The organism is Rhizobium sp. 1399 (assembly GCF_031455475.1).
GTDB lineage: Bacteria > Pseudomonadota > Alphaproteobacteria > Rhizobiales > Rhizobiaceae > Rhizobium.
Genome location: NZ_JAVDSU010000006.1, coordinates 283,222 through 339,224, shown reverse-complemented (window position 1 = coordinate 339,224; position 56,003 = coordinate 283,222). Strand labels below are relative to the sequence as shown.

At 56.9% G+C, this 56,003-nt stretch carries 54 protein-coding genes and 8 pseudogenes (1 of these 62 running past the window's edge); 30 read left to right on the top strand and 32 right to left on the bottom strand.

The genetic code is table 11. From position 1 onward, the window contains the following. Window positions 1-240: 240 nt before the first annotated feature. The 3 genes from J2X71_RS21135 to J2X71_RS21125 all read right to left on the bottom strand — a co-directional run bounded on the left by J2X71_RS21135 (window position 241) and on the right by J2X71_RS21125 (window position 1,892). The gene (locus J2X71_RS21135; protein WP_310384605.1) at window positions 241-468 is read right to left on the bottom strand and encodes a hypothetical protein; all 228 of its coding nucleotides are present in this window, start codon (window positions 466-468) and stop codon (window positions 241-243) included. A gap of 232 nt (window positions 469-700) precedes the next feature. Further along, on the bottom strand, window positions 701-1,279 hold the full coding sequence (locus J2X71_RS21130) for a CHAD domain-containing protein (protein WP_310384602.1): 579 nt from the start codon (window positions 1,277-1,279) through the stop codon (window positions 701-703). A gap of 19 nt (window positions 1,280-1,298) precedes the next feature. Continuing rightward, window positions 1,299-1,892, bottom strand: coding sequence for a CYTH domain-containing protein (locus J2X71_RS21125; protein ID WP_310384601.1), 594 nt, complete (start codon window positions 1,890-1,892; stop codon window positions 1,299-1,301). Window positions 1,893-1,963: 71 nt separating this feature from the next. Here J2X71_RS21125 and J2X71_RS21120 point away from each other — a divergent pair, with 71 nt between their 5' ends. The 5 genes and pseudogenes from J2X71_RS21120 (at window position 1,964) to J2X71_RS21100 (ending at window position 4,861) form a co-directional block, all read left to right on the top strand. Beyond that, window positions 1,964-2,434: an NUDIX hydrolase gene (locus tag J2X71_RS21120; protein WP_310384599.1), complete on the top strand. Its 471-nt coding sequence runs from the start codon at window positions 1,964-1,966 to the stop codon at window positions 2,432-2,434. Between the two features lie 31 nt (window positions 2,435-2,465). Continuing rightward, complete coding sequence (locus J2X71_RS21115) at window positions 2,466-3,350, top strand: hypothetical protein (RefSeq protein ID WP_310384597.1); 885 nt, start codon at window positions 2,466-2,468, stop codon at window positions 3,348-3,350. A 140-nt stretch (window positions 3,351-3,490) separates the two neighbouring features. Beyond that, entirely contained in the window at window positions 3,491-3,658 is a 168-nt protein-coding gene (locus tag J2X71_RS21110) for a hypothetical protein (RefSeq protein ID WP_310384596.1), read from the top strand. 73 nt (window positions 3,659-3,731) lie between these two features. Then, window positions 3,732-4,094: pseudogene (locus tag J2X71_RS21105) on the top strand (ProQ/FINO family protein); the annotation flags it as partial. Window positions 4,095-4,543: 449 nt separating this feature from the next. Further along, window positions 4,544-4,861 carry a DUF982 domain-containing protein gene (locus J2X71_RS21100; protein WP_310384592.1) on the top strand — a complete coding sequence of 106 codons (318 nt, stop codon included), beginning with the start codon at window positions 4,544-4,546 and terminating at the stop codon, window positions 4,859-4,861. 18 nt (window positions 4,862-4,879) lie between these two features. On the opposite strand, the pseudogene J2X71_RS21095 reads toward J2X71_RS21100, so the two are convergent. After that, window positions 4,880-5,068 (bottom strand): annotated as a pseudogene (locus J2X71_RS21095) (GH32 C-terminal domain-containing protein); the annotation flags it as partial. A gap of 327 nt (window positions 5,069-5,395) precedes the next feature. Between J2X71_RS21095 and J2X71_RS21090 the strand changes: the two are divergent. The 5 genes from J2X71_RS21090 to J2X71_RS21070 all read left to right on the top strand — a co-directional run bounded on the left by J2X71_RS21090 (window position 5,396) and on the right by J2X71_RS21070 (window position 7,513). Continuing rightward, window positions 5,396-5,641 (top strand): type II toxin-antitoxin system prevent-host-death family antitoxin, encoded by a 246-nt coding sequence (locus J2X71_RS21090; protein WP_310384590.1) that lies wholly within the window; start codon window positions 5,396-5,398, stop codon window positions 5,639-5,641. A gap of 53 nt (window positions 5,642-5,694) precedes the next feature. After that, on the top strand, window positions 5,695-6,030 hold the full coding sequence (locus J2X71_RS21085; RefSeq protein WP_310384588.1) for a hypothetical protein: 336 nt from the start codon (window positions 5,695-5,697) through the stop codon (window positions 6,028-6,030). Between the two features lie 53 nt (window positions 6,031-6,083). Then, entirely contained in the window at window positions 6,084-6,389 is a 306-nt protein-coding gene (locus J2X71_RS21080) for a hypothetical protein (RefSeq protein ID WP_310384586.1), read from the top strand. Window positions 6,390-6,636: 247 nt separating this feature from the next. Then, a complete protein-coding gene (locus J2X71_RS21075; protein WP_310384584.1) occupies window positions 6,637-6,933 on the top strand; it encodes a hypothetical protein in 297 nt (98 codons plus the stop codon). Beyond that, window positions 6,923-7,513, top strand: a complete 591-nt coding sequence (locus tag J2X71_RS21070) for a hypothetical protein (RefSeq protein ID WP_310384582.1) — start codon at window positions 6,923-6,925, stop codon at window positions 7,511-7,513. Before J2X71_RS21075 ends, J2X71_RS21070 begins: the two co-directional genes overlap by 11 nt. A 62-nt stretch (window positions 7,514-7,575) precedes the next feature. Here the strand turns inward: J2X71_RS21070 and J2X71_RS21065 are convergent. From J2X71_RS21065 to J2X71_RS21035, 8 genes and pseudogenes are all read right to left on the bottom strand, one after another. Then, a pseudogene (locus J2X71_RS21065) lies at window positions 7,576-7,880 on the bottom strand (L,D-transpeptidase); the annotation flags it as partial. A gap of 590 nt (window positions 7,881-8,470) precedes the next feature. After that, window positions 8,471-9,217 (bottom strand): hypothetical protein, encoded by a 747-nt coding sequence (locus J2X71_RS21060; protein WP_310384581.1) that lies wholly within the window; start codon window positions 9,215-9,217, stop codon window positions 8,471-8,473. 42 nt (window positions 9,218-9,259) lie between these two features. Then, window positions 9,260-9,667: pseudogene (locus J2X71_RS38145) on the bottom strand (TniQ family protein); the annotation flags it as partial. After that, complete coding sequence (locus tag J2X71_RS21055) at window positions 9,664-10,728, bottom strand: ATP-binding protein (RefSeq protein ID WP_310384579.1); 1,065 nt, start codon at window positions 10,726-10,728, stop codon at window positions 9,664-9,666. The gene J2X71_RS21055 and the pseudogene J2X71_RS38145, both read right to left, overlap by 4 nt. A 78-nt stretch (window positions 10,729-10,806) precedes the next feature. After that, on the bottom strand, window positions 10,807-12,834 hold the full coding sequence (locus tag J2X71_RS21050) for a hypothetical protein (protein WP_310384577.1): 2,028 nt from the start codon (window positions 12,832-12,834) through the stop codon (window positions 10,807-10,809). A 347-nt stretch (window positions 12,835-13,181) separates the two neighbouring features. Continuing rightward, on the bottom strand, window positions 13,182-14,162 hold the full coding sequence (locus J2X71_RS21045; RefSeq protein WP_310384575.1) for a hypothetical protein: 981 nt from the start codon (window positions 14,160-14,162) through the stop codon (window positions 13,182-13,184). A 94-nt stretch (window positions 14,163-14,256) separates the two neighbouring features. Further along, the gene (locus J2X71_RS21040; RefSeq protein ID WP_310384572.1) at window positions 14,257-14,538 is read right to left on the bottom strand and encodes a hypothetical protein; all 282 of its coding nucleotides are present in this window, start codon (window positions 14,536-14,538) and stop codon (window positions 14,257-14,259) included. A 771-nt stretch (window positions 14,539-15,309) separates the two neighbouring features. Beyond that, window positions 15,310-15,747 (bottom strand): hypothetical protein, encoded by a 438-nt coding sequence (locus tag J2X71_RS21035; RefSeq protein WP_310384570.1) that lies wholly within the window; start codon window positions 15,745-15,747, stop codon window positions 15,310-15,312. A 1,741-nt stretch (window positions 15,748-17,488) separates the two neighbouring features. Here J2X71_RS21035 and J2X71_RS21030 point away from each other — a divergent pair. From J2X71_RS21030 to J2X71_RS21020, 3 genes are all read left to right on the top strand, one after another. Continuing rightward, window positions 17,489-17,860 carry a hypothetical protein gene (locus tag J2X71_RS21030; RefSeq protein WP_310384568.1) on the top strand — a complete coding sequence of 124 codons (372 nt, stop codon included), beginning with the start codon at window positions 17,489-17,491 and terminating at the stop codon, window positions 17,858-17,860. 39 nt (window positions 17,861-17,899) lie between these two features. Further along, a complete protein-coding gene (locus J2X71_RS21025; RefSeq protein ID WP_310384566.1) occupies window positions 17,900-18,712 on the top strand; it encodes an autoinducer binding domain-containing protein in 813 nt (270 codons plus the stop codon). A gap of 320 nt (window positions 18,713-19,032) precedes the next feature. Then, window positions 19,033-19,746, top strand: a complete 714-nt coding sequence (locus J2X71_RS21020; protein ID WP_310384564.1) for a hypothetical protein — start codon at window positions 19,033-19,035, stop codon at window positions 19,744-19,746. Between the two features lie 75 nt (window positions 19,747-19,821). Here J2X71_RS21020 and J2X71_RS21015 read toward each other — a convergent pair whose 3' ends face one another. The 5 genes from J2X71_RS21015 to J2X71_RS20995 all read right to left on the bottom strand — a co-directional run bounded on the left by J2X71_RS21015 (window position 19,822) and on the right by J2X71_RS20995 (window position 26,810). Continuing rightward, window positions 19,822-20,784: a calcium-binding protein gene (locus J2X71_RS21015; RefSeq protein WP_310384562.1), complete on the bottom strand. Its 963-nt coding sequence runs from the start codon at window positions 20,782-20,784 to the stop codon at window positions 19,822-19,824. A 137-nt stretch (window positions 20,785-20,921) separates the two neighbouring features. Continuing rightward, a complete protein-coding gene (locus J2X71_RS21010; protein WP_310384560.1) occupies window positions 20,922-22,232 on the bottom strand; it encodes an HlyD family type I secretion periplasmic adaptor subunit in 1,311 nt (436 codons plus the stop codon). 11 nt (window positions 22,233-22,243) lie between these two features. Further along, window positions 22,244-23,971: a type I secretion system permease/ATPase gene (locus J2X71_RS21005; protein ID WP_310384558.1), complete on the bottom strand. Its 1,728-nt coding sequence runs from the start codon at window positions 23,969-23,971 to the stop codon at window positions 22,244-22,246. A gap of 699 nt (window positions 23,972-24,670) precedes the next feature. Continuing rightward, the gene (locus J2X71_RS21000) at window positions 24,671-25,912 is read right to left on the bottom strand and encodes an MFS transporter (RefSeq protein WP_310384557.1); all 1,242 of its coding nucleotides are present in this window, start codon (window positions 25,910-25,912) and stop codon (window positions 24,671-24,673) included. A gap of 538 nt (window positions 25,913-26,450) precedes the next feature. After that, window positions 26,451-26,810: a DUF982 domain-containing protein gene (locus tag J2X71_RS20995; RefSeq protein ID WP_310384553.1), complete on the bottom strand. Its 360-nt coding sequence runs from the start codon at window positions 26,808-26,810 to the stop codon at window positions 26,451-26,453. Between the two features lie 690 nt (window positions 26,811-27,500). Here J2X71_RS20995 and J2X71_RS20990 point away from each other — a divergent pair. The 3 genes from J2X71_RS20990 to J2X71_RS20980 are packed head-to-tail and all read left to right on the top strand — an operon-like array spanning window position 27,501 to window position 32,945. Next, the gene (locus J2X71_RS20990) at window positions 27,501-28,256 is read left to right on the top strand and encodes an ImuA family protein (protein ID WP_310384551.1); all 756 of its coding nucleotides are present in this window, start codon (window positions 27,501-27,503) and stop codon (window positions 28,254-28,256) included. Then, a complete protein-coding gene (locus tag J2X71_RS20985; protein ID WP_310384549.1) occupies window positions 28,174-29,688 on the top strand; it encodes a DNA polymerase Y family protein in 1,515 nt (504 codons plus the stop codon). The genes J2X71_RS20990 and J2X71_RS20985 overlap by 83 nt, the downstream gene beginning before the upstream one ends. Then, complete coding sequence (locus tag J2X71_RS20980) at window positions 29,688-32,945, top strand: error-prone DNA polymerase (protein ID WP_310384739.1); 3,258 nt, start codon at window positions 29,688-29,690, stop codon at window positions 32,943-32,945. Before J2X71_RS20985 ends, J2X71_RS20980 begins: the two co-directional genes overlap by 1 nt. A gap of 24 nt (window positions 32,946-32,969) precedes the next feature. Here the strand turns inward: J2X71_RS20980 and J2X71_RS20975 are convergent, their stop codons facing one another. Further along, window positions 32,970-33,632, bottom strand: coding sequence for a hypothetical protein (locus J2X71_RS20975; RefSeq protein WP_310384547.1), 663 nt, complete (start codon window positions 33,630-33,632; stop codon window positions 32,970-32,972). 258 nt (window positions 33,633-33,890) lie between these two features. Between J2X71_RS20975 and J2X71_RS20970 the strand changes: the two genes are divergently transcribed. Further along, window positions 33,891-34,355: a hypothetical protein gene (locus J2X71_RS20970; RefSeq protein ID WP_310384544.1), complete on the top strand. Its 465-nt coding sequence runs from the start codon at window positions 33,891-33,893 to the stop codon at window positions 34,353-34,355. Between the two features lie 6 nt (window positions 34,356-34,361). Here the strand turns inward: J2X71_RS20970 and J2X71_RS20965 are convergent, their stop codons facing one another. Beyond that, window positions 34,362-34,937 (bottom strand): hypothetical protein, encoded by a 576-nt coding sequence (locus tag J2X71_RS20965; RefSeq protein WP_310384542.1) that lies wholly within the window; start codon window positions 34,935-34,937, stop codon window positions 34,362-34,364. Between the two features lie 253 nt (window positions 34,938-35,190). On the opposite strand from J2X71_RS20965, the gene J2X71_RS20960 reads away from it, so the two are divergent. Together J2X71_RS20960 and J2X71_RS20955 are read left to right on the top strand one after the other, a co-directional pair. Continuing rightward, complete coding sequence (locus tag J2X71_RS20960) at window positions 35,191-36,057, top strand: methyltransferase domain-containing protein (RefSeq protein WP_310384541.1); 867 nt, start codon at window positions 35,191-35,193, stop codon at window positions 36,055-36,057. Window positions 36,058-36,318: 261 nt separating this feature from the next. Beyond that, a complete protein-coding gene (locus J2X71_RS20955) occupies window positions 36,319-36,687 on the top strand; it encodes a hypothetical protein (protein WP_310384539.1) in 369 nt (122 codons plus the stop codon). Between the two features lie 139 nt (window positions 36,688-36,826). Here the strand turns inward: J2X71_RS20955 and J2X71_RS20950 are convergent, their stop codons facing one another. Beyond that, window positions 36,827-38,764, bottom strand: coding sequence for a TetM/TetW/TetO/TetS family tetracycline resistance ribosomal protection protein (locus J2X71_RS20950; RefSeq protein WP_310384535.1), 1,938 nt, complete (start codon window positions 38,762-38,764; stop codon window positions 36,827-36,829). Between the two features lie 620 nt (window positions 38,765-39,384). Here J2X71_RS20950 and J2X71_RS20945 point away from each other — a divergent pair. The 4 genes and pseudogenes from J2X71_RS20945 to tnpC all read left to right on the top strand — a co-directional run. Then, window positions 39,385-40,050, top strand: coding sequence for an SOS response-associated peptidase family protein (locus J2X71_RS20945; RefSeq protein WP_310384534.1), 666 nt, complete (start codon window positions 39,385-39,387; stop codon window positions 40,048-40,050). A 35-nt stretch (window positions 40,051-40,085) separates the two neighbouring features. Further along, window positions 40,086-40,733 (top strand): SOS response-associated peptidase family protein, encoded by a 648-nt coding sequence (locus J2X71_RS20940; RefSeq protein WP_310384532.1) that lies wholly within the window; start codon window positions 40,086-40,088, stop codon window positions 40,731-40,733. Between the two features lie 407 nt (window positions 40,734-41,140). Further along, window positions 41,141-41,383 (top strand): hypothetical protein, encoded by a 243-nt coding sequence (locus tag J2X71_RS20935; protein WP_310384530.1) that lies wholly within the window; start codon window positions 41,141-41,143, stop codon window positions 41,381-41,383. A 113-nt stretch (window positions 41,384-41,496) separates the two neighbouring features. Then, window positions 41,497-42,333: pseudogene (gene tnpC, locus J2X71_RS20930) on the top strand (IS66 family transposase); the annotation flags it as partial. 84 nt (window positions 42,334-42,417) lie between these two features. On the opposite strand, the gene J2X71_RS20925 reads toward tnpC, so the two are convergent. Together J2X71_RS20925 and J2X71_RS20920 are read right to left on the bottom strand one after the other, a co-directional pair. Further along, window positions 42,418-42,834, bottom strand: a complete 417-nt coding sequence (locus J2X71_RS20925) for a DUF6984 family protein (RefSeq protein WP_310384528.1) — start codon at window positions 42,832-42,834, stop codon at window positions 42,418-42,420. Window positions 42,835-42,889: 55 nt separating this feature from the next. After that, the gene (locus J2X71_RS20920) at window positions 42,890-43,837 is read right to left on the bottom strand and encodes a membrane dipeptidase (RefSeq protein ID WP_310384526.1); all 948 of its coding nucleotides are present in this window, start codon (window positions 43,835-43,837) and stop codon (window positions 42,890-42,892) included. A 167-nt stretch (window positions 43,838-44,004) separates the two neighbouring features. Between J2X71_RS20920 and J2X71_RS20915 the strand changes: the two are divergent. The 3 genes and pseudogenes from J2X71_RS20915 to J2X71_RS20905 all read left to right on the top strand — a co-directional run. After that, window positions 44,005-44,231, top strand: a pseudogene (locus J2X71_RS20915) (transposase domain-containing protein); the annotation flags it as partial. Window positions 44,232-44,267: 36 nt separating this feature from the next. After that, window positions 44,268-44,696: a hypothetical protein gene (locus tag J2X71_RS20910; protein WP_310384524.1), complete on the top strand. Its 429-nt coding sequence runs from the start codon at window positions 44,268-44,270 to the stop codon at window positions 44,694-44,696. Window positions 44,697-44,727: 31 nt separating this feature from the next. After that, window positions 44,728-45,078, top strand: a complete 351-nt coding sequence (locus J2X71_RS20905) for a formyltransferase family protein (RefSeq protein ID WP_310384737.1) — start codon at window positions 44,728-44,730, stop codon at window positions 45,076-45,078. Here the strand turns inward: J2X71_RS20905 and J2X71_RS20900 are convergent. From J2X71_RS20900 to J2X71_RS20890, 3 genes and pseudogenes are all read right to left on the bottom strand, one after another. Continuing rightward, window positions 45,073-45,585, bottom strand: coding sequence for an IMP cyclohydrolase (locus J2X71_RS20900; RefSeq protein ID WP_310384735.1), 513 nt, complete (start codon window positions 45,583-45,585; stop codon window positions 45,073-45,075). The genes J2X71_RS20905 and J2X71_RS20900 overlap by 6 nt on opposite strands. 77 nt (window positions 45,586-45,662) lie before the next feature. Beyond that, window positions 45,663-45,707: pseudogene (locus J2X71_RS20895) on the bottom strand (hypothetical protein); the annotation flags it as partial. A gap of 218 nt (window positions 45,708-45,925) precedes the next feature. Beyond that, window positions 45,926-46,234, bottom strand: a complete 309-nt coding sequence (locus J2X71_RS20890) for a hypothetical protein (RefSeq protein ID WP_310384522.1) — start codon at window positions 46,232-46,234, stop codon at window positions 45,926-45,928. 156 nt (window positions 46,235-46,390) lie between these two features. Between J2X71_RS20890 and J2X71_RS20885 the strand changes: the two genes are divergently transcribed. Continuing rightward, window positions 46,391-47,434: a hypothetical protein gene (locus tag J2X71_RS20885; RefSeq protein WP_310384520.1), complete on the top strand. Its 1,044-nt coding sequence runs from the start codon at window positions 46,391-46,393 to the stop codon at window positions 47,432-47,434. Window positions 47,435-47,446: 12 nt separating this feature from the next. Continuing rightward, entirely contained in the window at window positions 47,447-48,229 is a 783-nt protein-coding gene (locus J2X71_RS20880) for a thermonuclease family protein (RefSeq protein ID WP_310384518.1), read from the top strand. Window positions 48,230-48,572: 343 nt separating this feature from the next. On the opposite strand, the gene J2X71_RS20875 is transcribed toward J2X71_RS20880, so the two are convergent. Genes J2X71_RS20875 through J2X71_RS20855 form a run of 5 tightly spaced genes read right to left on the bottom strand, consistent with a single transcriptional unit; the run spans window position 48,573 to window position 53,744 of the window. Beyond that, window positions 48,573-49,733: a response regulator gene (locus J2X71_RS20875; RefSeq protein WP_310384517.1), complete on the bottom strand. Its 1,161-nt coding sequence runs from the start codon at window positions 49,731-49,733 to the stop codon at window positions 48,573-48,575. Further along, entirely contained in the window at window positions 49,726-50,091 is a 366-nt protein-coding gene (locus J2X71_RS20870) for a response regulator (RefSeq protein ID WP_310384514.1), read from the bottom strand. The genes J2X71_RS20875 and J2X71_RS20870 overlap by 8 nt, the downstream gene beginning before the upstream one ends. Further along, entirely contained in the window at window positions 50,088-52,193 is a 2,106-nt protein-coding gene (locus tag J2X71_RS20865) for an ATP-binding protein (RefSeq protein WP_310384512.1), read from the bottom strand. The genes J2X71_RS20870 and J2X71_RS20865 overlap by 4 nt, the downstream gene beginning before the upstream one ends. After that, a complete protein-coding gene (locus J2X71_RS20860; protein WP_310384510.1) occupies window positions 52,159-52,740 on the bottom strand; it encodes an SCO family protein in 582 nt (193 codons plus the stop codon). The genes J2X71_RS20865 and J2X71_RS20860 overlap by 35 nt, the downstream gene beginning before the upstream one ends. Beyond that, entirely contained in the window at window positions 52,737-53,744 is a 1,008-nt protein-coding gene (locus J2X71_RS20855; RefSeq protein WP_310384508.1) for an ABC transporter substrate-binding protein, read from the bottom strand. Before J2X71_RS20855 ends, J2X71_RS20860 begins: the two co-directional genes overlap by 4 nt. 376 nt (window positions 53,745-54,120) lie before the next feature. Between J2X71_RS20855 and J2X71_RS20850 the strand changes: the two genes are divergently transcribed. Together J2X71_RS20850 and J2X71_RS20845 are read left to right on the top strand one after the other, a co-directional pair. Continuing rightward, window positions 54,121-54,606, top strand: a complete 486-nt coding sequence (locus tag J2X71_RS20850; protein WP_310384506.1) for a hypothetical protein — start codon at window positions 54,121-54,123, stop codon at window positions 54,604-54,606. 143 nt (window positions 54,607-54,749) lie between these two features. Next, a pseudogene (locus J2X71_RS20845) lies at window positions 54,750-54,905 on the top strand (SOS response-associated peptidase); the annotation flags it as partial. A 41-nt stretch (window positions 54,906-54,946) separates the two neighbouring features. Here J2X71_RS20845 and J2X71_RS20840 read toward each other — a convergent pair. Both J2X71_RS20840 and aspS read right to left on the bottom strand, forming a co-directional pair. Beyond that, window positions 54,947-55,357, bottom strand: a complete 411-nt coding sequence (locus J2X71_RS20840) for a GNAT family N-acetyltransferase (RefSeq protein WP_310384504.1) — start codon at window positions 55,355-55,357, stop codon at window positions 54,947-54,949. A 246-nt stretch (window positions 55,358-55,603) separates the two neighbouring features. Continuing rightward, window positions 55,604-56,003: the end of an aspartate--tRNA(Asn) ligase gene (gene aspS, locus J2X71_RS20835; RefSeq protein WP_310384502.1), read on the bottom strand. 917 nt of this gene lie beyond the right edge of the window; 400 of the gene's 1,317 nt are visible here — the last part of the coding sequence; its start codon lies off the right edge, out of view — the gene reads right to left on this strand; its stop codon occupies window positions 55,604-55,606.

Sequence of the window (56,003 nt, the reverse complement as noted above, 5' to 3'; positions counted from 1 at the left end):
CCCGTACCGCCAGTCGATAGCCCGCCACAGGATCCCGATCGCGTTCCCGACGACCAACCACTGCCCGAACCCGACGATCAACCCGGCCCGATGATGCAAGAAGCCAGAAACGACGCGACAGGGGACATGTCTCGGCATTCGCCTCCGGCGAACTAGTAGAAGGTCTGCATTTGAAGCCTTATCTGTCGACTGGGACCATGTCCGCGACCATAGATGCGGCGGCTCCGCTCTTTGGTTTGCTCATTCCGCGGCTTGGCGTAGGGAATCATCCACGGAAAATTCCGCGACGGCCAGGATCTCGAACTCGCTTGGCATGAAATGCTGGTCTGATCCTATGACGGCCAATGTCCAATAATCCGGATCGTCGCCGAATATGGTGGAGACTTGCACGACGGTAACGTTCCCGTCAAAATGTTTCGGGGACCTCGCCCAGTAAAGGGCGCCCGGCACTAGAGACGTATTTGACATGTACGTTACTCCAACTCGATTCCGCTACCATAACAGAAGCCTCGAATATGAACATGCCTCAGTTCGAGTTCGATGCGGTCGCGTTCTCGAAACGACGGGCGGCGTTCCACAAATTGATGGCGGCTGGATGCGGATCATCGCCAGAAGCACCTCGTGTACAGCACGACATCGAGCGAATCCCTGAGCCTTTTCGACGAGAAATTGCATGTCCGCTTGCGGAATGACACTGTCTCTAGCCGGATGTCCGGCCAGACCGTGCTTTTCCAGGGGGCAAGCACCAGTTGCCAGGTCGTTCAGACCACCCAAATCGTCCTTGGAGCGTCTCCATCGCGTTCAGAAGTGTCTTGTGCCGGCGTGCTCCGCGCGTGTCAGCGAAGAGCGAGCGGGAGAACTCCGCGGCATACCTGAATTTCTTGGCGTCCTTGCGAAACTTCGTGCCGATGGTCGCCGTCAATCGTCGAAGCGCCTTTCCGTCCTTTTTCAGCCGTTTGCGTTTCTTCTCCAGCACCCGTGCCGCGAAATTTTGCGCACGCGGGAGTGCCGACGCAAGGAGCCGGCTGTTTGCAAGATGGTCGGTGCGGGCCTCGCCCAGCACCGCAGCCAGCCAGCGCAGTTCGCCGTTGAGACGCACCGGTTCGTCGCCCGAGACGATCGGCTTGAAGAGGGAGAACGCCGAGCGCAGACGCCGCAGGGCCACCCGAACCTGGTGCAGGGCTTCAGGCCTGCGCTTTTCAAGGAGCGCATCTTCGTTCAGACGGAAATGCCGGAGGCAGGAGCTTGCAATTGCCTGGAAGGCAGCAACGGCCGTCATGTCGCGGCCAAGATGAAGGCTAAGCCGGTTTCTGCGCTTCGATGAGAACGAAGCCTCTTTCAGCCTTTGAGCGGACGCCTAACCTGAATGCGGCAACCGCGTCGATCCTGCGCGCAAAGACGAAGAGATCGCTTGGATCACCGTCCTTCAGTTCCAGCTCGGCTTCGCGGATCGACGAACTTCGATCGCCGGAATTCGCCTCGCCGGCATCGATGACGACCTCGATCCGGGAACCGTTCTCCTCGACGTTCCACAATTGCCGCTCGACCGATAAGTCGAATACGGGCTCGAGGCTCAGGTCGCAGCCGAATTGTCCAATCATCGGGCTCGTGTGATCGAGGACGGGCTCTTCTCCCTGGACGGTCGTCTCCCACTCCGAACGGGCAAATAGCGATCTGCCGGGACCGCTGGCCTTCACCGTCTGGGTCCGCACCGTCCCTATCTGCCGGATGCGCAGCGTGTATCCGTTCCGCCATAGGGTGCGATCGACCGTATCGAAGTAAGTGGACGTTTGTTTTAAAACCTTATCAGGTTTCCCAAGAAGATCGGAACCAAGAATGGTGTTCGCGGCTTCCGTTGATAGATCGAGCTTGATTTCGATTTCCGACGACAAGATGAACTCCGGCTTGGAGGGCGGTCCTCAACGCTGTGCATGCTGTCATAGTGCGATGATACAGCGATTTCATGAAGCAATATCGAAACTCGACAACATCCATGCTTGCCAAGGACCTCAAATCATCACGCTCCGGTAATACCGGCTGCGACGTGCAGCAGGCAGGCGCCATCTGTTACCGTCGCAACGAAAGTGGCCGCCTACGGGTCCTTCTGGTCGGAAGCCTGAGGAACGGCCGATGGGGCATCCCAAAAGGGCATCTCGATCCGGGCGAAACCAGCTCTGTCGCTGCTTTGCGGGAAGCGTTCGAAGAGGCTGGCGTCGCGGGAGAGGTCGATCCGGAAGTATTCGGGTCATTTTCCTATCAGAAGGAAAGCACGCCTCATCGTTACCATGTCGGTGTCCCTCTTGTCGAAGTGTCAGGGATCGCCACGGACTTCCCCGAAAAGACGATCCGAAAACAGAAATGGTTTCCCATAGAAGTCGCAATCCGCGGCGTTGCGCAATCGGGATTGCGGGCACTCTTGAAACGTCTGCGTTGAACTGCCGGGTCTCGAGAAGCGTTATCGCGAGATGCAAGGCGAAATTTCGGCAATCTCGGGCAATGCAAACGAACCGGACGACGCCAAGCCCGGAGCGAACGTCAACTTTCCGTTCGACCGGATGACCGTCGAACAGTTTCGTCGCAGGTTCCCCCGCGCACGGTGGAGCGATATTCGCCAGGCATGGTTCATTCCCGGCCGGACTGCGTCCCGCAGGTTCGGAAAGTGGCTGGCTGAACGGGAGGCGGAAATCGACGCCCACGCCGATGCGAAGGGGAGGGACGCCTTCGATTTCGATCCGATCGACAGCAGCTATTTGGAGCTTGGCAAGGCAGGCTTCCGGATCAAAACGCCATACTCGAAAACAGTGGTCGAGACGCTTCACGAGGTTCCGTTCTCGCGATGGGACGGTGATCTGAAGATCTGGCATGTCCCCTACCGGTCCTTCGAGGAACTGCGCCAACGCTGGCCACAGATCGAAGCGGCAGCTCGCCGCAACGAGCCGGAGGAACGGCGCCGTCGTGCCGCAGAACGAAAGGGTAGCGAAGAGCAAATGTTATCGAGGCGCCGCTCGATTGAACGCAAGCGGCGACGCTATCCACTTATGAGCGGCCATCTGCCGCCTATCGGTCGCGTTGTTGCGACCTCCTATGGTCTCGTCGTCTTCACCGACATCACGGGCGAACTCGTCGAGCCTCAGGCGGTTGCGGAATTCTATCCAGATGTCACGGAAGACCATGTATGGGGACTGTGGCGGACGCCCACTTTGGACGAGCTCGTACGCACTTGGCCATCGAAGACGGCGCGGCCGGAAGGCGCGCAGTGGTGGACACCGACGATCGATGAGCTTCGGCCAGCAAGGAGAGCGGCTCGGTCGAAGGAGGCAAATGCAATCCGGAGCCAGAGCAGCAGCTAGTTCTTCGCTCCTGCTCGATCGCCCCGATTGCGCGACCAATCAAACGGAACCATGCCGGAGAAAAGTCGTTCTAGGCATGCGAGGACGTGCTCGCCACGTCCTCAAGCCTGCGGACCCCAGCATTGGAAGCCACCACGCAAATGACGCGCAAACAGAAGCGGCGCCACAAGCAGCCCCTGTGGCTTGCGGCACCCAGAATACGTGTTGCGACGAAGGACAGGGCGTCCGCAGGCAGCTATGACGTCTTGATTGTCGGCGCCGGTATTTCCGGCGCCTTGATGGCGCAGGCCTCGCCGGCAAAGGCCTGAGGGTCCTCATGGTCGATCGCCGGGATCCCGTTCGTGGAGGCAGCGCCGCCAGTACCGCGATGATCCAGCATGAGCAGGCGATCCCATCCGTCCCTTTGCCGTAGGGATCTTCAACGAGATCCGGGCGCTGTTGAAGCCGGACGTCGGGGTGACCAGGCTCAGACGTGTGATTGCAGTCTATGTCCGCTTGAAGCCTTACTACTTCGCAAGCGCCCAGCCTGACTCCATGCGCCACGATCTTGCCGGCGCGCCGGTCGAACCGGTTTCCGCGGCTGACAGGCTGGAGGCGCAACGGCGCTTTCTGGAAATGAAGCGGACCCGCATGCAGCCCGAAGTGCAGGCTGCGGTGTCGCATGTGGCTGGTGCTCCCGAACCGACAAAGAACAACCTGATCCGTGCCGCGCTTCTCAAACGGCGGTCGTTGGCCACAAAGTAAGGGTCGGTTCCGGCGCCGTGGCAGACCGTCTCCAATCCGGGCCGCCCCGTCGTGAGACCGTCCAAAGACGTTGAACTGAATGCGTCCTGAAAGGAGTCGCAAAGTTTCGCCACGCAAACCGGTCCCGCGTCTCAAATCGGATGATCCTGACCGCGTCTGAAATCCAGAGGGCCGAAACACAACGGGCGCTCGACCTGATTTAGGGAGCGCCCGCGTGTTGCGACTGACAGCAAAAGCCGAATCGGCAGGCCATCAACATGATGTGTGAACTACTACCCCTCTGCTTCAATGACAACTGCCGTTTTTGCAATACCGCTATGCAGCCTTCTCTTCGGCCGAGGCTGTCAACAATAGAGGGCTCTCGGCACGTTAACGCTATTTTAACTATGTGAAATACAACCACGGCATCCTGGGTGTATGAATCCATTCTCAATGGAACGGGTGAAGGCATGACGACGAATAGATATTCGGCCTTTGCGCCGATTGGCCTCAATTTCCAAAACAACAAGCCGCGAACGATCATCCGTAGTCTCACCGATGCCGCGCGCGTTCTCATCCAGGATTGGCCGCTCGACGATGGTGAGGAATACGTCATTGCGGTCAAGGCTTGCGCTGATGCCCTCGTTGGGAAGACCAGCCCAGAGGAGCTTCGGCAAGCGCTTCTGCGGGCCGCGAACGAGGCCGGCATTTCCGCCCTTTCGCTTGTCCAGGAGGGGACTTTGCGAGATGAGCGCATCGAGCCACACCGGTCGTTGCGCGGCCAGTGAAGCCGCAATCTAATATCTTTACGGCACCCGCGTTGATGCAGTGGTTGAGATTTCCAGGCGATCGGGGTCGCTATTCACGTAGCCGTGGCGTGTTCCACAAACCGCCCCGCCGTCGGCGAAGATCTCGACGATACCGAAGTCATGAAACAGACGAAGGTTTTTCGCCTCGCCGAGCTCCGCAACATAGTGGATTGAACCGTCGGACTCGTCATGGCCAAATTGGCCTACTAGCTGAGTTCCACGAGCCGAGACCACTTGCGGCCAGGTGCCTAACCAATGGTTGCCGCGAAACTCCTTCGCCGGAGGTGGCGGCGACAATGGGATATGACCGCCGCCCAAAGTTGGCTCATATAGCGACTGTCTCGTCAAGGTCAGAGCGCCAGTTCGCTTACCAATTTGCTTTGCCGCACGCCGCCACGTCTCAAGCCGGGCACGTTTCGTCGACGCGACCCAGAACGTGCATTCTCTCAAGGCGATCGCGACCTGCATGAATTGCATGAAATACGTATTTTAGGTACTTCAATGGAGGATGCGATGAAGCAATTTTCTTTTTCCGACATGAACCGTGCCTCAGGCGAAATCCTCGAAGCCGCTCTGGTCGAACCCGTCACCCTGACCAAGCGGGGCAAGGAGAAGCTGGTGATCCTGACGGCTGAACAATATCGCAAACTGGTCGGCCACTCCCACACGGTCGCCTATGGTCTCGACGATGCACCGGACGCCATCCATCACGAGCTGATGAGCGGTCTCGACGAGATCCTGGACGATAGCCATGTTTGACAAAGGACAGGTCGTCCGGTTTCACTATCTGTGGAACCGGCAGGCACTGGAGGGTGAGGAAACGGGACGCAAGGCGCGTCCGGTCTGCGTGGTGGTTCGCACGGCGGCCAATCCGGGCGTCGGTCTTCCTGTTTCCGATTACCTCGCAGAGGCCGCGGGACGAGCGCCTCTTCCTGTCGATCAGTCAGATCGAGTGCCGCCGCGCCGGTCCCGATTTCCCCTGCTGGATTGTCCTTGACGAGTATAATCGCGTCGAACTCGACAAGGCGCTCGACTTCGAGTCGACGAGGCCGCTAGGAAGTTTCAGCCTGGCATTTCTGAAGAAGATAGCCCTCGCCGTCAAGGATGCTGCAGCGGCGCGCAGGCTGACGGGCGTCTCGCGCTCCTAAGATCGTCACCAATCGATTGCTAGCGACTCTATCGTGGGTGGTTTCGGCAAAAAATGTCCTCACTGCCGTTGGCCTGCCGGTCGTTCGGCGGTCTAAGATTACGACTGACCCTTTACCCGCGCGAGGCGGACAAGATCATCTGCCGTCTCGACCAGGAACGTCGGAGAAGCGACCTCCAGCGGCTCACGCCGGGCGCTGAGGTCGGCGGGGCCCCCGCGCATTTCATGCTGATGGGCTCGGAGCACCAAAAGCATGTTTGCAGGGAAGGCGCCGACGACTGCGAACGGATCGGCGATATGCAGAGCTGTGTCGACGCCTGCCGCCGCTGTGCCGAGAGCTGTCGCAAGATGGCGGGGTGATCTGGGAAGGGGCTCCGACCTCTTCCTGCCCAGATGAGAACGGATATCCGGTGAAGCTACGGATATCCGTAACAAGTGACAGGGGGCGGATTCGGAACGCAGCCTTTATGAGACAGACCACCTAACAGGTTCGGACTGCTTTTCATCATGGGCGAGCCGCCATATCGGGATCCCAGCTCGCCACCCGCTATCGATCTTGCCTTTTCGTTCAACGTTACATATACTATGTTGAACACAGGAGAAACCTATGGTTACCCAGTCCCATACTGCTGCGGAGGCCGAAGCAAAGGTCGCGTTGAACCGCAACAGGCTCGTGCTCGAGCAAGCGAAAGCCATCGGTCTCCTCGGCACGGCAAAGAATACCCGCTTGTCGGGACGAGTCCCCTCGGAGTTGGTCGAGGCGGCCAAGAAGCGCGCCCATGTTACCTCCGACACCGAGTTGCTGGAATTGGCACTTTCCCGGCTGGCTCTTGAAGATGACTTTGGCGTGCGTCTGGTGGGCCGCAAGGGCACCATCCCGACGGATGTCGATCTTGGGATTTGATCTCTCCGAAACCCTCCGATCGCTAAAGCCCGGAAAGCACGTGGGAACGCTCGAACGGAGGCCCGACGAAGCTCATTCATGGGCCGCTGACGAGCCTCAAATTGGAGGGCCTCTGTTCCTGGACACCAGCGTCTATCTGGATGTGCTTCAAGGCCGCTCGCCGTTGGAGGTCGATACACTATTGACGTATCGCCTGTGCCACCACTCCGCGGTGTGTCTATCCGAGCTGACCCATGCCTTCGGACGGCTGAATCCAAATCATCCCTCCACAAAGGCGGCCCTCGAAACGATCGCGGCGACCGTAGAAGACATTCCGGAACACCGGCTTCATGCCCCGGATGCAACCACCTGGGGACAGGCCGGCGTGCTGGCGGGGCTCCTCTTTCGCATGAGCAACCTGCCAAAGGGCGAGGGACATGAGCGCCGCTTCGTCAATGATGCCCTCATTTTCCTACAGGCACGGCAGCTGGGTGCGAGCGTATTGACTGCTAACGTCCGGGACTTTGATTTCCTTTCTCAACTCATACCGAGCGCTCGGGTTATTCTGTATCGAGCGCCGCCGGAGCAGCCCTCACCATGAGTGCCGAACTCTCTCCGTCTGCGGCTATTCGGCCGGACTGGAATAGCTTGATTGTGTGCCCGCTATACAATCAACGACGGTCGCCCGATCCAGCCTCGTCCTCGCAATCGCGTGTGCTTGTACAGCTCTTCCACGTCCTGACGATACATCCGAAAGCAGTTACTCGATGCGTTGGTCCCGATCGCCGAGGGAGATCATTGGTGCCGTGGATACGCAGTAGCCTGTCTGCGAGATAGATCGCCCGGGTTCCGAGCGGATTGTTCGGCCCGGGCCTCATCGCGGTGGGAAGCTTGGGGTTCTTCTGACGCATGCTTGCGGTGGGGCGCCATTCGGGATGCGCTTTCTTTGACACCACCCGTGTAGACCCGACCGGCTGAACGTGTGTTGCGCCAAAGTTCCCAGGCAGCAACCGCGTCCGAGCTGGAACGTACCTCGTAGTAGAGATTCGCAATCTTCTCACGCCATTCCCACAATTGCTGAACCTCGTTCAAATCACCCACTCCTGTCGGTACTCACGCCGCTCGTTGATCTGAACACTAGCTCAACTACCTCGGCGCGGCTACGAATTTGCCTTGTCTACTCGATCGTTTGCGATGGCACATTCATGTGCCATCTAGACCAGGACCAGACTACAGCTGAAAGGCTTCAGCAAGCTGCAACTTATTCCGTTTGCTGTAGTCGACAAAGAGCGATCACCTTACTGAAGAAACGTGGTCCGGTGCTACTTTCCTTGTTTCCGCGAAACGTTCCTAGAAATCCGGTCTTCGGTCCGCCTTTACAGAACTGTAAACGGGCGCATGGTGTCGCCCTGGACTATCGCTAAGTTATTGATTTCCGGCATTGAGAGCTAGAAATCGGCTATACGATCTGCCTTAACTGCTGCTTACTTTCGCCCTAGAAGGTAGGCACAAAAAAAGCCGGTCTCAATAGACCGGCCGGAAAATGCTTGTGAGAACGTCAGTTACCCGCGCGACTGGCTTTACGAGCTTGTTTTGCCCGTGCCGCTCCAGTTAGTCCGAGCGCCTTTATCGGAGCGATGAGATCACTTATCGCGCTCGGATGAAAAACGGTCCGGTGCAAGCTACATTTTGTCGGGGCGATCAATGCCCGTTCGATCATGAATGTCCGCAATATGTGGGGACCTATCTCATTTTCCTTTGCAGCCGAGCTGAGGGAGTGAAGTCGCCGACGCTGCCGAACGGAACCGAGGAAATTGTCGCCTGGCCCGATTGGGAGGTTTTCGATAGCAACTCTCTGCATCAGCTTTAAGATGCGATCGTATCCGGGTAGGTTAGCGCGAAGCGACATTTCATCCGCCAATTCGCCGAAGATTGCATGAGCTCCCATGGCCGATCTTGAGCGGTAAAAGCCTTTGACCAGACCGGCCAGGAAAGCCTTCACCGGTCTTTGGCCTCCTGCTGCGATTTCGAAACCCCGTTGCGCGCAGGCAGACTGCTCCAGGACATCCAGCTTGTCAAAGCTAACCTCTATTCCGTGCCGTTCAACCGCACCGACAATGTCGATGAAATGCGCCGCCGCCTGAACCGGATATTTGTTTAGCCACAACGCCTCTGTGGGGCGGCCCATAAACCGGTCGATGAGGTATGACTGAGCAGGGGTCGCCTGCGCTGGGTTGGTGCGATCAATGTAATCAAACCACTCCGTATTATCCGCGCGAATTCCGCCGATCGCGTCGCCATACATTCCCAACCCGCCTGGAACCGCCGTCACTAGAGTCGATTGATGGATTGGACAAACCCGCGAAAATCGGGGCAGCCATGAAATCCGCATGTATGCACGACTTCCCTGTCGCCCGACGCCTGATCTTTCGTCCTCGATGAGGCAATGGGGGCAGAACTTCGACTTAGTCGTAACGACATGGTCTCTCGTGAACAAGTGATCGCGGAGATAACGAAGTTTCGGCCCTAAAATTCTGATAGAGACTTCTCGGGCGTCCGCTTCCTGGAGACTCACAAGACGCGTGAAAATCCCAACGTGAACGTCCGAACCTCTGAGGAGTTCAATGAAGCTGAACCCCAGACAACTAGAGAACTCCCGAGCCGAATATGCCCCGTGAAGCGCAGCAAGACGGCTGCAATAACTACCAAGCGTTTCCTCGTCCTGGCGCGGGACCGTGAGATGCAGTTTGCTCATGCTCGCCTCGTTGCACTGCGGGACTTCGATGCTGTCGATCTGGCAACGATGTAATTGAGGTCTCCGTCGCGGCGGAGTGCGGTAAATGGGTCCAGGTCCCGCCAGTGATCTGCCTCGAAGATGTTCTCGTCGTCCTTGCATCCAGAAAATGACCGGTAAGCGTTCGCGAAATGCGTCAGTGTGAGCTGCTCTTCGTCCCCTTCGATCGCGAACTCCAAGGCCTTTCGTACGATTTGAATGATCGAACCGATTTGACCGTCGCATGCGTGGGCCAATCTCTTTTCGAAATCATCGCCCAGGTCCTTAGCCAAGGTCATTCCCGCGTGATCGACCACCACTTTTTCTAGGATCGTGACAACGGTCCCCACTTCCGCGTCTGCCGAAATTCTTTCAAACGGCACCACGAGACGACGGTTGAAAAGCTGCTTTCGTTCAAGAAACTCTGCCAGTGGCGGAACGCCAACGAGAACGAGCCGTAAAGACCAGTCCTGCATTTGAACCAGATTTTTGAAGGCATTGGCGATTTTCACAATTTCGATCCGATTAGCGGTCTCGATGGCGTCCTGTGCCTCATCGATGACGACGAATCTGATGCGGTGACGTTTCAGTTCTGTTTGGAACAATTGCCAAATTTTATTCTCAGCGATGTTTGCCCGTACCGGCACGCCAAGCGCAGTCAGCCCGGCGAACGCTAGTCGCTGTGGGGTCGAGGGAGAGGGAGCCTTGAACCAGAGTACGGGGTTTACCAGCACTTGATCGTGATCCACGTAGGGGCGCATCTCAGGAATACGGTGGCAGTGTTCGATCAGAGCCCGCGTCTTCCCAGCTCCGCTCTCGCCGCAGATGGCAACGATCCGCCGCTTATCCGGAATGTCCAGCTGGTCGTAGTCGTTGGGGGGAATGCTATCGACCATCGACCTAAGGGTATCTCGAAGCAGGCGGTCGCGTGAGAACCCGACATAGTGTTTATCGAGTCGTGCGATCCTGGCGCGCTTCGCATCGCTAACCTGGCTTGTTGTAAATCCCGCGCCGACGTGCGGCTTCTCAATTGCAGGCATCATCGTGTGTCCTCGAATTGGTATGGAGCAGGGGGGACGCCCGGGCAAGTCCAGGCGTCTGTTTCCGATACGGCTCGGGCGCTAGGCGTCGAAGTCGGGGTCGATAAGGGATTGAACTACCGGCGTACGCTCAGGTGCAGCCGGGATCGGTACGGCTTCGGCCTCATCCGCGGTATCCCCGAAAGCACCAAATACATCGTCCGGAACGGCGACACCGCCCAGCCCGATCAATTCGAGATAGTTCGCGCTGGGCCTCCATTCCGCAGCCATGTCGATTTCAGCCACGGGACCGCGATTTGTGACCTTAAACTGTCTTCCCAGGCGCTCCTCGAAGCGTTCGTAGTCCTCCTCAGTGAACCCCGGCTGCGGAAGTGCGGCGAGGAGTCGCGCGAGCTTGCCAGCGTTTCGCAGATCGGCGATCGCTTTTTGGAGCGTCTCGCGCGACAGTTCCGCTTGCTGATCGGCCAGCTGACTATACTGGTCTTTGATCGCGGCCCACTCGAACGCAGTCATTCCCTCGAATTCCTCGAACTTGGCCGAGGCGGTGTACCAGCGCGTTCCGTCGAAGAAGGACGCTGCCCCCAAATTGTATCGGTCGACCCGCGCAAGCACCTTGTTGGTCACGTTGCGGCGGACGTGTTGTAGTGCGTTCGACTGGTAGGGAACTCCATTCCAGGTAAAGCCGGAGGCCGTAATGGAGGCTTCGAAGGACGAACCGAAAATCGCGCGCCTACGATGGCCTGTGGGAGAGGGGAGCACGCCGTAGCGGTTTTTCAGGCGTTTCCACGCTTCACGTGGCGTTTCCCCGCCATTGTGCTTTGTGTTGTGGTAGACGTCGACAATGAATCGGAGAAGTAGCGCTCGAGCCTGCTCGAACACGATACTTGCCTCCTTCTCCGCATCGACGAGCCCCTTTTCCGAAACTGAACCCCAGGTCCTCCCAGAAAAATACTCGAAAGCCTGGACAGAGGATGTCCGGAAAAACCTCTCGATTGTCCCGCGGGCAGATGCGGCTCCGGTCGGAGGCAAGAAGAGGATTGCACCAAGGTCATTGACCGTCCAACGGAATTCGTCGCTGACATACCAAGAAGCGGAGTCCGTAGCGACTAGTTCAAACGTGCCGTGCATGTCCCATGGGCTGAAACAGCCCAACTCCTTGGCAATGGCCGTCTTGTCCATCGTGGCCACCTCAAGAGCGGCGATCGACGTTTTTACGGAGGGAGGTTTCCGATGGACTTCGGCTGCAACCATGGACTTCGAGGCGACGTCGATAATTCCGGTCACGTAAAGCCGCATTCGCGGAACAGCCGCCCGCTCCTTCTTAGACATGGTTTGCCAAACGCCAGCCAACGCAAGCACGGTTTGCAGGTCAGTAACCCATTCATCCATCTCGGTACGCTCGAGCGGGCGAATCTGTTCAAGACCTTGCTGATGGATCGAATATTCCAACTTACCCGCGTCGACACCAGACCGCGCTGCTGCCACGAAAGCCGGCGGCAGCTTCTTGATCCTCCTTCTGAACGTCTTGATGTCTGGGGGCGGCCGACGGTCAGGTTTCGGGCGATCGTTATTTAGCATCTCGATCCCATCGCACATTTCCTGATGGATCGTTTTGCTCTTAGCGCGATCTGTTGTGGCCCACTTGTGTACATATTTTTGAACGAGGCCTTCCAGTTCCGGGCCGAGGCGCGTCGTACCCGCATTGTTTCCGTAATCATCGACCAGGGAGACAAGCTGTCCCGATCGCCGGTATTTGGCGAGCCAGTCACGAACCGTTCTAGGGCTCGGATCAAACGTGTCCCTCGTCATCTTCTTCCGGCTCTTCCAGGTCTTCTTCTTCTTCCCTTCAGGCAACGGCGTTCTGAGTCCCTTGATCAAACCCGGAAGCAACAACCCCATGGATTCATCCGTTAGCTTTAGGTCACCCTTGCGGTAGAGTTTCAGTACGGCGTCGCAGAGCTCCTTCTTGAGCAGCAGAATTGATTTCTGCTCTGCCGAAAGCTTTGTAGTCATCGCTTCATCGCGCAGTCCGGCCCTTGCTCCGCTCCCGGAGTACTTGCCCGGGTAGTGAATGATCGGGTCGCGTTTGTCCTCGAACGCCTCTGCCATCTGTTGCTTTGTAAGTCCGATTTGAAGTCCGTCGGAGACACGTGCGATGACATAGCCGTCAGGCAAAGTTTCAACGAAGCTGAAGTCGCGACCTCGAAAGAGGAAGCCATCTCCCGGTGCAAAGCGGTATTATGATACCTCCACTGAGGCGGGAAACATGAATGCATGGGTGTTCATGATACTGTCCTTATTGTTGCTGGTTGGTGGTGAGTTATTGATGGCGATCAGGAGGGAATGCTTCTCCTCGAACATCGCCATGGGGCAGCGGCGAACCGCCGTCTAATGAATGCTGCCCAGCGTAAAGCGCTGTGCGTCGAGCCCATTTGTTTTTGGGCGGTTACCTGGAGTTATATTGCCATGGCCGCGCTCCTTTCTGCCGTCCGAACGGCTTCACGCATCCGGAGGGGCTCGAGACGAAGTGAGGGATACGACTGGTTGGCCTTCTGCCCGCCACATCCACTCTGCAGGCCAGGCCGCGTAGGAGCGGGCTGGCCAGAGTGCAGTGCGGCCCTATCAACGAACACGAACGGAGCGTCGCAAAGCCTCCGGTCAGGGCGTACCATTTTGAGAACGCCATCATAGAGCAGGCACCAAATCGCGGTTTCACCGGCAGCGACAGAAGGCAGGCGAAGTGTCATTTCGTACGCGTTGAAAGACCCGTGAATGTCGCGGATAATGGCTCGCAACGTCTCGCAATCGTCCTCCTTCCGCGCCTTGCGAGCCCTGATGATACTCTGGTTGTTCCAGGCCCGGTCGTTTGTGAGGTGGGCGTCGGTCAAAATGATGAGGTCGTCAGCGACGCCGGACAGCTGTGGCCGAATGTGTTTTACGATTTTATCAAGTCCGGCTGGGTCGACCCTGTCTTCGGATTTTACCGCGATCGCAAGACTAAGGCCTGAGTCAAACTCGATCAGGAAATCGATTCGGTGGCTGCGCAATTCCCCGTTCTCGTCCGCGTATTCATACGTCGAGTGCTGATCAACGATGCTGGTAACCCGACGGTTTGCCATAAAATGCATCGCGCATTTGAGTTCCAAGAAGCTGGCATTGCCAACCTGGGTATTGGTCCCGATGTCTGGAATGAAGGCACGCGCGGCGAACTTGTTGCGTTTGGGAGGCATATGAGTACCCGGTGCTTTCATAACCGGGGGCACCCATGTCTCGACCTCCTCCGTGCGGCCGGCATTCGAGACCTTGACAATTTCGAACCTCCCTGACGGCACTTGATCTCCCGTCAGTTCGACATTGAGCTGGGGATCGTAGAAGGCCTGCCAGGCCAAGCCTTGATCCATATCCTTCTTGAAACGGAGCACCTTTCGGACGTCCATTGAGCTATCCTCGACTTTTTTGACAAATGAGAGCGTTCCCCGGGCGAGCCGGAGAGCACGGATCAGATGTTTCAGTGTGAATGCCCCTATTAGGCTAGAGCGACGCCGCTATCGGGGATATCGACCAAGGGCTGGGAATCGCTTTCGATCGCATGCGGATTTCGCCCGCAAATCGCCCGAACTCAGACGCCAAGTCGCCATCTGTCATCATTCCACCGCGGGGCGATCCATCGTCGCTGCGAGGGTGCGGGCGCAACTGATCAAGCTGGCGGAAGATGCGTTCGATTTCGGGTTTGATCGCCGGAACACCGACGGGTGGCGAAAGCCATTTACAGGTGGTGGATAATTTACGAGATTCGGATGAGATAATGAACAAGTCTAGGCCTCCGGAAACGGTGGTGGATTTTCCGAGGTGCCGCGATGACCAAGGCGCGGCAAAGACGCCAGGCCTATTGGTTGCTCGCGGCAGCCGTGTGCGTTATCGCTATGTTCACTATCGTGTGCATGAGAACTTCTCGTTCCATATTGGCACGCGAGTGCTTACAGTAGCGATCGGTGTTTGCCGACGGCAAAGTGCCGGCATGGTTAACGGAAGCGGAAGGACCTCCTACGAATCACGAATCGCACCGCGCGCCTGCCCAGGTTGGTCAAGCGAGTGGTGAGGATTGGATCGGGCAGGAACTCAAGCGTCGAAAACGACACCTTTTTCCCCGCCACGCGCGCAGTTCTGCACTGTCGCGCGCTACGTGATCGGTTTTCCGTTTGATTTCGAGATTGAGGAGAGCTAATGCTGTGTCATGACTGGTTTCCATTTGCTGGTCATCGGTTGGACTCGTTGTGGAGTGCCAACCACCGTTGAAGCGGGCTGCTCTGCAAAGCGGCCCGTCTTCGTTTTGAGAATCGAGACGCTGCTTCAAAGCTGCGACCGTTCACTACGTCATCGTTAGAATCCTCTTTCTCTCAGCGATCAACAAGTTTCTTTTTTGCCGCCCTCTGGTGCGAGGGCAGCGGGCGTGTCCGATAGCTCACTGATCCTGTAATAATGTAACGGCCCGTCGACGTGACTATCCAAGCATGCGGCTCATTCGTCACTGTTCCTAAACTTGGTGCGAACGGACGATTTCATCGCACTTCTTACATACGCTATTCATTTCTCACCATCAGGCGCACCGTCGGAGCGCGAGTTCTTTCTTTCGTTGGTATCGGCCGTGTTTCCCGAGGAGGAAATCATGACCTGAAAAAGCTTCGAGGTCGTCCCGCCCATTGCGAGTTGAGGTCTTGGATTGTTTCGTTTGCGACAAGGCGTTGATGTTAGCCCATGGCTAGCGAAATCGGCGAACGAAGTCATCGCAACGTCGGAATGCATGACTTTGGCAACGCCACCCACGCCCTGGAGTCCTCCAAAATACGACGGTGTCTCTGCTCTAGTGATGTTCAGAGTGGTCCAGGCTGTGGTCGGGTCTTCTAGGCTGGCGTCTTGCGATACTAGCGGGTGGGCCGGATGCAGCAGCTTACTTGCCGACACCAGCCGAACCTGAATTATCGCCATCAGGGCCCTTGGCGGCTGATCGGTTTTCAAAGACATCGATCTTTCGGTAGGCTTAAAAAGAACGACTTGGTCGGTCCCATGGCGCTTGTTGTTCGAGAACCTCGGACCGCAAATTTGATGTTGTTTTTGATGGCGACCGCCCGCGCTAATCGGCAAATCCGCGGCCGTTTCCAAGGCCGAGCGGGATAACGCTACGTTAACTCAAGAAACAAAACGTTATCACTTTTCGCATGATAGTTGGAGTCATTCCCGGTTGAAAACGCGCGCGAAGGAGTCCGCGAGGACGAATCGTTTTGGTGAGACGCTCTGCGTGAGCGACAGCCGATTCGGGCTAAAGTCCTGTGCCAACGCTCAGATTTGAGAGAGGCAGCCGAGACGATCGCTGTCGTTCATCTGATAGGCAAGAGGTCACGTCAGTTCGGCGACGACCTTCCGAAGGTGCGGGAATAGCAACCGATCAGGTGAACATGGCTACGGCGACGGCGGCCGCCTTCGTGAGTTTCTGGACCACTGGCCGCACCACTCGATCACGATTATCCTGTTTTTGAGTGTTTGGGGCACAAAAATCTCACGCACTGGAGTTGCGCCCGACGACGCATGGTCGACGTCGGCCCTTGTGCGGACGGGCGAAGGCGTGCGCTCGGAGAGCGGAATTCCGCCCTGCTGGTTGCGAAGTATTGGCACCTTCTAAGTCGAATGCCGCAGGTTCGAGCCTTACAGCGGTCGCCATCGGTTATCTAGCGCCACATACGTCTGGACTATCTATTTTGATTTCGCGGGTTTGGTTTGTCCCTGCGCTGGCTGATCGGGCCCACTCGCGGCATTTGATTTGGGCACTTTCTATTTTTCCCACCTAAAGCGCCGGCTCTGCCGGGTTCGCTCCTCTAAAGCCACCAAGGACGCCGACGCTCGAAAATCGAATTTTGCAGACATTGTCTGCAAATTGCTGATCAGATGTCGCTGCCTCGGCGGCGGCCGGCGGATGTGCAGTTCAATACGGCGATGGTCAGGGGCTGCTTTACCAGGCGTTTCAATCTTGCAACGCTTGTCCTTGCCATTTCCGTATCGATTAAGGCCGGACGGAAACGTGGGCGACGATTCCATTCAACATCGACAGTCTCCTGGAGACGCGCGATCTGGGAGCGGCTCTTGTTGACGACATTAAAGGCGGAAAGCTCTTCAGTCCGCCAGTTCGGTAGCCCGCCTGCTTGAAAGGCGTTCACCCATTGTATTTGGTCAGGTTGCGCGTACCATACGATCGGTGCGCACGATGGTGCCAGGGTGATCGGAATGCGCCTCCCAAATAATCCAAGGATTGAAGTCCGACGATCGAAAAGGCGAGTCCAAGTCAGGATTGGGGAAGCAGAAGCGCTTGATATCAGTGACGATGCGGCCCGCGAGTTCGCTATTCGGATAAGGGCGATCGCGGACGGAACTGACGGAAGCATCCTTGACACCGCTTTCGATTACGCGATCCTCCGAGACGACGCGGCAGTCTGTATCCGTGCTCCTTTTAGCAGGCCAGAATATTGGTCATTTTCCTTGGAGGCAGCTCTCGTCCTCGCCCAAATGATCGATGAAGCCGCTCGCGAACAATAAAGGCTCGGAACGCGATGACGACACTGAAGGAGCTGCTTGAGCTGCCTCACCGCGAGCCATCCAGATGGAATGGGTCTAGCGAAGCCGCTATGTCCTAGATGCCGCGGTGGGATCAGCATCCCTTTGCTCTTGCATAGCCGCTTTTTACCATTTCCGCATCCAAAGGTGTGCGCGCGGAATGACCAAAGATAGGTTCGAACTAGACAAGCTGACTCAGAAGCATGAACGACAGCTCGAGTTCAGGACGATCGGCTGGGAGCTTTTAGAGAGAATCAAACACGGGACCTCGGTTGATCCGACAGTCGAGATCGCTCGGCTCCTAGAGCTGGCGTTTATAGCGGGTCTCGAATTCAACTTTATTCCCAAGCTCCGCCCCCAGGTCGACCGACTTGAAGGCAAGTCGCGAGGGCAGCATCCTACCCCTCAGAGTCTGATGGAGGACGAATTGCCGTTCCTCCTCAAACACAATCTCCTTCACATCAAGCTTGGCAAATTAGACAATCATAACGTGCTTTTTCTGTTATTATTTAGGGTTGAATCTGGTCTATGAGTGCATTCTTGTCGGTCTCCGCACCTTGGAGGAGAGTTCATGGACCGAGAGGAAATTCTGTCGTTTGGAACTTCGGCTATCGATTCAGCGGTTGGTCTTGATGATTTGCAGGCGGCCGTCTACGAGCTTCGAGATCGGTTTGAAGTCACACATCTCGCCTACCACACCGTGCGACCACCAGGTTCGGAAGGCGAGCCAAATATACTCTTGGGCACTGCGGATGCAGCCTGGTGTACGCGATATATTGAACGGGGATACGTCTCGATCGATCCGGCTGTTATGGAAGCAAGAAAAACGGCCCTGCCAGTGAATTGGGATGAATTAGACCGCTCCTCCGAGGTCCTGAAGCGGTACTTCAAAGACCTCGATAGGTTTGGAATTGGACGACGAGGATATTCGATCCCGTGCTTCAGCGCCCAAGGCGAGTTGGGAATCGTGTCATTTTCCGCCGATCATGCCGATGACGACCTATGGCGACGCTTTTCTCACAGCAGAGCACCTGATTTGGCCTTTCTCGGTCAACGTCTCCACGTCAAAGCGCTCTCCGTTAGCCAAAAAGCGCATCCTGTCCCGCGGTTAACACCGCAAGGTAGGCGGCTCTTGTCGCTCCTCGCGCAAGGGCATGCGCCTAAGGCGATCGCCAGCATGACGAAACTTTCCATCCACACAGTAAGGATGCATCTCGACAACGCTCAGGCGAGGCTTGGTTGTCGCACGAAGGCTGAAGCCGTAAAGCGGGCGCTCGATCTCGGATTGATATCAACGAACCTACGTTTGATCCTTGTGGCGGGTTTGGCTTCGTTTTCGTGTGACGGACCTTTGAATTGTATTCTTGATATCGCCTGCTCCTAGCGCGCAGTCATCCTCGACGTGCTTTGGGATCAGCCCGATCTCGTAAGGGTATCCAAGGTAAACATTTACTTAAAAACCTAGCAATCTTGGGAGATTGCAAAACAATCGACGGTTGGGCAATCTATTCAACGCGTCAACTTTATCCTGTGTGGAAGCTAGCCGGTTCAGGATTTAGCACGTGGAATAAGCACTTTGTTAATGTGCAAAATTCAAAGTTGTGACAACGAATGTCTCGTATTTAGGTTGCTCAGGCATGATGCCCCAAGCTCTTCCGTGCCGCGGATTTCGATGGAGGAAATTCCGGTACCAGAGGAACGATAATGACCGCGATCTCACCAGCGAACAATGCGGCACTGCTCATCCTGCAGCAGACGAACGCATCGTTGCTTCCTAATAAGCAGCAAGCCGGGAAATCGGCTGCCGACGCCATCGCAGCCATCGCCAATGGCATTTCCAGTCAAACAAGCGCCGTAAAGACCCAGGCCTCATCGACGATCAACAGCGCCCTACTCGATGTCAAAGAGAGCAACGACGGAATCGTCTCGAGCGCTCTCAATTTCCTGGATTCTGGCAACTTCAAAACTAGCGATGCCGGCGTTACCGACGTCATCAAAAAGCTCATCAACGACGATGGTGACAAATTTGCTTCGCTCGTTAAGGCCGAGAAGGCGAAGAATCCCAGCATCAGCGATGACAACGCGATTGCCAACGCCGTTCAGCGCCTTATCCGGGACAATAGGTCCAAATTCGGGGATGGCGAGTTCGTAATCGGTTTCCATCTTGGAAACGGCGGCAAGATCATCTCGAATATCGAGGACAAAAATGGGAACAGCACCAGCAAGACGCTTATGACCGGATTGAAGACGGCCCAATCCGCGCTGATCGATGCTGGGATGATCATCAGCAGGTCGGATGGTAGCAATACGGATGAGCTGAAAATGGCATCCGCGATGCTGAACAACAGCAATTTTGGCAAGGCCTCGAGCGACTTCGCGGCTTGGAACGACAAGTGGCGGGATGCGTTTGGCTTTTGAACCTAGCCTCAATTCCGATAGCTAAGGATAGGCCCAGATCGAGCATCGATCTGGGCCTATTGCATTCAATGAACCTTACGCAAAAAGCAGGTCGGAGCCATCGATCGATGCCGGATTGACGCCGTTTAAGAGCGCGTATGTATAGTGTGCACTTCCGTCGTCGAACTCCAGAAGTGCCGAGCCGCCGGAATTGTAAAGGTTCACGAGCGTGACGGACGAGCCAACGACGATTTTGTCGATACCGTCGGCCCAGTCGTAGATGGTGTCTACACCTTCTCCAACTTCGAACCAGAACAAGTCCGCGCCTGCGCCGCCATAGAGGGAATCGTTACCCGCGCCGCCGAGGAGGATGTCGTTTCCTGTTCCACCACGAATGGTGTCGCCCAGGATCGAACCGAAGATCGTGTCATCGCCACCCTGGCCGTCCACGATCGCGCCAGAAAATGTGCTCGTCGCACTGTTGTAGAAGCGGGACGCATAGATGGTATCTCCGAGCGTGTCATCGCCGCGGATTCCGTCAAAATCGATGATCGTGCTGTGCCTGAAATCAACGGTGCCGCCAGTGAGGATGATATACGACGGGAGGGTGCTCTGGCTCTGGATCAGCTCGACATCGGTGATAGTGCCGATCTGAAGCAAAGATTCCGATGGGTGTCCGCCGTCCCAGCCGTTGTAGTTTAGAAGGACGATAGCATCGTCGCCGGTGCCGCCATCGTAGTTTCCGTTTCCTACGCCGAAGGACACGAAAATATCATTGTTGGCTCCCCCGAAGACGGAATTGAAACCGGGGCCGAGATAGATGGTATCGTTGCCTGCCTCACCGTAGATGACATCGACGCCGCCGGCGGAGACATTCATATCAGGGTAGCTGGCGTAAATGGTGTCATCGCCTTCTCCGCCGTAGATTTGATCGCTGCCGCCGCCGCCGACGATGGTGTCATTGCCACCGTAGCCGTAAATGTTGTCGCTTAGGTCCACTCCCATGTAGGTCTCTCCAATCAGGAGATCGCTCAGAGGGGTGCCGTATATATCTGCCATTTTAGTGCTCCTATGACGCCGACGAACCATTCGCCGGCTTTTTGCGGACGCAGCTTTCCTGAGCTGCAAACGCTATCGTTTGCTGCGTCCGCATCTCGGCGCGGCCCTTTTGAAAAGACCGCTAATTTCGGTAGCTGTTAGTCCTGACGGAACACGCGGTTCCCGTGATCCAATATCGGTTTGACGAAATAGGACAGTACGGTGCGGTCGCCGGTGCGTATGAAGGTTTCGACAGGCATGCCTGGCAGCAGTACCAAGTCTCGCAAGCGACCAAGCTCGGTTTGAGAAATGGAAACCGAGGCGCTGTAGAAACTGGCACCCGTTTGTTTGTCAGTCTCCAAATCCGCTGAAATACGCACCAGCGAACCCTGCAGTTCCGGAGTGGTATTTCGATTGAAGGCGGTCAACATGAGCCTGGCCCCCTGACCGACCGACAATTGATCGATGTCCTGCGGCGCAATGCGCGCTTCCACAGTGAGATTGTCGTGTTGCGGCACAATCAGCATGAGTGTTTCGGCAGGCGTTATCACGCCCCCGATTGTATGGATCGACAACTCGTGGACAACACCATCGACTGGGGCCTTGATATCAATGTGTCGGAGCTGATCGCTGGCCGTCACCTCTTGATCGATGAGTTTTGCCTCTTCATTTTCGACATCGCGCAATTCAGCTGCCACTTCGGCACGCATCGACTGATCGACCTGAAGAAGTTGAAGCTCGATCTCCGCGATGCGGCCTTGGGCTGCAGCCATTGAGGCGATCAATTGGCCGCGCTCTCCGCGCAAGCGCGCGGCGTTGCGCTCCAAGGCATTGACTTGGCTCATGGTGATCCCGCCGACCTCGAAAAGTCGTCGCAGACCTTCGAGCTCTTTGCCGACGAGACCGATTTCCTCGGCCTTGGCTTCTTGTTGAACGTCGAGGCCGCCAATCTGTTCTCGGAGCTGTGCTATCTGCTCCCGTAGCCGTGCTCTTTGACCGTCACGTGACTCTTGTCTCTCCTCGAAAAGCCGTTTCTCGCTCGCCATCGTGGCCCGTGCTTCTTCACCCGAAAGGCGCTGAACAAGTATCGCTGGGACTTCTACACGGGGGAGATTGTCTCGCTCCGCTTCGAGGCGCGACTGGCGGGCGTAGAGGAAGTTGAGGTTCTTCGATATGGCGGAAAGATTGGCGCGCGCGACCGTCGCGTCCAGGCGCACGATCACATCCCCTGCGACGACAGACTGGCCCTCCTTTACGAGAAGTTCCGAGACTATACCTCCCGACGGATGCTGCACCTTTTTGACATTCTCATCGACCACCAGGATACCGCTTGCAATCACGGCACCCGATAGCTCGGTCGTGGCCGCCCATCCGCCCATGCCGACTAAAAGAACTGTGATGCTGACGGTTCCAGCCATAAGGTTGCGCAGTAGGGAGCCATGGAGGGGCGAGCTTGGATGACGTGTCATGAGTTCATCTCTCATTCGATCACCGTCAGGTTTGGAGAGGTGCCGGGGCGCAATGCACGAGGCTTTTGCTGTTGCAACATCTTGAGAACCTCGTCGCGTTTGCCGAAGGCTTTCGCGGCACCGTTCTCCATCACAAGCAGAAGATCGAGTTGTGCCAGCACGCTGTTGCGGTGGGCGACGACGATGACGATTCCACCGCGGAGCTTGACCTTGGATATGGCCTCGGCCAATGCCTTGTCCCCGTCCGCATCTAGGTTTGAATTCGGTTCGTCGAGTACAACTAGGAACGGGTTCCCGTAGAGAGCACGGGCGAGGGCGATCCGTTGGCGTTGACCTGCAGAGAGATTGAGCCCACCATCTCCCACCTGGGTTTCGTATCCATCAGCCAACCCGACAACCATCTCGTGTACGCCGGCCGCTTCCGCCGCTGCGATCACCATGCGATCATCGGGATAGTCGGACAGCCGGCCGATATTCTCAGCGATCGTACCGGGAAACAGGTCCGATCCTTGGGGCATGTAGCCAACATGGATGCCGCGCTGGTCTTCCACCCATTGGTCCAGACTGGCACCGTCGAGGCTGACCTTTCCACGTGCCAGAGGCCAGACGCCGACGATAGCACGGACAAGCGAGGATTTTCCGGACGCACTCGGACCGATTATTCCGACGACCGACCCGGCTTGGACGCCGAAGCTGACATTCTGAACCGTCATCTGTTGCCGTTCGCCGGGAGGTGCCGCAAACACACCCTCGATCGAAAGTGATGTCTTCGGCGCTGGGAGCTCGGTCCGTTGTGCCTGTTTGGGAAACAGCTCGAAAATCTCATGCAACCGCTGCCAAGCCTGTCGCGCGGCGATCATGGTACGCCAACCGGAGATCACCTGCTCGATCGGTTGCAACGCGCGCGCGACCAGGATCGAGGCGGCTATGATCATACCGCCGCTCATGTCGCCGTGAACCACCAGATAAGCACCGAGTGCCAATGATGCTGATTGAACGGCCTGCCGAAGCGTCTTCGAGATGCTGGCGAATAGACTGGCGATGTCACCGTTTAGCCGTTGTTGATCCGTCAGTGCTCCGTGCGCATCCGCCCAACGTCGTTCGACCTGCTTCTGCATACCCATTGCAAAAATTGCTTCTGCGTTGCGATGAGCTGCCTCTCCAAGCCGATTGCGTGTCGCAATAGAACTAGCGGCCTGCCTGATCCGCGTCCGGGTGAAGACATCAGTTGCAACTGTCAGCCCGACCAGGATGAAAATTGCGCACGCCGCGAGCCCGCCGATCAAAGGATGGAGAAAGAAGCAAACTGCCAGATAGATCGGTACCCATGGAAGGTCGAAGAGTGCAGCAGGTGCCGCGCTCCCAAGGAACATGCGGATTTGGTCCATCTCCTGGACCGGTTTCAGGATATCGCCGCTCATCTGCGTTCGGAGTGACACGCCTGCAATAACCGTGACCACTCGGTCCGAGAGTGATAGGTCGATGACCCCTGCCATTCTCGACAGCACCCGGCCGCGTATGACATCGAGTAATCCAGAGAACCCATAAAGACCTATCGCCAAACTCGATAGTGCTACCAACGTTGGTAGGCTCCCGCTGGGGATCACACGGTCATAGACTTCCAGCATGAACAATGGGCCGGTGAACCCGAGCACGTTTATGAACCCGGAGAAAACCACGAGCCCAACCATAGTGGCCTGGAAGCCGATGCGCGGAAACACTCCATTCTCTCCGAGCATTTTTCCCCTTCCGAATGAATTGCGCGAGAACTGTGGCCAGGACAATCTCGGCAAAACTCCAGAAGCGCAACCTACGAGGAGTCATATATGGTGTGGATTAAATCATTGATTTTACATCAAGATACGGAAAGTATCGAAAATTGAAGCACCTAAAATTTGGGAAATAATTCCCGCATGCCGCGAGATATTTTAGTCTGATTGTACGACTTCTGTTATATTAGAGAAAATTGCACCGGCGCGATTTGGTTGTCGATCCGGTCCAAGAACTTTCGTCCCGCGGATGTTTAGGCTTGCAGCACATTTCGGTCCTTTGTGCTTTGTATCCGTGTCGCGACCCTGGGACCAAACACGTCGGTCGGCAGGCTCACCTTCCGTGTCCCTTCGAGAATTCCTTCTTCGGTTTGTGGAAAGTAACCGGTGTGTTGCTCTCACGTTGTCCTTTTGAGCCTAATCTGTGATCGCCATTCCATTGACCAGCAAAAGGAGTTTCTCCATGCAGAGTACATTGCAGTTCCTCACGACCAGGAAGTCTGGACGTGAGGTTCATCGACATTGGCCTGAGAGGTGAAAGCGGAGATCGTATCGGAGAGGCCTTCGGCAAGAACGTAGTTGTAGCCTTCTCCTTTGTAAGGGGCAGGGTTCCCTCGAGCAGGAATTGAGCGGGCAGTTGATAGGCGATGTTGGCGCGCATTTGCCCGCTCAGGATGATGGGGTAATTGCTTTGCGCACATCATCGAACTCGCTCTCGATCACCCGTACCGCATTTACGCGGAGTATAACGCCTACAATAACAACGGTAATTCCAGTCAGGAAAAGCATCAACGAGAGACTAAATTCCGCGACAGCGCCAGTAACAATACCCATTATGCCGACATAGCACCCAGAAAACATACTGATTATTGACAGTACTGTCGTGCGATTGCTGCTGGAGATGTGTTGATTGATATAATCAGAGAAAATTGGCCTTTGAAGCGAGGCTGTCCCGAATGTCGCGACAAAAAACGCCGCCGCAAGCCATGGGACCGATGACAAAGACATCAATAAATACAACACTCCCGGCAAAATCGTCGCCAACAACAAAGCCCAGCGAATACCTGCCCATCTCTCCAGAAGGTATGCAAAATGACTACAAACGGCCCCGAGAAGGAAGGCCGCAGCCAGACTGGGACCTAGCCAGTCCGACGAGGCACCCGCGTTAAGCAAATACGGTTGGTAGAAGGTAAGGAGATAGGCGGTAAGAGGATTGCAAAGTATCGAAAGTATGACAATACGACGAAGTAGGCGGTTTGTTCGAAGCAGATGCACTCCGCTCCTTAGGAGTTCGAACAAACTAGGTACATCTCCAACTATTGTCTCTTTGGGTTCCTTCAGGAAAAATGAGATTCCGAAGGCCACAGCTACCGAAACTATCGTCATCGTAATTAGATAGATATAACTGTCCATCGTAAGGTCCCGCGCGAGGTAGCCCCCGACAAGCGCGCCCGTAATCCCTGCAAGCTGCGCGATAGCGCCGTTCAGTCCCATCGTCCGTTGCATAAGATGGGCGGCTTTTTGGCGCTTCAGACTATCGTACATGATCGCCTCAAGGCAGCCGGACGAGAAAGCAAACCCCACCCCGCCGAGCGCAGCACTCAGCACGAAAAGGAAATAGCTGTCGGCAAAGACGAAAACTATCTCGCCGAGCAATTGTAACAGTAGAGCGATTACAATGGCCCACTTACGGCCGATCTTATCCGCGATGAGCCCGGAGGGGACCTCTGAGAGGGCCATGACTGCTACGACAACTGCCCAGAGCGAATTGATCTGAACGAAGTCCAGTCCACGAGCTTGGTAATAGAGCGTCGCTATAGGATGATAGAAATAGAGGGTACCAAAAAAAGTAATGGCATAAACGTAGGCTAGATTACCTGCGGTCGGCAGGCTACGGGCGAAAATTCGCATCGAAGCAGGTCTCCAAAATACACGATATCGTTGTCTTTCGGATCAGATGCCTGCCACTTGAAACTCCATTCGTAGGATTTCTCCTAATGACACATTGACCGCAATGGCACAAGACAGTGGTACTACGTTAGTCCACACGGACGAGCCTCATGACGGGACCGCAACTACGCGCCAGATCGTTCAGCGCACGGACAACCGAGCGCCTATTTCTGGATTGGCCCCAAGTCCTCGTCCGGGTAGTGGTTGGTTTCTTGGTCTGGTCTGCGCGAGCCAACAGCCAGGAAGGTGCCGGGTTGGTCGGAGCGGTTCTGGAGGTGGTGGCCATTGCGCGAACCTGCCGGAAAAGCGGCAAACATCCCTGGCGTCAGCTCATGAGGACGTTGTCATCGAGCAATTTGAAGGCTGGTAGGTCGAGATGGACTCATTTATGGCCCGGAGCCAGCCGGGTTCCGCGTCCCGAAAGAGAACTACATGGTGGAGGATGCGACCACAGACGCGCCCTTTCGTCGTTGTTGACCTGGGGACCGTTGCCGAACGGTCAACGATTATGTCTTTCGCGATCCGAGTGCGGCTGTCGCAATTGCACCGCCGGCCGCCTTGCCGATGACCGGGCTCGCATTCTTGGCTTCTGTTCGTCGTCCGGGAGAACCTTTAAACCTGCATCCCTTGCGGCGGCGACGAAGGCTTTTCTGGCCATCGTGGTATCTGCCTCGAGTTGGATGGCTCTTGTGCAGGTGGTCAGCGCATGCTGCCATCCCGTGTCGTTTGCCCGCTTGGGCCAGCGCTCAGACATCAGTATTCCCATGATGCCTGATACGGTCGTGGCAGTAGTGAAATGATCTGCATCGGGAAGACCGACTGCAACTTCCCTGATCGGTGCGAATGCAATGTCGTTCATTGAATTCCTCCTCATCCGGCCTTTCGCGATTTCAGGTCCTTCTCGACGGACTTGCGAAGGGCATGACGCGATGCTCCGAACCAACGATTCGCGACTCAAGTCCGGAGCAGATGATTCGTTCCGACTCAAAACGAATCATCTTTCAATGGCTTACGACCTAATGTTGAGATTTTGAATTGGGACGCGTTGACCGAGCAACTAAGCCAATTCCAGCCTGGCGATTCAAGCAGTATCGTCTGTCGCCAAAGATGCTCCAGCCTCGATCAAATCCGGAAACCGAGTCTCGCAACGGTCAATGCCGTCCGCGGAAACCATCCTCGGACATCCCATCGAAACACGCCTCCGGAGCTGCTGGAAGCTCAAGCTCGCTCCGTATTGTTTGACGAGTGCTTGTCGGTCGAGTTCGCCGCTACGGGCGCAGGCGCGACATTCCACCTTTATCGTCGGCTTGCGAAACTCCCGCAGCGTCAGCAGCGGGCAGTAGGTATTTGTTCCCATCTGTTACTTTCTATCAGGCTGTGCGTATCGTGTTTTCAGTGCATTGAAAATATTTGTTTATTAGCAAAAGTCGCCCTGTGGACTGCGTGTGGATTAGGAAAATACACCTGAACATTCGCGTTGACTCACATGTTAATTGGGAACAAATAAAGAACAAGCTTGTTTTTGGCGATAATACGATGAAGACCGGACATGGCTCAGATGAGCGCCAACATCATTTCCGAGCTGAGGGAGCGCATCGCGCACCTTGAGGGCGGCATTGCGCGCAAGGCGATCGTCTTGCCATTCGGTGTCCCGGAAATCGACTGCGTTCTGCCTGGTGGGGGCCTGACTTTTGGTGCACTGCACGAGTTCGCGGGCGGCGGTACGGGTACGGTCAACGGCGCGGCGGCCGCCCTCATGGTCGCGGGGATCGCCGCGCGAACGAAGGGCAAGATTCTCTGGTGCCTGACCAGACCCGATCTGTTTTTTCCGGCGATCTCCCAGGCCGGACTGCATCCGGACAGGGTCATCTTCTGTGAGGGCGACAAGGAGGAGGATGTCCTCGCATCCATGGAAGAGGGCCTGTCGTTCGGTGGCTTCGGAGCCGTGGTCGGAGAACTGGTCCGGCTGCCGATGACCGCGTCGCGCCGCCTCCATCTGGCGGCCGAGAAGACCGGGACGATGGCTTTGGCCGTGAGACGATGGCGTCGGCAGGCGGAAGCATCCGACTATGTCCAGCCAACGGCATCGACGTCGCGGTGGCGCATCAGCGTGTTGCCGTCCGAGCCACTGCCCGTGGCAGGTGTGGGAAGGGCGCGATGGCTGGCCGAATTGATGCGGGTGAAGGCAGGCGAGTGTGCTGAGTTCGAAATAGGAGCCTGTGATGCCAAGGGTCGTATCTGTTTACTTCCCCTATCTGCCGACGGACCGGATCAGACGGCATGGCGGACACGAGGTGCCGGCTGACCAGCCACTCGTGGTGATCTCGAAAAGCGGCTCGAAACGCTGGATATCCGCAAGCGATGCCAATGCCCTCAAACTCGGACTCCGGGTCGGCATGCCCGCGAGCAGGGCTCAGGCGATGGTCACCAACCTCGTAATGGTCGATGCCAGTCCAGCTGAAGACGCCGTTGCGCTCAAGCGGCTGGCATTGTGGGCGCTACGTCAATACAGCCCGGTCGTCGCCGTAGACGGAACCGACGGGATTGTCATCGACACCGAAGGGGCCGATCATCTCCAGGGTGGCGAGGTGCTTCTGATCTCAGGCCTCGTCAACATGCTTCACGCAAAGGGTCTTACCGCGAAGGCGGCTGTTGCCGACACTTGGGGCGCTGCGCATGCTATTGCTCGTCTGACGACCGAGACGACAACCGTCGTTCCGATTGGAGGTATAACGCATGCCGTTATGGGGCTGCCCATCCATTGTTTGCGTCTCGCGCCAGATACAGTCAACGGCTTGAGGGCTATGGGACTCGAGACCGTGGGCGAGCTTGCGGCCATGCCGCGTGCGCCCTTGGCGCTGAGGTTCGGTCCCGAACCCGGCAGGCGGCTGGATCAGCTGTTTGGCCGTGTCGCCGAGCCGATCGAGCCGCTACGCACCCCGGAGTTGGTCGAGGTTTCGCGCAATTTCCAGGAACCGATCGGCGCGCCGGAGACAATCGAGAAATACGTCCGTCGTCTCGTGGGCCAACTGGCAGCAAAGCTCGAAAAGAGGGGCCTCGGTGTGCGCCGCTCCGATCTCGTCATCCACCGCGTGGACAATACGAGCCAGTCGCTGCGGGCCGGGCTTGCGAAGCCAGTGCGAGACCCGACACGACTGTCAAAGCTGCTCTGCGATCGCATCGAAAAAATCGACCCCGGCTACGGTATCGAAAAGATGGTTCTTGTCGCAATCATGGCCGAGCCGCTGGAGGAGAAACAGGTCGCTTCGTCACTGATCGAAGAAGCAGCCGTCGATTACACGCCTATCGTGGACATCCTTCAGAACCGGGGTCAGCGTCTCTATCGCGTGACCCCCGTCGCCTCGGATGTCCCGGAACGATCCGTCGCCCGCATTGCCCCGACGGCCGAGGAAACCGGGGCCGACTGGGCAGCGAAGTGGGGGAGGCCTTTGCGCCTATTTGCGCGCTCGGAAGAGATCGAGGTGATCGCCGTCCTGCCAGACCAACCGCCTGCGGTTTTCTCATGGAGGGGGAAGCGTCGTCGAGTGAGGCGGGCGGACGGCCCCGAGCGCATATTCGGAGAATGGTGGACCACTCCGCGGGAGATGCGGGCCGTCCGCGACTATTTCGTCGTGGAAGACGATACCGGCGAGCGGTACTGGGTCTTCCGAGCTGGTGACGGCGTCGATGTGGCCACGGGCACTCACCAGTGGTTTCTCCACGGAGTGTTCGGATGATGAGATACGCCGAACTCCAGGTGACGTCGCATTTCAGCTTCCTCCGGGGAGCAAGTTCAGCCGAGGAGTTGTTCGCGACAGCTGCGATGTATGGTATAGACGCGCTGGGCATCGTCGACCGCAACAGTCTCGCGGGCATTGTCCGCGCCTGGGAAGCGTCGAAAACAACAGGGGTTCGCCTCGTCGTCGGATGCCGTCTCGACCTGACGGACGGAATGTCCCTTCTCGTCTACCCAACGGACCGCCCCGCCTATTCCAGGCTGACCCGATTGCTATCGCTCGGGAAAAGCCGTGGCGGCAAGGGCAAGTGCATCCTCGATATCACCGATGTCGAAGCTTACAGCGAGGGACTGCTGGCGATCCTCGTGCCGGATGAGGCGGACGACATCTACGCAGGCCAGCTGAGGAGGGTTGCTGCGATCTTCGGCGATCGTGCCTACGTCTCGCTTTGCCTCCGGCGTCGGCCGAACGACCGCCTCAGGCTTCACAACCTGTCGAACATGGCCGCCCGACACAGAGTGAAGACCGTCGTGACCAACGATGTCCTTTTCCACGAGCCCGGGCGACGGCAGCTGCAGGATATCGTCACCTGCATTCGAAACGGCACGACCATCGACGACGTCGGGTTCGACCGCGAACGGCATGCCGACAGGTTCCTCAAGCCGCCGGAGGAGATGCATCGGCTATTTGCCGACTTTCCCGAGGCGCTGGCTCGGACGCGCGAGATCGTCGACCGCTGTCGTTTCGACCTCGGCCAGTTGCAGTACCAGTATCCCGAGGAGGCCATTGTCCCCGGCCTCGACGCCCAACAGTCTCTGGTGAAACTGTCTTGGGAGGGGGCTGCCGAGCGATATCCCGAAGGCATTCCGGAAAAGGTCCGGACGGCGATCCTGCACGAGCTGGAACTGATCCGCGAGATGCAATACGCGCCGTATTTTCTCACGGTCTTCAACATCGTCAGATATGCGCGCTCTCAGGGCATTCTCTGCCAGGGACGAGGATCGGCCGCGAATTCGGCGGTCTGCTATTGCCTTGGCATCACATCGATCAATCCCGAGACTTCCGACCTGTTGTTCGAACGTTTCGTATCGCGCGAACGCGACGAGCCGCCCGACATCGACGTCGACTTCGAGCACAATCGTCGTGAGGAAGTGATCCAGTGGATTTACGAGACCTATGGTCGTTCCCGGGCGGCGCTGGTATGCACGGTCACCCGGTATCGCACCAAAGGGGCGCTGAAGGACGTGGGCAAGGCGCTAGGCTTGCCTACAGACCTGATCGAACAGCTGTCCTCAGGGGTCTGGGGCTGGTCTGAGGGTGTAGGAGCGCAACAACTCAAGGAGAACAATCTCAACACGGCCGATTACCGCTTGCGTCTCGCGCTCGAGCTGTCTTCACAGTTGATGGGGGCTCCGCGCCACCTTGGACAGCACCCTGGCGGCTTCGTGCTGACGCAGGATCGTTTGGACGACTTGGTGCCGATCGAGCCGGCTTCGATGGAAGACCGCCAGGTCGTCGAATGGGACAAGGACGATCTCGAGGCCCTGAAATTTATGAAGATGGATGTTCTCGGGCTGGGAATGCTGAGCTGCATGTCCAGGGCGTTCGAGCTGCTTGCCGAACACAAGGCCCTACCGATGGGGCTTGCCGACGTCCCACAGGAGGAGGCGCGGACATATGCAATGATACGGAAGGCCGACACGCTTGGGACATTCCAGGTGGAATCCCGTGCGCAGATGGCAATGCTTCCTCGTCTGAAACCGAGGACCTTTTACGACTTGGTGATCCAGGTGGCGATCGTGCGCCCTGGTCCGATCCAGGGCGACATGGTGCATCCCTATCTTCGCCGACGTGAGGGTAAGGAAGAGGTGGTCTACCCCACGCCCGAACTCGAGGCAGTGCTGAAGAAGACCCTCGGCGTTCCTCTTTTTCAGGAAAGCGCCATGAAGGTCGCCATGGTCTGCGCGGGCTTCACCGCGGGTGAGGCCGACCAACTGCGCAAATCCATGGCGACATTCAAATTCACCGGCGGCGTCTCGAAGTTCAAAGACAAGCTGATCACCGGGATGATCAACAACGGCTACAGCGCGGAATTCGCAGAGCAGACGTTCGGGCAGCTGGAGGGCTTCGGTTCTTACGGCTTCCCGGAAAGCCATGCAGCCAGCTTCGCGCTCATCGCCTATGCCTCATGCTGGGTAAAATGCCACCACCCGGATGCCTTCTGCACGGCGCTGCTCAACAGCCAGCCGATGGGTTTCTACGCGCCTGCCCAGATTGTCCAGGATGCCAGAAAACACGGCGTGGAAGTCCGGCCCGTCTGCGTCAACCGATCCCGATGGGACTGCACCATGGAGCCGATCGACGGGACCGACCGCTTTGCCGTCCGGTTGGGGATGCGCATGGTAAAAGGCCTTGCGCTGAACGATGCTGCCAAAATCGTCATCGCCCGCGCCGACCAGCCATTCGTGTCCGTTGACGATATGTGGAGACGCTCCGGTGTCCCGGTCGCAGCTCTTGAGAAGCTGGCCGAAGCCGATGCGTTCCTGCCGTCAATGAAGCTCGAGCGCCGGCAGGCGTCATGGGACATCAAGGCGCTACGCGACGAACCGCTCGAACTGTGGGCAGCGGCGGCCGAGCGCGAAGCCAGGACGATCCCCGAGATGCAGGAACCCGAGGTGATGTTGAAATCCATGACGCAGGGCAGGGAGGTCGTCGAAGACTATTCGCACACGGGGCTGACGCTGAGGCGGCATCCGGTCAGTTTCCTGCGCAGCGAACTTTCGAAAAAGAGCATTGTCACCTGTGCCGACGCCATGCGCCAACGAGATGGGAGATGGCTGATGACGGCTGGGCTCGTTCTTGTCAGACAGCGGCCGGGATCGGCGAAGGGCGTCATGTTCCTGACGCTTGAAGACGAGACCGGGATCGTCAACGCCGTGGTTTGGCCGTCACTGTTCGAGCGCCAGCGCCGGATTCTCATGGGCGCGAGCATGATGGCCATCAACGGGAAAATCCAGCGGGAAGGCGAGGTCGTTCATCTTGTCGCCCAGAGGCTGTTCGACCTGTCGTCAAACCTTGCGAACATCGGAGCGAGAGATGGAGAATTCCCGTTGCCGCACGGGCGGGGCGACCAGGTCAAGCATGGTGGCGGACCCGATCCGAGGGACAACCCGAAACCTGCAGTGCAGACGAGGGATATCTACGTTCCCGATCTGCACATCGATACGCTCAAGGTGAAGTCGAGGAACTTTCACTAGGCTGGAAAGCGTCAATTGCGGTCATCAGCAACGACAAATACTGGAAACACCGGTGTTCATAAGAATTCCATGCGGGGTTTCGCGCATGGGTATGCCGTGCGTCAGGCTCTGCGGCCAACTTCGTGAAGCGAGGTCAGTTGAGGTCAGGCTCAAGTCATGCGCGTACACGCCGAGACGCGTTCCCCAGCCGCGTACGAAGACGCCGATCCCCGGTGACAGGCGTAACCTAATGTCATCAGGGACGTTGCACACTCGGCCTATAAGAAAAGGCGTGTCCTCCAACATCACTGCAGAGTGGCAGTTCTTTCCCAAGCGATCGGCTAGTCGAAGTACCTTGAACGGAAGCGCAACTTCATCGCCTGCGATCAGTGGGAGTAGCAACGGCCAAATGAACAGGATACTGCTTCCCATAAAATAACCCACAAACGGGCCGACTATGACACCGAGGACGCGTTTCAGTTTGCTCATTCCAGCGCCTTTCCAACCAATCCAGACAAAAAGCGCGGCGGATAGGGAGCCCACAATGACACGCAGAGGATTTGTCCATTCCAACCACTCGGCAGACGGAATGAAATTGGAACCGACCACCACAGCCGACGAAACAAGGCCCAGCAATAACCAGGAGCAAACAAAAATCGCGAAGAACACTGGGACCCGCAATCTTTTGGGCTTAGTCGAACCTTTCATGAACGCCTCTTGAAATGATCTTTTTGGGGGAGCGTAGATAGTTTATCTCTGATTGCCTTCTGGTTGTTGTCAATAACCTCGATTTTATGCAGAGCGCTGCCATGACGATAACCGACCAGTGAGATATTTATAAACTTCGCGCTCGGGTTGGCTGGAATCGGCTGTCCGCCGCCCTTCAAAATCTCGAATACGATCTCGCTCACTTGAGACTAGCGAGGACGAAGTTGCGTAGGCCGATGTAGGCACGGCTGGGATGTGATGGCTTTGCGCCAACAGCGGCCATACGGCGGCCTGTATGAACAGTTGCGCCCACATCTAAAAGCTGCTCTTCTTGGCGACGCAGCCCCGGGGGATTATTTGCCGAACAGAATTGAATATTTTGCTGCACTCATCATAGCGGTCGCGATGCCATCTTTGGTCCGGGCTGATGGCGGTGCATGGAACAGAGAAACGTTCGAATACTACGCTTCTATCATTCGTAAACAGCCGGCGACCCATTCACGAATTATCCAAGCATGTACTGAGAATGGGTTGGCAGCCATGACCGATCGAGCAAGGACGGAGGTCGAACGAGATAGCGAAATGCCTCCAGAGAAGGCAACTGCCGAGGTGTGCCGTCGCATGGTCAAGGGAATCGCGTCTGGTGCTGTGACCTACAAGGCTTATCGATCTTGGGCGGATGCGCCTGATGACAAGAGGGTAGTCTTCCCCGATTACAAGTAAGGTCCACTAAGGGGAGCCGCTTCCGTCGCCGCTGACTGCGTTCCGGTGCCAAAGGCCGATCGCTTGTAACCCCCAACCAACAAAGAGGGTGTAGACGACAATCATCCGGAGAATCGACTTCGCGATAAGCCAGTTAATAGAATCGTAAGTTCGATAGCTGAACCCCGCGCGGTATCCGTGATATTGGTCGTTAAAGCCGTCCCGAAAGATGAGATAGCCTAGTAGGAATACTGACACGACGATCAACCCTGGCCGATTTGCTAGTGGGATATCATCGGCGTTTCGGGATAAAAAAACGAAGACACCTGCAAGGACCGCAATGTACAAGGACAGGATCGAACGTACGGCAAAAAGGACGCATTGCTGACTATAGGAGTGGTCAAGATTCGTGATCGCATCGAACATGGTGAGGTTCTGAAACCAAAAGGATCGAAGAAGCCACACGTCCCGGAAGTAGCACACGCCCGTCGTCGGTAGGTGCCACATCGATATCCAAGTCGCTCCCGAGAAGAACGCCAACACCCAGAACCAAATCCAAATTACCTTAGTCCGGTGGGCCTGGGCCCTGTCACGCTCTGTCATCCGATCCCCTCAACCAAAGCGAGAGGTACGGTTCACCGTGCTGGCTGTCAATAACAACAAGTTCCTGTCCGCTTCGGCTTGAAAACGGACCCCGCTCCTGAACCGTGAGAGGCTCCGGCAGCATCGGCCTTGCGACACTTGGAGACGTTGCGGCTGCCGCAGAACCACCTATTCTCTCGTCGCAACAATAGATAAAACAGGCCCCGTCTCAATTGGCAAATTCGCAGGGGCTATATTTCGGGTGGTTCTGCCGATGACACCGGACGAATTACAGATCGTGCGTCAAGCGTATGCAAAGCAGATCACGGCGGTTGTCAGGATCGTCGATGAGCGTGTCGAGACCGCTTTCGCCGCGGTGGCGCGAGAGGATTTCCTGGGTCCGGGTCCGTGGCCGATCTTCCGGATGCGAAAAGCCTATGTTCCGACCCCAACCGCCGATCCGGTCTACCTTTATACGGATGACATCGTTGGCATCGTCCCCGAGCGCCACATCAACAATGGACAACCTTCACTTCATGCCTTTTTGCTCTCGCAGGCCGCCCTGCGAGCAGGCGAGCATATCGTGCATGTTGGTGCTGGTGCTGGCTACTATTCTGCGATCATGGCGAACCTCGTTGCCGCATCCGGCAAGGTGACGGCGATCGAGTTCGAGCCGGAGCTTGCTGCACGCGCGAAAGCAAATCTCGCTCGCTATCGGAACGTTTCCGTGGTTCAGGGAGATGGCAGTTCCGTGGCTTTCGATGCAGCCGACGTGATCTATGTGAATGCCGGAGCAACCCGACCAGCGGGTATCTGGCTGGACCGGCTCAATGATGGCGGAAGGCTGATCCTCCCCCTTACAACCGACCTTGGATTTACCAGGAGCAATTGGAGCAACATGCACCTTCGCGGGGCGGTGTTTCTCGTGACGCGTAGGGGTGAGGAATTACACGCGCAATGGATTTCGCCGGTGGCCATCTTCCCCTGTGAAGGAATGCGCGACGCGGAATCGGAAAAAGCGCTCGCGGCGGCATTCGAGAGCGGGGACCACAAGAGGGTGACGCGGCTGTACCGTAGTGATGAGCTGCCGACTGAGCAATGTTGGGTTCGCGGTCCCGGCTGGTGCCTAGCCTATGCTTAGGCAGCAGGCTGGCATCTTACCGTCGCGGAAATCCCAATCATTGCCTATTCGGCTTTAATGGCTTCTTTTCACAAGCCCTCGAGTACCGCAGCCCGTCAATTCTCTTGAAAACCAATTGACCCGCAGCTATTTTTTGCCATTGGGTGCCTTGCCGAACCTGTCGCCGGGTTGAAGGGTGAATGTCGCAATTTTAAAGACGGCCGTGTTCAACAAGGTCGATGTGTAATCGGCGGACTTCGACACTACACAGCGGATCGTCTTATGCGCCCGTCTCCCACTTTCGTATTTTCGGCTGCGAACGTCGTAGCGTTAAAGAAGGCACTCCGTAGCGAATATCCCGATATTGGCTCGTCTCATGCGGATGAAGCTTTAGCCGCTTCGTTTGGCTTCAAAACGCACGCTTCGATGCTCCATATTTTGCGCCAAGTGGATGTCGCTGCGCGTATGATCGTTGGAGTTGATCATGTTCAGTTGGCTGTTCGACTCGTGCAATTGGGCTATCTTGACGTTTCGGCCGCCCGCTTATGGTCTCTTGTTTGGAAGATTGAATTTCCTGTTCGCCAATACGACGACGAAGGCGAGCGTGCCATTAGGATGCGCCTAATGCCCAACGCTGCAAACTCTCCGTAACGCAATATTTCCGACCCCTAAGGCGGCTGTCGTCAACTCCCTCGCTACATGCCCAGAACGTTCTCGTGGAGAGGTGACGCCTCGCCGCCCGACTCCAAAACTATCAGCTCATACAGCCGGGACCGGGATCATCCGTCTATCATCGGGTCGTTGCCAGAAACTCCATACGGTTGAACGGGTTTGCGACCGTGCGGGAACGAATAGGCGACGGGCCGCTCAATGGTGTGTAATGGTCGAATATACTCTCGATGATGCCGACTCCGCTGGTAAGGCCTGGAAGCTGGCGACGGATGCCCTGAACATGAATGGAGGCAATCACGCCTTCCAGTCGGGCAACGCTGCTCTCGATTAACGTCTCCGATATCGATGCCCCACATTTGGCAAGCAGTGTGACTATGACGGGAAGCGTAGTCGCCGGAACCTCCAGCTGGAAACGCTCGACGGGTTCGCAGACGACCATCTCCGCCTGGGACAGTGCCTCGGCCAAAACCAAAGGCGTAAGCCCTCGGAAGTCCGCCGCCGTACTGGATGGTGAACTGTGCCGGACGACAGTGAGCACGACTTGGCAGTCGATGACCTGCCAGCCGAAAACGCCAGCCTTGAGGGTTTCCGACACCGTTTCTTCAATCGCGCGGTAGAAGCTGATCGGCATCTGCCCGACGTCGGCTTCCAGCACGTATGCGTTGCCAGAGCCAGGATGGCGAGCTTCCACCCTTAGACCGATTGTCGCAAGGAAAGGATTGGGTTCCTTGAAGATTACTTCCAGCGCCCTTGCCGACCTGGTTGGTCGTTCAACATAAATGACAGTGCTCTCCTCAAAAGTCGCATCGACCCCGAAATCCGCAAGAAGTGTGGCCTGGATGATTTCCTTCTGGACCTCTCCATAAAGCGACAGGTACATCTCGCGTGCATCCTCCGTGTTGCGCAGGTTGATGAGCGGGTCCTGCTCCGAAAGCTGCTGTAGTGCGAGCCACAATGCGCCATTTTCTGATGGTCGCCGCGCGACGACGCGTGTTTCGATTGTTGGTGGCGCAAACTGGCGCGCACGCGCTCGTTTCGTCGCCAGGCCGATCTCGTCGCCGATCCGCACTCCCGAAAGCCCCCCGACTTTCACGATTCGTCCGGCTCTAGCATAGTCGCATCTGTGCAATCCCGTCTCGTCGAACACCTGGAGGCTCGTCACTTTGGCGGGCCCTGTCGGCAATTCGATGAGATCGCGAGCGCCTATTGTCCCGTCTTCGAGGTTGATGTAGGCAAGTTTTTCGCCGCCCCATCCGCGGTCGATCTTGAAGACGCTGCCGCGTACAGGGGCCGATGGGTCTGGAATACGACTGGGCAGCAGGTTTTGTATTGCCCAGATCAGGTCCGGAACTCCGAGGCCTGTCATGGCAATGCCACCGTATGCCGGATGCACAAGGCCCTTGGACACCTGTGCCGCAATGGCCCTTTGCAGCCTCCGTGAATTCAATCTTTTGGGAGCCAGCACATAGTCGTCGAGCAGCGTTTCATCACCCGCGGCAAGTGCTTCGCAGAGTCGGGAAAGGTGCGGCTCCCGCTCCATGTTGATGGCTTCGACGACGGCGCGACGACAACCGATATCGGTGACGCTCGACATCGCAAGTGGTCGGACGTCCAACTGTCGGGCCATATTGGCGAGCAGGTCCTCGTACCGCGCTCCAGCCCGGTCCATTTTGTTCACAAAAAATAGGAACGGAATCCCCAGGCGCTGAAGCGCGCGGACAAGAACTCGCGTCTGAGCCTGTACACCTTCAATGGCCGACACGACGACAATCGCCGCATCGAGCAACCCCAGCACGCGTTCCACCTCCGCAATGAAATCGGGATGGCCGGGCGTGTCGATCAAGTTGACGGAAAGTTCGCCGACCCGGAACGCCGCAACAGCGGCAGCGATGGTAATCCCGCGCTGCCTTTCCAATTCCAGACTGTCCGTCTGCGTGTTTCCGCCATCGACGCTTCCCAGCTTGTCGATAGCACCGGTATCAAAGAGGAGTCGTTCAGTGAGGCTGGTCTTGCCTGCGTCCACATGGGCTAGAATGCCCAGATTCAAAGTGCTCATGTCCAATCATCTTCTCAAAATTTCCGATCTGAGTTTTTTGAGAAGGGAATTGGCGCATTGGGACCTCCAGGTGAACGTCTATCTAAGCCGCAGCCGGAGTTAAGGCGCGCGTATGGTGTTGTAATAACAGTAGGCTGAGACGGTCAAGGGCCGACTGCGGAAGAGATTGTTCCTTGTCGGTCAAGAAAATATGGGGAAGGCGCTTGACCTCACCCGCCGATTAGAAAAATTGCCCCTAAAAGTGAGCCGATGAACAATCGTACGTAACTTGGGAGAGGGCCTTTTCTCTTTCAGAACCCATGTGCCCAACGGAAAGGTCGTCAATCGCCATCGGACGGCAACACCGGGCAGAGCAACAAATCGTTGTCAGCAAACCATGGGACTAGCGATATCAAATCGCTTCTTATGCGTTGCCAAGGAATTTCTTTCTGTGCAGGCAGATCAATGAGCTTCACGACAACCGGCCGATTCTTCGAGGCGTATTGAGTTTACCGGTTGCTGTTCCCGTGCTTTCTTCCCGTTTCCTTCACCCCGAGGTGAATTTGCGTAGGAAAATGATTTAACTCTTGTTCCCTGTTTGTTCGTATGATATGGCGTTGACGAATAGAACGGTGATGACCATGTCACGGCTTTACGCGATCACCAGAACGATCGATGAGATCGCTGCACATTTCGCCATAGATGTCCCGCCGGTCGCCGGCGTTCCAGATGAGACCATCGAAGGTGCGCCGGGTTTGATTGTCACTGAAAAAGACGGTCTACGCCTGTTGAAATCGCTCACCTGGGGATTCCCTCGTCACACATCCGAGATGCGCCACAACGGGGAGCCGCCCGGCCGTATCGGCCTAGTTGCCGACCTGACCAATCCACTCTGGAATAAGACTGTGGTCGACCCCCGTTATCGCTGTTTGATCCCGCTGACGCACTTCGCTAACCCTGATGGCCCGAAGGGCGAGAAGACACGCGCGTGGTTTTCGATGAGCAGGCAGCCTTTGATGGCCTGGGCGGGTTTTTGCCGAAACACTCCCGAATTCGGCCCGGTCTTCGCAGGGATGACGATGACCGCCAACGAGAAGGTGCGGCCATACAACGATCGCATGCCAGCTCTCTTGAAGCCGGAAGAATATGAACGATGGCTGCACGGCACTATCCAGGATGTCATCGAGTTTCAGTTCCGGGAACCGCCTCCATCGGACGATTTCGAAATCCTGCATACCCGCGACCGCTGGCGAAGCGGCATCCCGCCCTCGAAGGCTTGGGCAACTCGAAGCAATATGCTTATCTAGCCCCAACGCGCGTCATCTGCCGAAAGGTCTGTCGAATGTGCAACCTCTACACAGTCCGCAAAACCGCCGCCGAGGTGGCCGAGTATTTTCGAGTGCCGAACCCCATCCAGTCGAACGCTGGGCCAGAGGTTTATCCGGGAACGCCGGGCACGGTGATCATCGAAAATGGCGGCGTGCGAGAGATGCGCTCGATGACGTGGGGCTTTCCGCTACGGCTCAAGGGGATGAAGCCCGATGCCAAGCCGAAGCCAGTCAACAACATCGCTGATTTGAAGAAGTATATGTGGGTTGGGCTGGCCAGCAAGGAAGAGTGGCGATGCTTGATCCCTATGACGGGTTTCGCGGAAGCGGAGGGTGTGAAAGGACGCATGACCAGAACTTGGTTCAGCGTGAAAGACGAACCAATATTTGCATGGGGTGGCTTGTGGCGAGTTAGTGACGAGTGGGGTCCGGTTTATTCCGGCGCTATGACCGACGCTAACGAGGCAGTCGCACCCGTTCATAACCGCATGCCCGTGCTCCTGCATCCTGACGAATATGACCTCTGGATGCATGGAAGTCTCGGTGATCTCGTCGCATTGCAGCAGCGCAAATATCCAGCTGAATCGATCCTGATGGAGAGGACGAACGATTTCTGGGTAGCCAAGAAGCAAGCCGTGTCGGAAACTCCTACTCTCCTATAGGTCCGCCTCCGGCCGCATTTACGATTTTTTGCTACCTCCGGCTTAGGCCGCCGTCTTTTAGATATGGCAGTGAGCGCCATGGACCCGGCCGGAAATCTCCGAAGTGACATTCAGCAAGCCTTGCAATGCCAGAGGTTGACGACCTGGCAGCGCAGCTTCCTGACGGACGTCCATTCGCGGCTTGAGCGGTCGCAAGGGCAGGCGCGCCTGTCGGACAAGCGATGGAAGAAGCTCTTCGAAATGTAAGCGGTGTTTTCCTAGCACATTGACCAATCGCGGTAGGCCGTTCCGAAAGCTACCGCTGCGACATTGATGACAAGAATGCGCCAATTGCGGTCATCGTCACGATGAATTTTAACACGCTTTTATGATTTCTCTTTCGCGCCCAAGTGCTAAAAGAGGGCAGCGTGAATGGTGGAAAGATGCTTAATCTGCAGTTTGAAGACGTCTTTTTCTATCTGCTGGCGGGAATCCTTGCGATAATGATCGCGCTGATGGCTCCCTATATGTTCCGCTATAAATCCATTCACGAGTTCCCAAAGCACGTTCGAATTCGGTTGGCACTGATAATAATTCCTCTCGGGTTCGTATTTCTTCTCATCGCGATGAAAGCTAGCCAACTGCACTTGCCGGGACCTAAATTCCTCTAGGCGGTATGGCCGCTTTGGGCCGATACTGTGGAAAAACTCGTTTGCGACTGCTTGGGACGCGCCTTCTTCCAGACGTATCGTGACGGTCCCGACAATGATCTCGGGACGACTGGCTGAAGCGGTCGACGAAGCTGTTCATGGACGAGACCCGTGCGCCGGTACTCGATCCCGGCTCCCGCAAAACCAAAACCGGATACTTCTGGGCGTTGGCCCGTGATGACCGACCTTGGGACGGAGGAGCCCCGCCGGGTGTGGCCTTCACCTATGCTCCCGGTCGTGGCGGGCAACATGCCGAGCGGATATTGCAAGGGTTCACCGGCATCCTCCAGGTGGATGGATATGCCGGGTACAATCGCTTGATTGCAGCGGACCGCGTCGGCCCGGACATTCGGCTCGCCTATTGTTGGGCCCACGCACGGCGTAAGCTTGTCGAGATTACTCGCACTGGCTCCGCACCGATTGCCGAGGACGGCGTGAAGCGGATCGGTGACCTCTATCGTATCGAAGTCGAACTGCGCGGTCTCTCTCCAGAAGCCCGGTTGGCCGGAAGACAAGAACGATCAGCACCAGTGATCGCGGACATGCGGACCTGGCTGGCGCATCATCGTGCTCGCGTCGCTGGCAAGTCGCCTCTCGGCGAAGCTCTGGCCTATATCGCCAAATACTGGGACGGCCTCTGTGTCTTTCTGACCGATGGCCGCATTGAGATCGACAACAACACCGTCGAGAGAACCATCCGGCCGATTGCCCTCAATCGCAAGAACGCTCTCTTCGCTGGTCATGACGCCGGGGCAGAGAACTGGGCGACCATCGCGTCGCTGATTGAGACCTGCAAGCTCAATTCCGTTGATCCGTTCGCATATTTAACCTACACGCTCACTGCCATTGTCAACGGCCATAAGCAGAGTCGGATTGAAACGCTTATGCCGTGGAATTGTCAGGCTGCATAAGCTGTACCCAAAGACTTCTGCCGATCCTCCCCAGATAAGGCCATGCACGATGCGTCACACTGGCGGTGGTTAAGGCGTGGCTTTTCAATAGAAATGAACTCTTGAAAGGTCGATTTCGTATGGACCGGTCACGATTGTGCTGCCGTCTTCTTTGTAAATCTCAAGCTCAGAAAGTCGGCCGTCAGTGACATGCAACGCTAGCCGCACGAGTTTTGCGACACTTAGAAAGCTTTTTTTGTCGTCGGCTTCGTCGTCATAGAAGCCTTCGATTGGAATTTTGTCGTTTGCTCGCGACGAAGGCGCGTCATTATCTTTCACGTCCGCTACAGGGCCGCTCGTCCGGAGCCTCAAACTCCCTTCGGGACTAACCCGCATCACCTCTACTGAGTTCATCTGTTGAAGAATTTCTGCCTTGCCCTGAAATTCGTCTCGCAGAAGGTGCATCAAAAGGGCGCGTTCCCTTGGATCGATCTCTCTCCAATGTTCCGAATTATCGACCATTCCTCACCACTCAACTGCAAAAGTTTCGACCAATACAGTGAAATCTGCGTGGAGCCTATGACGCTGTCAACGTCCGCATCCCGCGTATTGGCATCTTCATCCCGGCGGCGGTCTTCGAAACGGAACAGCGCCGAGTGGTCAAGGTGCGAAGGGAACAGCGCGTACGAACAACGGTATCGAGAGACGTATTTGCATCGAGATGCGCGTCCGCGCGGATGTCATAGACCGCGAGGTTGAAACCTATGACGCCGTCCGTATCCCGTATGGCATCAAGTTGTCGGTCGGTCAGGTTTCTTGTGGATTGGCTGATAGCGTGGGCACAGGCATGTGTAGCAACGAGCGGGGTGCTACTCAATGATGCGACATCCCAAAAGCCTTTCTCGTTCATATGGGCTAGATCGACCATGATGCCAAGGTTATTGCAAACCTTGACGAGTTCTTTCCCAAGAGGCGTCAGTCCAGGGCCTATATTCGGTGATCGCGGAAATGCGAATTGGACGCCATGGCCGAAAATATTCGGACGGCTCCATACAGGTCCCAAGGATCGCAGACCGGCCTGATACAACGTGTGCAGGTATTCGAATTCCGCATCGACCGCTTCCGCTCCCTCCATGTGCAGGACTACAGAGAACTGTCCTTGAGACCTGGCAGTTATAATTTCGTCAACAGTCGTTGCGAAGCGCATTTTCGCGGTGGATCGCTCGACTACGGCCCTCAATGCCGATAGCTGCCTACCAATCTGAGGTCTGGCAGCCGACAACGGAAAGCTCTCTGGATAGATCACTTCATACCCATCGTCGGTCTTAATAACATTGCCCTCGGGTGCATGTTCAGGCTTCGCCATAAGCGCGAACAGTCCGCCGATCATCCCACCCTCAATGGCGCGAGGCAGATCGAGATGTCCAGTGTCAGACCTTACAAGGAAGTCTCGACCGGGAGACCGGTATTCCGCCAAGAACTGAACCGCATCGTTGTGGCCATCGAAGAACTGAATGTCGGTCATTATCCCCTCATGATCGTTGGGAATATGAATAGGAGGATTTGGCAACGGAATTATTTCTATGAAAGGCGATGTCCGCACCTCCTCAATGTGTGAGGAAAACACCGCTCACCGTAGACTTGCGCTCCCAGGGCGACTCCAGGGAGGAAATCCTCGAAATTCTACGGGGGGTGGAGCGAACAATCCGGCCGATTGCCTTGAACCGGAAGAACGCACTCTTTGCGGGTACGATGCGGGAGCAGAGAACTGGGCGACAATCGCCTCGCTAATCGAGAGTTGCACGCTGAATTCCGTCGATCCGCAAGCCTACATGACCAGCACGCTCACTACCATCGTCAACGGCCACAAGCAGCGCCGTATCGAGGAACTGCTGCCGTGGAATTATCAGGAAAAGTAACGCGTCGGAAAAGCCATAGCGAGCACGAGGCGGACATTGACGCTCGACGTCATGCTCATCCATAGTTTTGAGAGAAACGCATATAGAGCCAGAGCGATGCACGACTTCCTAGAATTCGCACTTAACAAGCAGCCGGAAGAACGCATTTCTCATGACGAGGTGGCCCGATGGGCAGGTGCTTTAGATAACTGGGCTTTCTACAACGTCACTGCCCTTGAAATCGCCATAGGATACTACCGAGGTGAACTAGACTACACCTTTTGTGATGGTGCCATGAATGATCTCTGGGGGGCAGTACAAGCAGGCTTTGGGCCGGGCAACATTCAAGTCCCCGAGCCATTCTTCGAAATCTACCTAGCATTTGATGCAGGAGAATATCATCGCAAGCCCGACAAGAGTGACAATCCCGTTGCCGACTTCACCAATCCGCTAATTGCGGAACTGGTGACACGCCTCGGACTCTAGCTTGTCAAAAGGAAATACCTTCTGTTCACTCATGATCGGAATGCACCAACCTTGCCGTCGAAACCAGTTTTACCGACAAGGTGTGAGCAGCACACCGCTTACTGTCCACCCAGGGCTCCTACCGAAACACGGCGGCTTGGGGATGTACGGGCGAAGGGTACATCAAGCTGTGCTCGACAACGGAGAGACCGAAACGGGAGCTACCATCCATCTCGTCGATGGAGAATACGACCATGGTCGAACCATTGCCACTGAAGCTGTTCGGATCGATCCATCGGACGATGTGGTCTCGCTGGAACGACGGGTGATGAAAGCCGAATGCGGCCTCTTCATCGACGTTATCCGTCGCATCAGTGCGGGCGATCTACGCCTGCCACTATAGGCAAAACGTTGCGGTCTTATGTCCCGATGCTGACCCAATCCAGGAAGCCGCGCAAACAGGTTTCTCGAATTGAGAGAAGACCGATTCACGGGTGATATGGCTGCAGACCGCATCTGGGTCAACGGCATCAAAGTCCTGATCTATCTGCTCGGTGCGAGGTAGTGGAAACTCATAGGTCGTGATGTACGCGAGCTGGCCAGGCCGAGCCTCTATCGGAATAACGGACAAGCTGGTGGCGGTTATGCTGCCGAGCCAAAGCCTGTTTTCGGCCAAATCAACTAGGCCACAAATTCGCGGCGTATCCTGCTGATCGAACTCCCGGTCCAAGCCTACGAGAACGCTCACTATCGCATCTCGCGGGGCGTTTCCCGCCCTTAGCCGCTCGTAGATCGGCCTGGTGTGGCTGCCATTACTGACAACAGCAAAACGAGAGTTCCAAATGAGACATTCATAAGCGATGTATGGGCTGTCGGACGCTGCATCGGCGCTTCCTTCTTGGGCGACAATTGCATGGTGTCGCCGAGCTTTTCTACGTTCCTGTTGGGAAACGACCTGCTCGAAACCCGGTAGGCTGCGATTAAATCCCCTTTTCGACTGCGACCTACTCCAACAATTCGACCAACATACATCTCGCAAAATTCTCCAGCTTATAATGCTGGTGACCGTAGCAACGAATTCCCAATCTGCACAGATTGCCGATGGTATGGATACACAACTGACCCTCCGAACTGCCTTGCCGAGCGCTTCTGTGGCAGGGTTGCGAAGGCTTTGACCATCACTCATCGGCATTGATTTCACATGAAAATCGCCAGCTCTACTGACATGACCGCTTTGGGCCAAGGGCGATTTAACGAGGCGGTTGTTCGCTGAGTTCCCCGCCAGAATGTGATTGCAGGAACAGAGCAGCTTTCTTGGCAAGGTCCGCAGAATCCGAGCGGATTACGAGTACCAGCGGCTCGCTACCATCGATGGGATCGACATCGATGCGCTCCTCACATTCCGGACGGAGGGCAACTGTCAGTTCTGTCCAGCAACCGACCGGTGCTTCGTCATCATTTCCATCTAAATCGAAGTCGCACTCGTTTCCCCAGAGATGGTGTGCAACAGAGATGGATTGTGGACGCTCACCGGGCGCGGTCAGATAGTAATTGAACATGCTGGGCATCCTGCAGTGGCTGGTGTTGGACTGCAACTACCCACTGCGAGTAATCCCTTTGGACTCTCCCTTGCGTGCAATTTAACCGAAGTTTTTCACGGTTCGTCTTGAGATTGATGCGATAGAAGCCTCATCCAGCGCGGAGCCGATGATTTCATGCAATACTTTGGGCAACTTCTCAGTTTCGTGGGCCCGGCCTACGCCGTCGGCTTCCTGGCCATGTGTTTCTGGTGGCGCTGGTGGTTGCTTGTGCCCGCTGGAATCCTGGCGGCTGTTCTGGCCAAAATCGAATTTGCGAGTGTCAACGCCTCGGACGGGGCAGGCGCAGCATTTGGGATCATCCTCGTCGTCTTCGTGATGATTGGTGCTGCCAGCGGTTTCGCTGCAAGCGGGATTGTGTTGATCGGCCGCACGGCTCAATTGCAGGCGCTGCGGGCCGTATTCGTGCTTCCTGTCGTTTTCATCTTAGGCTTCGGAAGTTATTTCGTCGTCACCTGGACCCAGCAGAAAACCAGGGAGGCTCGCTATAGGCCTCCCGCTGCCGCATGCCTCGACAACCTGCATCCAGCCCGGATCGCCGATGTGGACATCGCGATTCCAGTCGCGCCTGGCATCTTTCTCTACGGCGAGGGAATGAACAGCGACCATTACCTTCTTTGGAGCAATCCAGATGCACGCGCCTTCTGTGGCGAGGCAGATGGAGGCAACGCGACGTTGAAGTCGGTAGTCTTCATGCTGGATGGCATCCCGGCGCGGAGAGAGATGGAAACCAAACGACCGTTCTGTTCGCGCCCGCACCCTGAATATCCCTGGGCGGAGATGGCCTGTCACCTAATTTCCACGGAACTTATTCCCGACAAGCCCGTCGAAATGACAGTTTCCGTCAAGGCCCCGGGCTTTGATCCCTCGGTCCGCGAACGGAAGGCTATGTTGAAGAACCAGCCCACCGTCGCTTCCGACGGCCTTAGAACCCATCGCTCACAAAATGACCTGTATCTGCAGCGGCCGGACGGATATTTCGCCCAATGCCGGGACTATCGTTCCAAAAGCCAACCTTGGCTCTACTGCACAGCAACGGAGGAGTTATCAGACAAGCTCGCCATCTCGTATGATTTCAGGAGCACTGCGGAGCTTTTCATAACGCAGTCAGCGACCGTCGCAGCCAATGCCCGAGCGATCTTCAATTCCCTAAAACCTTGAAAGCTCGCTCCAATGGACCCGGCTGGCAACCTCCGAAACGATATCGAAACAGCACTACTTCGCCAGAACCTAACGGCTTGGCAGCGAACCTTTCTGACCGACATCCACGCTCGTCTCGAACGATCCGGTGGACAGGCTCGCCTTTCCGATAAACAGTGGCGGAAGATTTTCGAAATTCTCGGGCGGCAGAACAGCGTGATTACGCAGCCGCCGACTATTATCAGCGGCTATCCAACTCGCCATCGGGCAAGGAGATCATTCAGGCTCCCTTTGGGCCGCACCGGCAGACGGTTGAAGTGGCGTCTCGAACGCCTGGTCCTGGGGTTTCTGATCGTCGCAGCTGTGGCCATCGCCCAGCAGATATTCGAATTCGGATCAGAACAATTTCAGTCAGCTCCGGCGACGACGCTTGCGTCGCAGACACAGGAATTTACGGTGACCGATGGAGACACTGTTCACGTTGTTGGGGAGGCGGCAGGTACCCGGTTGGTTGGCTTTAATACACCGGAGAAGTTTTCGCCCGAATGCGAGTACGAACGCCAGCAAGGCGAGCGGGCCTCGGCACGGCTTCGGGAACTGGTCGCCCATGGCAGCGTCCAGCTGACAAAGGTCGCATGCGCATGTGCGCCAGGCACGCAGGGGAGGGCGAAATGCAACCACGGGCGCTATTGCGGCACGCTAACCGTCGACGGGAAGGACGTCGGCAGCATTCTCATCAGTGAAGGCCTTGCTGTGCCATTCGTCTGCGGCAGAACGAGTTGCCCGCCGACGCCCCGGCCATGGTGCACGGGATGACGCAATGAACGGACCTTCTCGCAACGCAAATGGCTTGTTAACGCTTGTCCGCACGTTGATCCGCTTCGTCTTAAGCTTCGTCTTCTGGGCGATCCTCCTTGTATTTGCGGCCATCGTCCTCGTGCCCATGTTACTGATGGCGGGCAAGGCTCCTCCGACCCTAGTGCTGCCGAGCAACGAGACGAGAGAGCAAATCTACAAGTCGGAGCGGCGTCAGGTGTCATATCTGCGGTGCGCTCGTCGGGGCGTCCAAAGTTGCCTTCCTAAGAACGCGGACGATTGTTGATCCTTGGGGGCGCATGCTAAGACGCCAATAGATTGACAAGATAGCCCGTAGACAAGTTCAGCTGCGCCACCGGACGATCTCGTAAGCGGGCATCGGGCGGTGAAAGCCTTTCAGATTCAATTCGCCGACAGGAACGGATTCGACCAGCGTTTCGATAGCGCCGAAGACGCGTTGGCTGACGAGAATCTGACCGGGTTTTGCCTTTTCGCATAATCGCGCCGCATGGTTCGGGACGGTGCCTATGACCGCGTAATCCGAGCGCTGGTCGAAGCCAATCTGTCCGATGGTTGCGTGGCCCCGAGCGATGCCGATCCCGAAACCAAGCAAATAGCCTCGTTTGCGCCAGCGGTCCGAATGCTCGTCGATTGCGTCACGCATTTCCGCCGCCATGAGGACCGCCTTCTCGGTGTGGTCGACGCAGGGCAGTGGATCGTTGAAAACGACAAGAAGGCCGTCGCCCACGAAGCGTTCCATGGTTCCCCCGTGGCGGGCGATCAACTCGCCGAGGCAGGCGTGGTACTCGCCAAGAACTGTCATCACCTCTTCCGGCTCGGCGGTCTCGGCGAACGCTGTAAAGCCGCGCAGATCGCAGAAAACGACGGTCACCTCGCGACGGTGGCTTTGAAGCAGCGTGTCGTCATTGCCCGATTCAACAATGAGGTCGGCGACCTGAGCGGGCAGAAACCGTCTCAGTCGGCTCATCCGCTCGATTTCGATCAACTGCTCCGCCACTGTTTGTTTAAGAGAGCGGTTCCATGCAGCCAATTGTGCGGCCTGATCCTCAAGGCGTAGCGCCTGGCTCTGGACTGTATCGTGAAGCGCTTTTTGGCGCAGCATCGAGCGTACCCGCGCCAGCAGGGCCTGATGTTCGAACGGCTTGGTTAGATAGTCGTCGCCGCCGGCGTCCAGACCCTCCACCACGTCCCGCGTATCGGCCCTTGCGGTGACAAGGATAACCGGGATCGATCGCAGCGAAACGTCTTCCTTGAGCATGCGCACGACGCTTATCCCGTCGAGCTTCGGCATCATGATGTCGAGCAGGATCAGGTCAGGCGCGAGGCTGCGCGCCTGCGCAAGCCCCTCTTCGCCGTCCGCAGCAGTTGCCACTTCGTAGCCGCTCGCCTCGAGGCGCATGCGCAGGATTTCGAGATTTTCCGGCGTGTCGTCGACGGCGAGAATGCGAGGTGGATCGTGCAAGGTGCAGCCTCCCTCAGGCAAGGAATTCTCGGATCATTGTTAACAGTTGGCGCGGGCTGAAGGGCTTGGCAATGTAGCCGTCGCACCCCGCAGCGAGGGCCTTCGCCTCGTCTCCCGACAATGCGTAGGAGGTGACTGCGATTATCGGAATTTGCCGGAGTGTCGGGTCAGCCTTTATGCGGCGGGCAGCTTCGTACCCGTCGATCACCGGCAGCTGGATGTCCATCAGGATCAAGTCCGGCCTCTCAGATACGGCAGCCGCGACGCCGGCAGCCCCGTCCGCGGCCTCTATCAGTTCGTACTCGGTGGCGGCCAGGAGATCGCGCACGATCTGGCGGTTGTCCTCGGTGTCCTCCACCATCAGGATTCGTTTGCTCATGCCGCTTTCACGTCCTCCACCCGAATTGGTATTCTCATGCAGAACGTCGAGCCTGAATCTGGCACCGACTCGACGCTTAGGGTTCCACCATGCATTTCGACGATACGCTTTGAGATCGCGAGACCGAGGCCCGTGCCACCCTTTTGCCGGGTGCTGGTGTTGTCGACCTGTTGGAATTCCTCGAAGATGAGGACCTGGTCTTTGGGCGCGATGCCGGGACCTGTGTCCCGCACTGTGATCTCGAAGTGCCCATCGACTGCATGGGCAAAAATGTCGACTGTGCCAGTCTCGGTGAACTTGACCGCATTGCCGGCGAGATTCATCAGGACTTGCGTCAGACGGCGTTCGTCCCCGAGGCCCAGCGGCAGGTTCTCGGCGACAGTCGCCGCGAGCGAAAGTCCTTTTGCACGTGCCAGCGGCTCGACAGCCGTGACGGCCGAGTGAACGATCTGCCCCACAGCATAGTCCTCGATCGCCAGCGTGAGCTGGCCTGCTTCGATCTTGGAAAGGTCGAGCACGTCGTTGATGAGTCCCAGCAGGTGACGGCCGTTCGCCTGCACGCGGGACACCGTCGCCTTGGCCCTTTCCGGCAACTCGCCATAGATTCCGTCAACCAGCAGTTCGGTGAAGCCCAGGACGGAGTTGAGCGGTGTCCTCAGTTCATGGCTCATGTTCGCGAGGAATTGCGACTTGTGGCGGCTGGCTGCCTCCAACTCTCGGCCTTTCTCCTCTATCTCCCGGAAAAGCTTCGCGTTTTGCATGGCCACGACCGACTGGGCGGCAAAGGTCTCCAACAGATGGATCACCTGCGTGTCGAATTCACCGGGCTTGCGACGCTCGACGACGAGCGCGCCCACGATCTTGTTTGGCCTGAGCAGTGGAACCACCAAGACGCCGCGATATCCGGCATCGAGGACGATCTTCTGGGAAGGAGAGGGGATACCTTCGCTAAGATCGGCGGCTTGGACCGGCGCTCGGCGTCTTGCAGCATCGCCAATTCCGGCATCGTTCAATTTGATCGGCTGGCTGGAGAGTGCGGCGATGATTTCGTCGCTGATCCCATAGGTCGCCCGAAGGCGGAAGTGTTGCGTGGCGCTGCTGAAGACGTAGATGGTGCCTGCGTCCGTGTCCGACAGTTGAACCGCCTTCGCTACGATCGTCTGCAGCACGGTGTCGAGATCGAGCGTCGAATTGACAGCCTTGCTGACTTCCCCGAGCGCCTCCAGTTCGCCAACCGAGCGTGCAAGCTCGGCCGTGCGCGCCTGTACCTCCTGGTATAGCCGCCCGAGCTGCTCGGACATCTGGTTGACATCGGCGGCAAGCACTCCAAGCTCGTCCCGATTGGCGACGGTAACCTGTTGGGCGAAGTCGCCCGCCGCTATCTGGCGCAGACGCGTCCCGATCTTCTTGACTGGCTCGATTAGCGACCAGGAGATGATGTAGCCGAGTCCTAGCGCCAGCAGGATGCTGCCCACCGCAAAGGAAATCACGATCAGCCGGGAGGTGCCGAACGCCCCTTCGGTCGCTTCGATTGCCCCCACCATGTCGGCTTCCGCCATATTGACGAGTTGGTTGGTCAGCCGCTCGAGGCGGTCGGCCGACGGCATGATCTCATCGAGCTGCATTCTGCGCGCCTCGTCGGTGTGCCCGGCGCGGATGAGCTCGACGACACGTGTGACCTTCGCGGTAAACTGATTGTATTCTTGCCGGACCTGGCCCAACACTTGCGCCTCATTTGCCGCGACAAACTCCATGCGGTCGAGGTCGTAGCCAAACTGGTTGAGCTGGCGCAGCGCTGCATCGAGCATCATGTCGGCCTGAAGCAAAAGTGCGGTCGAGATGCTGTAGAGTTGGTTCGTCGTGTCGTGCTGGACCTGGCGATAGGCGGCGATCTTGCGCTGCAGTTTGATTAGCTCGGTTGTCTGAGCGTTGACTCCACTCAGCACCTGCAACCCGACGGCCCCGAGCACGATCAGCAGTCCGACGATCGACAGGAACGCGATCAACAGCTTGGTCTGGACGCGCGCTGGCAGCCGCGCAACCCAGCCAATCAGCCCGCTCGTGAGGTTACCTAGCTTCCTCCAAAAGGCTAAGAAGATCACTCCGGAACTCCTCCAGGTCGAAACCAGCGCCGAGATATTGTACGCGCAACATGCCATTCGGGTCTACGAGCGACGTCAGCAGGGTGTGATCGACCTCACCATTCGCCGTCTTCCTCGCGATAACGCCGTATTTCCGTCCAACCTCATGGACCATCGCAGGATCACCGGTAAGAAACGACCAGCCCTTCACATCGGCATTGAAGTTCTCAGCATAGTGCTTCAGCACCTCGGGAGTGTCGCGCTCGGGGTCGACGGTGATCGAAACGAAGACGATCTCGGCCCCGAACGCACCACCCAGCATGTCCTTCACGCGCGCCATGTTATCGGTCAGCATCGGACAGATGTCGGTGCAGGAAACAAAGATGAACGCAACCGCAACTACCTTGCCGCGAAATCCACGGAGTGACACAGGTACTCCGCTCTGCGACGTCAGGGTAAAGTCGGGCGCGGCCCCGATAGTCGGCAAGCGCTGGTCGTGCGATGCATCATGTGCCTGAGCTGGCCCGGCTAGCAGCGCCAACAGCAGAACCTGTGCTGGCCACCTCATGACTTTAATTCACGCCTCAGTTCATTGAGGAAGCGCCAGTCCGTGGCCTTGGCGATGATCTCCTGGGGACTCGCGGTGATAGCGCCGGCCTCGTGCAGGCGCAGCGCGTAGAAGCGCACCGTGTCTTCCACGTCATAGTCCCGCCACCGCTTGTAGGGGACCTCGCCGAGGGCCTGGAGCGCGTAGTCGTAATTGGCTGTGAATTTGCCTTCAACGAGACGGCGCGCGACCATGGCCGGGTCGGCCACGCACAGATCGGCAGCCTTGAGGATGGCGCGCATCACCCGCTTTGAAGCGACGGGATTGGCGGCGATGAAGCCGGGATTGCCGGCCAGCACACAGCAGAAATACTGCGACCACGGCCGGTCGAGGGCGCTGTTGATGATGACGTCGCCGGCCGCCTTGGCGCGCAGTTCCTGCGGCTCCGGCGGAAAGCCGAGGAAGGCGTCGACATCGCCGCGCAGGAACAATTCCTTCGGCTTCACCTCTGGATCGCTCACCCAGACGATGTCCCGCACCGGGTCCAGTCCGACATGTGCCGCTATGCTGACGATGAACAGGTGCGGGGCCGAACCTATCGCCTGAACACCGACTTTCCTGCCCTTGAGTTGGAGGATGCTGCCGATGCCTGGCTGGACGAATAGTTCCCAACAGCCCGGATGGATGCCGCCCATCAATGTTAGCCTGTGCCCCTGATCGACGGCGACAAGCGCAGGTGCAATGAAGTTCATGGAGAAATCGATTTTGCCGCTCGCCGTATCCGTCGCTATCCCAAAGCCAGGCTGGGACTCGACGTAATCCACATGCGTGAAACCCTCGGCATACAGCAAATCCTCCGCGACATATTGCGGCGCGAGGCAGATGCCGGAGTTCTTGCTCAGGCGAATCCGGCCGGTCTCGGGCGGTGGTTCGGCGACGGCCGGTGTCGCGGCACCCATGAGGCCCGCAGCGCCGGCTGCCGTGAGGCCGGCTAGGAAATTGCGGCGATTCTGGATGATCTGCATGCGACTCTCCTTTCCCGTCGAGAACGGCACCGGGGTGGGCTTCTCAGGTCTTAAACTCGCGCCTAAGCTCGTTGAGGAAGCGCCAGTCCGTTCCGCTTGCCATAATCTGCCGCGGGCTCGACTTGATCATGCCCGCTGGTTTGAGGCGGGAGTCTTACGCTCTCAGTCGCTGCCGCGTGAACGGTCCCGGCCAGCGATCACTAATTGTACGCCTTATCTGTGCCGGTAGCGAGGGTTCTCTTCCCACCGGGAGAGCAGTAAGCGGCGTTAACACCCTTGAGAAAACGCCCCTCTTGACTCCTCCGAAAAATGGAACAAAATAAGAACATCCGTACGGCAGTAGCTTCTAATCCTAACCAAACAAGGAGGATTCCGCATGCCTACGATCTTATTCAGACACGAGCCGGACGTCTCGTCTCAGGACGTTATGAAGGTGGCGGTCTTCGCCGAATATGTCGGCAATCAGTGCTTCGACGTCTTTGGCGGTGACGGATCAAAGTCTCGGTCGGAGACCCTGTCGCTTCGTGCGCAGGAAGTGTCCGACGCGCTCGATTTCGGAGACGAGCCACACTTTTCGCATGAGACGATACAGAAGATCATCGATCTCCGAAGTATCGTTGCAGATATGTGCTTCGATAAGTTCGGTGAGCGGGGACACATGGGAAAGTCCATGGACTTGATTCGAATGGATCAGGAGGTGGATCAGGTCCTCGACAAACTCATCGTCCTCCAGCTGTCGCCTGAGGAGGCAGAAGAGGCGGAAGCCGATTGGGACCATGAATCCCAGTTCTATCGACCCGTCGAAGGTGGCAACTCCAGTGCGATCCGCCGCGACAATATCGGCTTTCGGGCGGAAGTTTGAACATTTAGTTCGGGCATACGCCAGAGCTTCAGTAAACACGGCGGCCGGTGGCCGCCGTTTTCTCTTGTCTTGTCCTTTAGGATGGCCAGTGGGGCACTCGCAGGCTACGTTTGCCATAGCCGCGAAAGGGAGGTCGTGAGTTTATGTGCAACTTATATCGCATGGAAGACAGGGATTGGGTCGCTAAATGGGCTCAGGACGCTGAGAGTTTGATCAACCTGATGCCTGCCTACCAGATGAACCCGGACCAGACGGGACCAATCGTCCGCAACACAGCCGATGGCCGCAAGCAGGTCATCCTCTGTGTGTGACCTTAGCGGACCGGAAAATCGCGCAGGCCTCAGAGTGATCGTTCGAAAAGAAGCTCATTATCCTTTTCGCCGACGCGTTCCCAACCAGCTGCTCGATAGAATTTCTCGGCTCGGGTGTTTGGATCGGTGGTGAGCCAAGCGCGTCCGATGCCCGCAGACTTGAGGCAGGCGCAGGCTTCGGCCAGCAGAATGGAACCAATCCCTTTTCTTTCAAACCCGGGAGCCACAAAAAGCGCCCAGATGTTTCCGTCGCGTGGGTCAGCTGCGGAAAAGCCAACTATCTCGCCGTTCTCTTCCCAAACGGCGACTCCCGGATTGGCTACATACCAATCGTAATCATCATCGGTGATCTTTGTGGGGTCGCTCAACATGTTTTCGACGACTGACGAACGGACAGCTTTCAGCGCCGGGACGTCAGTCAGGATCGCTTTTCGGACCATGCAAACGATCTCTCGATATCTTGGAAGTTTTGCAGAATGCATCTTTGTGGCGGCCGGTTCAATGATCGCTCTCAGTGCGAGTGGACGCGGACCCATGACTGCCTTTTGCCCAAACCGGTCATCGCGTATCGGCGCGTTCCCGCCGAGTACATGCTCGACGGGAATATTTGCTCCAAGCGCGGGCAATGCAGATACGAGAGGCGATAAGCAGATATTTCACGCTTATGAATGCCCCGTTATCAAACATCAGGGGCGTAGCCGTTTTGGGGTACGGCTGAGCAGAGTTACTTCTCTGATGCTGTCGGTCTTTAATAGTCGCATCAGTACGCGGGCCAGCCCGACACCCATCCCGCCATGTGGCGGGCATCCATAACGAAAGAACTCCAGGTAGTCCGAGAGTGCATCAAGGTTGTAGCCGCGCTCAGATGCCTGAGCTACCAGGCGGTCGTACCGATGTTCTCGTTGAGCACCTGTTGTGATTTCCATTCCTCGCCATAATAAATCGAAACCTTTCGTGAGATGAGGCTCGTCGTCTCGACGCATATGGTAAAAAGCACGCCCTTTGGCAGGATAGTCGGTGATGAAAAGAAACTCGTGGCCCGTTTTTTCCGCCATCCATTCTGAGAGTAGGCGTTCTGCCTCAGCG

What these genes read in the sequence shown, in the direction of transcription:
- J2X71_RS21135 (WP_310384605.1), bottom strand. Translation starts at nt 468, where the DNA reads ATGTCAAATACGTCTCTAGTGCCGGGCGCCCTTTACTGGGCGAGGTCC.
- J2X71_RS21130 (WP_310384602.1), bottom strand. Translation starts at nt 1,279, where the DNA reads ATGACGGCCGTTGCTGCCTTCCAGGCAATTGCAAGCTCCTGCCTCCGG.
- J2X71_RS21120 (WP_310384599.1), top strand. Translation starts at nt 1,964, where the DNA reads ATGAAGCAATATCGAAACTCGACAACATCCATGCTTGCCAAGGACCTC.
- J2X71_RS21115 (WP_310384597.1), top strand. Translation starts at nt 2,466, where the DNA reads ATGCAAGGCGAAATTTCGGCAATCTCGGGCAATGCAAACGAACCGGAC.
- J2X71_RS21110 (WP_310384596.1), top strand. Translation starts at nt 3,491, where the DNA reads ATGACGCGCAAACAGAAGCGGCGCCACAAGCAGCCCCTGTGGCTTGCG.
- J2X71_RS21100 (WP_310384592.1), top strand. Translation starts at nt 4,544, where the DNA reads ATGACGACGAATAGATATTCGGCCTTTGCGCCGATTGGCCTCAATTTC.
- J2X71_RS21090 (WP_310384590.1), top strand. Translation starts at nt 5,396, where the DNA reads ATGAAGCAATTTTCTTTTTCCGACATGAACCGTGCCTCAGGCGAAATC.
- J2X71_RS21080 (WP_310384586.1), top strand. Translation starts at nt 6,084, where the DNA reads ATGTCCTCACTGCCGTTGGCCTGCCGGTCGTTCGGCGGTCTAAGATTA.
- J2X71_RS21075 (WP_310384584.1), top strand. Translation starts at nt 6,637, where the DNA reads ATGGTTACCCAGTCCCATACTGCTGCGGAGGCCGAAGCAAAGGTCGCG.
- J2X71_RS21060 (WP_310384581.1), bottom strand. Translation starts at nt 9,217, where the DNA reads ATGTATGGCGACGCGATCGGCGGAATTCGCGCGGATAATACGGAGTGG.
- J2X71_RS21055 (WP_310384579.1), bottom strand. Translation starts at nt 10,728, where the DNA reads ATGATGCCTGCAATTGAGAAGCCGCACGTCGGCGCGGGATTTACAACA.
- J2X71_RS21050 (WP_310384577.1), bottom strand. Translation starts at nt 12,834, where the DNA reads ATGGCAGAGGCGTTCGAGGACAAACGCGACCCGATCATTCACTACCCG.
- J2X71_RS21045 (WP_310384575.1), bottom strand. Translation starts at nt 14,162, where the DNA reads ATGGACGTCCGAAAGGTGCTCCGTTTCAAGAAGGATATGGATCAAGGC.
- J2X71_RS21035 (WP_310384570.1), bottom strand. Translation starts at nt 15,747, where the DNA reads ATGTCTTTGAAAACCGATCAGCCGCCAAGGGCCCTGATGGCGATAATT.
- J2X71_RS21030 (WP_310384568.1), top strand. Translation starts at nt 17,489, where the DNA reads ATGACCAAAGATAGGTTCGAACTAGACAAGCTGACTCAGAAGCATGAA.
- J2X71_RS21025 (WP_310384566.1), top strand. Translation starts at nt 17,900, where the DNA reads ATGGACCGAGAGGAAATTCTGTCGTTTGGAACTTCGGCTATCGATTCA.
- J2X71_RS21020 (WP_310384564.1), top strand. Translation starts at nt 19,033, where the DNA reads ATGACCGCGATCTCACCAGCGAACAATGCGGCACTGCTCATCCTGCAG.
- J2X71_RS21015 (WP_310384562.1), bottom strand. Translation starts at nt 20,784, where the DNA reads ATGGCAGATATATACGGCACCCCTCTGAGCGATCTCCTGATTGGAGAG.
- J2X71_RS21010 (WP_310384560.1), bottom strand. Translation starts at nt 22,232, where the DNA reads ATGACACGTCATCCAAGCTCGCCCCTCCATGGCTCCCTACTGCGCAAC.
- J2X71_RS21005 (WP_310384558.1), bottom strand. Translation starts at nt 23,971, where the DNA reads ATGCTCGGAGAGAATGGAGTGTTTCCGCGCATCGGCTTCCAGGCCACT.
- J2X71_RS21000 (WP_310384557.1), bottom strand. Translation starts at nt 25,912, where the DNA reads ATGCGAATTTTCGCCCGTAGCCTGCCGACCGCAGGTAATCTAGCCTAC.
- J2X71_RS20995 (WP_310384553.1), bottom strand. Translation starts at nt 26,810, where the DNA reads ATGAACGACATTGCATTCGCACCGATCAGGGAAGTTGCAGTCGGTCTT.
- J2X71_RS20990 (WP_310384551.1), top strand. Translation starts at nt 27,501, where the DNA reads ATGGCTCAGATGAGCGCCAACATCATTTCCGAGCTGAGGGAGCGCATC.
- J2X71_RS20985 (WP_310384549.1), top strand. Translation starts at nt 28,174, where the DNA reads ATGCCAAGGGTCGTATCTGTTTACTTCCCCTATCTGCCGACGGACCGG.
- J2X71_RS20980 (WP_310384739.1), top strand. Translation starts at nt 29,688, where the DNA reads ATGAGATACGCCGAACTCCAGGTGACGTCGCATTTCAGCTTCCTCCGG.
- J2X71_RS20975 (WP_310384547.1), bottom strand. Translation starts at nt 33,632, where the DNA reads ATGAAAGGTTCGACTAAGCCCAAAAGATTGCGGGTCCCAGTGTTCTTC.
- J2X71_RS20970 (WP_310384544.1), top strand. Translation starts at nt 33,891, where the DNA reads ATGGCTTTGCGCCAACAGCGGCCATACGGCGGCCTGTATGAACAGTTG.
- J2X71_RS20965 (WP_310384542.1), bottom strand. Translation starts at nt 34,937, where the DNA reads ATGACAGAGCGTGACAGGGCCCAGGCCCACCGGACTAAGGTAATTTGG.
- J2X71_RS20960 (WP_310384541.1), top strand. Translation starts at nt 35,191, where the DNA reads ATGACACCGGACGAATTACAGATCGTGCGTCAAGCGTATGCAAAGCAG.
- J2X71_RS20955 (WP_310384539.1), top strand. Translation starts at nt 36,319, where the DNA reads ATGCGCCCGTCTCCCACTTTCGTATTTTCGGCTGCGAACGTCGTAGCG.
- J2X71_RS20950 (WP_310384535.1), bottom strand. Translation starts at nt 38,764, where the DNA reads ATGAGCACTTTGAATCTGGGCATTCTAGCCCATGTGGACGCAGGCAAG.
- J2X71_RS20945 (WP_310384534.1), top strand. Translation starts at nt 39,385, where the DNA reads ATGTCACGGCTTTACGCGATCACCAGAACGATCGATGAGATCGCTGCA.
- J2X71_RS20940 (WP_310384532.1), top strand. Translation starts at nt 40,086, where the DNA reads ATGTGCAACCTCTACACAGTCCGCAAAACCGCCGCCGAGGTGGCCGAG.
- J2X71_RS20925 (WP_310384528.1), bottom strand. Translation starts at nt 42,834, where the DNA reads ATGGTCGATAATTCGGAACATTGGAGAGAGATCGATCCAAGGGAACGC.
- J2X71_RS20920 (WP_310384526.1), bottom strand. Translation starts at nt 43,837, where the DNA reads ATGACCGACATTCAGTTCTTCGATGGCCACAACGATGCGGTTCAGTTC.
- J2X71_RS20905 (WP_310384737.1), top strand. Translation starts at nt 44,728, where the DNA reads ATGATCGGAATGCACCAACCTTGCCGTCGAAACCAGTTTTACCGACAA.
- J2X71_RS20890 (WP_310384522.1), bottom strand. Translation starts at nt 46,234, where the DNA reads ATGTTCAATTACTATCTGACCGCGCCCGGTGAGCGTCCACAATCCATC.
- J2X71_RS20885 (WP_310384520.1), top strand. Translation starts at nt 46,391, where the DNA reads ATGCAATACTTTGGGCAACTTCTCAGTTTCGTGGGCCCGGCCTACGCC.
- J2X71_RS20880 (WP_310384518.1), top strand. Translation starts at nt 47,447, where the DNA reads ATGGACCCGGCTGGCAACCTCCGAAACGATATCGAAACAGCACTACTT.
- J2X71_RS20870 (WP_310384514.1), bottom strand. Translation starts at nt 50,091, where the DNA reads ATGAGCAAACGAATCCTGATGGTGGAGGACACCGAGGACAACCGCCAG.
- J2X71_RS20860 (WP_310384510.1), bottom strand. Translation starts at nt 52,740, where the DNA reads ATGAGGTGGCCAGCACAGGTTCTGCTGTTGGCGCTGCTAGCCGGGCCA.
- J2X71_RS20855 (WP_310384508.1), bottom strand. Translation starts at nt 53,744, where the DNA reads ATGCAGATCATCCAGAATCGCCGCAATTTCCTAGCCGGCCTCACGGCA.
- J2X71_RS20850 (WP_310384506.1), top strand. Translation starts at nt 54,121, where the DNA reads ATGCCTACGATCTTATTCAGACACGAGCCGGACGTCTCGTCTCAGGAC.
- J2X71_RS20840 (WP_310384504.1), bottom strand. Translation starts at nt 55,357, where the DNA reads ATGGTCCGAAAAGCGATCCTGACTGACGTCCCGGCGCTGAAAGCTGTC.